Consider the following 56,018-nt stretch of genomic DNA (forward strand, 5'->3'; position numbering starts at 1 on the left):
TGCGCCCGCCGGAAATCTTCGCCCAGGCAGCGAACACGCCGATGGCCGCGCCGAGCAGAAAGCCCAGAACCGCCAAGGCCACGCTCACCAGTGCGCCCATCATCAGCACATAGCCCCAGCCGTCAGGACCGAAACTCAGAATATCGAGAAAGCCCATCTGCTTCATGATGCGTCAGGCCGTATAAGAACGGTGGCAGTCAACATCATTTTCCCCTTTTATGATTGGCTTCGCAGGAAGCGAATGTAAGATTGCAGGGCTTTCCCGAAACACTGCCTTTACAGCGAACTGCAGAGCACCGCTTCGGATGTCAGAAGGTCCTTTCTACACCCGAAAAGATGCACGGCGCTCGAAGCAAATTCCGGTGACGAAACCGGCGAGCGCCGTGCTGTTGCCGATGTTCACATATTGAATTGAAAGCCATCCACCGTGAACGCCTGTCCCGTAATGAAACATGGTTCAGATGTTGCAAGGAAGGTCACCAGGCGGGCGACATCGTCAGCGCAACCCAACCGTCCCAACGCTATGCCTTTGATAACCTCATCGGCCCGTTCTGTGACATTGGTATCAACCTCGGTACGGATGACGCCAGGGCAGATCGCGTTGATCGCAATATGGGGGCCAAGTTCCTTGGCAAGGGAACGGGTCATGCCAAGGATACCGGCTTTTGCCGCCGCATAAGCGAACTTGCTGACCGCTGCCGTCACGCCGCCCGAATAGGCGTTAAGCGACGACATTGAAACAATTCGGCCACCGCCCTGACGCAGCATATGTGGTGCAGTATGCTGAATATAATTGAAGCAGCTTTTCAGATTGATCGCGATCGCACGGTCGAACTCGTCTTCGGAAATCTCAAGAATGCCCACAGGTGCGGAACGCCCGGCATTGTTGAGCAAGAAGTCGATACGGCCGAAGGTTTCAACTGTCTGAGCGACAATTTCACCCGCCCGCTTATGGCTTGAGACATCAGCAACACAACGAAGTGCACGCACGCCGAGAGCTTCGATCTCCATGGCGGTCTCGGAGAGTTCCGTTTCCAGCAGATCGACCAGAGTGACGTGATGGCCAGCCCGGGCCAGATCAAGAGCACATGCCTTACCGATGCCTCGCGCGCCTCCCGTTACGATGGCAACTTTGTTTTCAGTCTTCATTCCAAATGTGCTCCTTTTTGTGTTGCCATGTGATCGTATGTCTGCCACATTATTCCACAACAGGAATTTGGTTCACATATATGAACGTTGAAAACAGCAGTGAAGTTAAATCCGCAGTCAGGGTTCTCGAAATCCTTGAGTTTCTTGCGCGTGCTCACAAACCGGTGACGTTAAAGGCGATCGTTGCAGAGTTGGGTTATCCCAAGAGCAGTACCTTCAATTTGCTCGCCACTTTGGTTGCCCGTGCCTATGTCGTTCGCGACGATACCGAGTCTTACCGGATTCATGATGCCTTCCGGAATGGTCCGGGCTGGTGCAGCGGAAGTGATGCCTATCTGATCGCAACGTCACAGCCGATCATGGACGCCATGCGCGACAGCGAGGGAGAGACGGTGTTTCTTGGCGTGCGGCGCAAGGATGGCCGCGTCAAGATTCTGGCAAAGAGTGCAAGTCATCAGGTGGTCCGTTTCGATTCGGACCTGACGGGATCCGATCCCGCTTACTGCACCGCCATGGGGCGCGTCCTTCTTGCGCATTGGCAACTGGAAAAGGCGGCGAGCTATCTCGCCAAGGAACGCATTATCCCGCTGACCGACAAGACGGTTATCGACCGAGTGCAAATCCGCCGGATCATCGACGCAGTTCGTGAAAACGGTTACGCAGTTTGCGATGAAGAAGCGGTCATCGGCGGTTCGGGCGTTGCGGCGCCAGTGTTCGACGCCAGCGGCGAAGTCGTCGCCGCGTTGAACATGGCGACGATTTCGCCCCGCTTCACCGCCTGCCGACAACGAATGATCGACGCAGTGATCAAGCATGCAGCGGAATTGAGCGCTCGCCTCGGTTATAAACCATCCACAACAGACAAGCAGTAAAATGGATATAAATTTCGAAGAAAAACGAGTCCTGGTGACCGGGGCCGCAAGGGGAATTGGCCGGGCAATATGCGAGGCGTTTGCCGCAGACGGTGCATCGGTTGTTGCCACAGACGTTCTTGAGGATGAACTGGCTAAACTCGTCAGCGAAGCGCGTCCCGCACGCGGGGGCTCGGTCCGTGCAGCCCATCTGGACGTGACCGATGAGGCGGCGATTTCCGCACTGGTTGCCGAGACCGACAAAGACGGTGGTTTTGATGTTTTCGTGCATGTTGCAGGTGGCGTTCTCGGCCAGAAAAAGCGCCCTCTCGAAGAGGTCCCCGCCGGTGATTGGGATCGAATCTATGACATCAATGTGCGTGGAGCATTTCTTGTCGGACGCGCCGTCGTTCCTGCCATGAAAAAGCGGCTTTCGGGCAAGATGGTCTTCATTTCAAGCGGTGCCGGACTCGGCGTCAGCCTCACCGGCATCCAAGCTTACGCTAGCGCAAAAGCAGCTCTTATCAGCCTCGCACGCCAGCTTGGTCACGAACTTGGACCGTTCGGGATCAATGTCAACGCCGTAGCGCCCGGCTTCCTGCGCACGAGCCCCGACTATGAACGCCAGTGGGCTTCCTATGGCGACGATGGGCAGGCTGCCATGATCAACGAAATTCCGCTGCGCCGTATCGGACTGCCGGAAGATATTTCAAATGCCGTGCTTTTCCTTGCTTCTCCATTTGCGAGCTGGATCACGGGCCAGACCTTGTCGGTAAGCGGAGGACCAACAACATGACGACCGATACGCCCATTCCGACATGGACCTGGCCTGAAGAGCGACTTCAATCCATCATGAACCGAGCACGTGCCGGACGAAGCTTCAAGCCTTCGACGTGGGCAAACGGTGCAAGATGTGCGGTTGGCCTGTCGTTTGACTCTGACCATGACACGTTCGAACTGCGGGATGGCGGCAAATCGATTTCCGCACTTTCCCAAGGGCAATTCGGCCCGAGGCAGGGCATTCCGCGCATTCGCGAACTGTTGAGGAGCAACGGCATTCCCGCGACATTTTTCGTGCCAGCCGTTTCGGCAATTCATTATCCTGACGAGCAGCGCGCGTTGGTCGATGAAGGCCATGAAATCGCGCTTCACGGCTGGATTCACGAGCGTAATACATTGCTTGACGGAGACACGGAACGCGACCTTCAGCATCGTTCTGCCGATGCGCTGGAGAAGATCACCGGCATTCGGCCGGTGGGGATCAGAACACCATCGTGGGATTTCAGTGACAACACGCTCCAGATTACGGTCGAGATGGGCCTGCTTTACGATTCATCATTGATGGCGGATGTGGACTGTTACGAGCTTTTGCTCAATGGCGACCCAACGGGCGTAACCGAGCTGCCTGTCGAATGGATTCGAGACGATGCCGCTTATCTCGTCATGGATCGTTGGGGCGGCTTGCGTCCGCAAATTGCACCACATGATATCCTGCAGATTTTCATTCGCGAGTTTGATGCCGCTTATGCCGAGGGCGGGATTTTCCAGCTAACCATGCACCCGGATATTATCGGCCATCGGTCTCGCATATGGATACTGAAGGAGCTAATCAGCCATATCCGCCAACATAAGGATATCTGGTTTGCGACCCATGCGGACATCGCACGCTATGCAAAGCTGAACGGCTGAAAAACTGAATTTCCTTTCGGATTTCGAGGCCCGGCCTGACGTTTCAGGTCGGGGTTTCCCGCTTGCCTGACAGGCAAGTTCCCCGCCTCAAAATTCGAGAACAAAATTCACATACATGAACCATATTCCGCTTTTCAACAATGGGAAGCAGGTACACACTTGATCGTGAAAGGCGGGAATTTCACTCGCAGCACTCTTTCACCCCGAAACAATCATAAGAACGAGGGAACTATGTTCAAGAAAATCGCAGCTATCGGTCTATGCACTCTCTCCGTCCTTTACAGCGGCAGCGTACTGGCAAAAGAATGGAAGACTGTTACTGTGGGCGTGGAAGGCGCTTTTCCACCGTTCAACCTGACTTCTCCGGGCGGGGAGCTCCAGGGACTTGATCTTGATGTCATCAAGGAAGTCTGCAAGCGAGCAGAACTTGAATGCAAGATTGTCGCGCAGGATTGGGACAGCCAGATTCCGTCGCTTCTGGCCGGCAAGTTCGACGTTGTCCTGACAATGGGCCCAAACCCGGAACGCCGCAAAACGATCGATTTTTCCGTTCCCTATGTGATTACGCCGAACACTTTTCTCGTTCCATCCGACGGCCCATTGGCCAGCCTGCCTCATACTGGTGAAAGTCTGTCCACCGACACTGACGAAGGCAAAAAGGCCATTGCTGATCTCAAGGAAGCGCTGAAGGGTAAAACGATAGGTGCCTCGCTTTCGACCAGCCAGCTGCAATTCGTAGAGGAGAACTTTGGCGACTCTGCTCAGGTCCGCACCTATAAGGGATCGGAGCAGGCCAAGCTCGACCTGCAATCTGGCCGCGTGGACGGCCAGTATGACAATGTGGTTTTTGCGCGCGACCGTGCCGAAAAGAGCAATGGTGTGCTGAAAATCGCCGGACCCTTGCTGGTCGGCGGCATTCAGGCGACAAATGTCTGTATCGGTCTGCGTAAGAACGAACCGGAGCTGAAAGCCAAGCTCGACAAGGCGATTGGCGAGATGCAGGCAGACGGAACGCTTTCGGCAATGTCCAGCAAGTGGTTTTCATTGGATTTGAGTCCCAAAGACTGACCGATTGCCGGTGGGCTCGATGTCGGCTTGGTTTATGGCAGCTGGAAAGAACAGCGTGTTACACGTTCTTTCCAGCTAACGAACCTGTAGATGCAGGAGCAAGTGGCCGACAGTTCAGCTTATCTTGGGCAGGTCAGCGAGCCCCTTCAGGGTTTCTCATTACCAACTTATTCCAAGGTGCCCGGCCATTGATCGGTTATCGATGGCTCAAGACCTCCGGACCATTGGCAGTGTCGACAAAACCGTGCCCAGTCCAGCTGATCGCGCGTCTTCTCCGAAACCAAACCGCCTTCCGCCAGTTGCGGGGCCTAACGGCATTGAATAGGGTCACAGCCAGTTTGTCCGGTCCGCTCACCACGATGGGCGGGCCGGACGCTATTCAGGGTTCAGCTGACCAGCCCCGCAATGGCCAGGAGAGTGGTGAGCGGCGAAGGCTCGGACGAGAACACGTCGTAGACACACGGCGCTGCAAAGGTTGCAATCGTCAGAAAGCCGACAATGAGGATACGCATTGGATGCTCCTGTGGTGAGTGCACCATTCAGGCGACCTTCAGTTCAACATCGATATTCTCGCGAGTCGCCTTGGAATAAGGGCAATTCTGGTGGGCGTCGGTGACGAGTTCGCGGGCGAGTTCCCTATCCAGACCCGGCAGGGTGATGGTCAGGCGGGCCTGCAGGAAATAGGCCCCGTCCGTGGTTCCGAGATCGACTTCCGCATCAACGGTCGTATCAGCAGGGAGCTTCAGTTTCCGCTTGCCCGCCGCCAGACTCATCGCACCGATGAAGCAAGCCGACCAACCAGCTGCAAAGAGTTGCTCCGGATTGGTGCCTGGCTGTGGCGTACCGGGAGGCGAGAGCTTCACGTCGAGCTGGGCGTCGTCGCTGCGTGCGAAACCGTCACGTCCACCTATGGTGCGGGTCTTGCCGGTGTAGAGAACCTTATCAATCTGTGCCATCGAACACTCCTTTGGTTTGTCGCTGCTGCGACGTTGTTGATGGAGAGATGTTTGAAGGATCGACGTCTCCGGAATGTTTCAGAATTTGCCCGAAATGTATCGTAGTGTAATCGCGCGCCCGGGCGACATGTTTTCATACACAGTTTTACGCACGGGAGGGCAGGACTACTTCCGCCACCAGTCCGCCCTCCGGTCGGTTGCGCAGCGCAATCGAGCCGCCGATCGTGGTGACAAGTTGCTGGGCGATGGCGAGCCCAAGACCCGTGCCCCCGGTTTCCCGGTTGCGAGATTGCTCCAGCCGGAAGAAGGGCTGCATGGCAGCTTCCAGCTTGTCCTCTGGTATTCCTGGACCGTGGTCGAGAACAGAAATGGCAATCTTGCCATCTCTCCGGTCGACGCTCAGTTCAGCATCGCCTCCATATTTCAGTGCGTTGTCGATCAGATTTGTCAGGATGCGGCGCAGTGCATGCGGTTTTGTCGATGCTGTTCCCCGAACGATACCCAGAACGGTAACCGCCTTTCCCGTGTCCTGGTAATCGTAAGCAATGCTGTCGATAAAAGAGGATAGGTCGATACGGGAAGTCTTCTCGCCATTGCTATGCGAGCTGCGGGCATAGGCAATGCCGTCCTGGACCAGCCTTTCGATCTCAGCAAGGTCATTGGCCAGCTTGTCCTTCTCCGGTGAATCGTCCGCCATATCGGCCCGCAGCCGCATCCGCGTGATAGGGGTTTGAAGGTCGTGAGAAATTGCCGCCAGGATTTGAACCCGCTCCTCCAGATAGTGGACAATACGCTCGCGCATAGCATTGAAGGCCCGCGCTGCATGGGCAACCTCGCGCGGGCCGGCTTCGCTAAGCGCAGGTCCCGCGTTGTTCGGATCGAGCGTATCGGCGGCAGCGGCGAGGTAGGCCAGTGGCCGGGTCGTTTGTCGGACCGCGTACCAGGCACACAGAAGGAGTAGGAGCATTTGCAAGGCGAAGACGTAGGGCAGCCATTTTGCTAAGGGCATGATCGGGCGGGGTGTCACGTCTATGGTGAGCGGGTCTCCGTCGCTGAGTGCCAGATGGATCTGAAGCCGCCTCACATCGCCAGGGATAGATTCAACCCGTAACGGAACCCGATGCCCCGCCGCTTCCTGGACACGTGCAGCGATTTCAGCTCCGGTTGGCGAATTATCGGGGACGCCTTTCAATCCTTCGCCCAACACAAATCTGTAATTGCCCCGGCTCAGCCAGTCGGTAAAATTTGCCCTTTCGTTTGCTGGAAGGCGATCGAGGACGGCGATGGAAGTGGCGACATCGCTCTCGAGCGTGCCGAGCATCACTGCCTTCGCAGACATATAGCGTTCCGCATAAAGGAGGCTGAACGAAAGACCGTAGGCGACCGCCAGCCCGAGGAGAAGAATGACGAAGATGCGGGCGCGCAGCGTGCTTGGCCACGGCACTATGCGGCCAATGCTGCCAAACGTCATGGCCGTGGCTCCGATATCTCTATCGGAACGGAAAACACGTAGCCTTCACTGCGTACGGTTTTGATATAGGTAGCGTCACGTGCATGGTCGCCGAGCCGCTGGCGCAGCCGACTGACCAGAAGATCAATTGATCGGTCGAACAGTTCCGCATCGCGCCCCTGCGTAAGGTTCAGCAGCTGATCGCGGTTGAGCACGCGCTGGGGATGATCGATGAAGACCCGTAACAGACGATATTCCGCGCCGCTGAGCGCGATTTCCGTGCCTTGCTCGTCGATCAGATGACGGCCGACGGTATCCAGCCGCCAGCTTCCGAACCTCAGCACTTGTCCCGCCTCGCTGATCTGTAGGTTTGGCGGCAGCATGCGGGTGCGCCGTAGCACAGCCTTGATGCGTGCGAGAAGTTCACGCGCCGCGAAAGGCTTCACGATATAATCATCTGCACCCATTTCGAGGCCGATGATCCGATCCATTTCGTCACTGCGTGCTGTCAGCAGGAGAACCGGGACGCTTCTGTGCTTGCCGGAGCGCAGTTCGCGGCACAACACCAGACCGTCATCTCCCGGCATCATTACGTCGAGAACAATCAGGTCGACTGCATTCGCCTCAAGGAATGTACGCATTTGGCGGCCATCGGCGGCAACCGACGTCCGCAGCCCGTTCTTCTTCAGATAAGACGACACCAGTTCTCGAATTTCACGATCATCGTCAACGATCAGAATGTGATCGACATGCTCCATGGACATCCTCGAATCCTCGCGTGTTACAGCGGCGCGGTTTGCTCTGTTTAAACTTGGAACCGGTTACCGAAAAGCGGTCATGCGTTTTCCGGCAACCAAAATGCTTCAGAATTTGGCAACGTCCAAAATCGCCTGGGCAAATGCTTGCGGCGCCTCCTGGGGCAGGTTGTGACCTATTCCGCCGCCAATGGTGCGATGTTCATATTTTCCAGTGAATTTCCTGGCATAGGCTGCCGGATCAGGATGCGGCGCGCCGTTGGCATCCCCCTCCATCGTGATCGTCGGCACGGAGATGAGAGGCGCGTTGACGAGCTTTTGTTCGTAAGTGTCAAATTTCTTCTCGCCCTCGGCAAGGCCCAACCGCCAGCGATAATTATGGATGGTTATCGCCACATGATCCGGGTTGTCCAAGGCGGCTGCTGATCGCTCGAATGTCGCATCATCAAATTTCCAGGTTGGAGAGGCGGTTTGCCAGATCAATCTGGCGAACTCGCGCGTATTCGCCTGATAACCAAGGCGGCCACGCTCGGTCGCGAAGTAAAACTGGTACCACCAGGAAAGTTCTGCCATCGGTGGCAGCGGTTTCGTGTTTGCTTCCTGGCTGCCGATCAGATAGCCGCTCACCGATACCATCGCCTGGCACCGTTCCGGCCAGAGCGCGGCCATGATGTTGACGGTGCGCGCCCCCCAGTCGTAGCCAGCCACAATCGCCTTGTCGATCTCAAGTGCATCCATCAGTGCTATCATGTCTACGGCGAGTGCCGACTGCTGACCATTGCGTGGGGTTTCGCTCGACAGGAAATGCGTGGTTCCGTAACCGCGAAGGTAAGGCACGATTACGCGATAACCGGCAGACGCCAATAAGGGCGCGACATCCACATAACTGTAAATGTCGTAAGGCCAGCCGTGGACCAGCAGAACAGCCGGACCGTCCTTAGGCCCCGCTTCCGCGTAGCCGATATTCAGGACGCCCGCCTTCACCTGCTTCAGCGTTTTGAAGGACGTATGCCGGCCGGCCCCAGCGACCGCTTGTGGCGAGGCCCCGGCCGGTCGCGCGCTGGCCAGCGAGGTGACGCCGAATTCGACAGCGGCGACTGTCATGGCGGCGATGCCGAAGAAACGGCGGCGCTGATGGTTGATTTCGTTGGACATGGCTTGGTTCCGATCTTGTTGATTGTGATCGAAAATTGCCGCCCGCTTGTATCCCCGTTGTGTCCTGGCGACGGGCTATTGAATGCAAATGTAGCATCCTGTGGCCTGGATACATTTTGATACAATTCGATTTTCCGTTCGCAGGCCCCCTGCATGCAGTCTCGTGCCGGGCGTTTTCTACACTTCGATACACTTTGCCATGATCCCGGAAATACAGGGGATACGTCGCCTTGATCAATTTGGTGCCGTTACTGGCCGTGCCTCATCGACGTCCAGATCCCCAAATTTCGGTTTTCGAGGTAACGATTATGACGCTTCTTGTTATTGCCTATCTCGGAGGAGCGCTGACTATCCTCAGCCCCTGTATCCTCCCCATCCTTCCCTTCGTCTTTGCCCGAGCCGGGCAGCCCTTCATTCGCAGCACCTTGCCGATGCTGGCAGGCATGGCCGTCACGTTTGCGCTTGTGGCGACACTTGCCGCAGTAGGGGGCGGCTGGGCGATCCACGCCAATGATTATGGTCGCGCCGCCGCACTGTTGCTGCTTGCCGTCTTTGGCATAAGCCTGCTTTCGCCGCGTGTTGCGAGCGCGATCACCCGGCCGGTCGTCGATTTTGGCAACCGGCTTCTGAATGCTTCCGGCAAGTCCGATTCCGCACCGACCCTAGCAAGCTCGCTGATACTCGGTATTGCGACCGGCCTGCTTTGGGCGCCTTGCGCCGGCCCGATACTCGGCCTTGTTCTGACGGGCGCTGCGTTACAGGGCGCCAACCTTCAGACTACTTTCCTGCTTGCTGCCTATGCAGCAGGAGCGGCGACCTCGCTTGCTGTTGCCATGCTCGTTGGCGGCAAGGTCTTTGCGGGGATGAAGCGTTCGCTCGGCTTCAGTGAAAAAATCCGCCAGATGCTCGGCCTTGCGGTGCTGCTGGGCGTTACCGTCATCGCGCTGGGGCTCGATACCGGCCTTCTGGCGCGGGTCTCCTATGCTAAAACCAGCGCCTTCGAACAGGTCGTGCTCGACCGCCTGATTTCGAAATCAAACGCCGGTAGGACATCGGGTTTCACCAGCAATGGTAAGGCGACAACTGCCGCAGATACCGCAGGACCGTTCCGCAGCGACCTGCCGGTCGAAGGTCGCGCTCCCTCTCTGGATGGGGCTGTCGAGTGGCTAAATTCACCCCCGCTCACGAATGAACAACTGCGCGGAAAGGTCGTACTGGTGGATTTCTGGACCTATTCCTGCATCAATTGCATCCGCACTCTGCCGTACGTTCGCGCCTGGGCGGAAAAATACAAGGATCAGGGACTGGTCGTAATCGGTGTGCACGCCCCGGAATTTGCGTTCGAAAAGAAGATCGACAATGTCAAAAAGGCTGTCGCTGACTTCCAGATCGGCTACCCGGTTGCAATCGACAACAATTACAGGATCTGGCGTGCCTTCGAAAACAGCTATTGGCCCGCTCACTATCTGATTGATGCCAAAGGCCAGATTCGGCATCATCATTTCGGAGAAGGCAATTATGGCGGAACCGAGCAGGCGATTCAGGACCTGTTGCGCGAAGCTGGCAGCGACAGGGCGGCGACAACTGCAGTAAAACCGAACGCCAAAGGCGCGGAAGCGAGCCCTGACCTGAAGAACATCCGCTCTGACGAAACCTATCTTGGTTACGAGCGCGCCACCAATTTTGCGTCGCGGGAAAACCTGCGTGCCGATACTGCAGTCGCCTATTCGATCTCCAGACCGGGCCTCAACGAATGGGGCCTGTCTGGGAGCTGGACCGTCGGTGCGGAGCAAGCGAAGCTGGACCAGAAGGGCGGCAGCATCGTCTACCGTTTCAGCGCCCGTGACCTGCATCTGGTCCTCGGTCCGGATGCTTCCGGAAAGCCAGTTCGTTTTCAGGTGACAATCGACGGCCAAGCGCCTGGAGCCGATCACGGCGCCGATACGGACGCAGGCGGCAACGGTGTTGTGACGTCGACCAGGCTTTATCAGCTCGTCCGGCAATCCGGTCAGGTGGAGTCCCGCGAGTTCGAAATCCGTTTCCTCGATGCGGGTGTTGAAGCCTATGCCTTTACCTTTGGCTGAAGCGAGCGGTGTGGTCAAAGGTCGGAAGAAGAATGTCATCGTAGACGCTGGAGGACACTGTGCAGGAAGAACCTGCACCGGGCAGGCGGCAAGGAGTGCGCGCCGCGAAGGCGCCATTGTACAATACTCTACAAAACTGCCCGTATGCGGACATATTCAGGATACCTTGGACGACAATAAACCCAGCATCGCTCCTGCCAAAACGGCAAATGCAGGAATTCACGGAGGAGAACCAGCTTGACAAACAATTCAACAGCAAACGCGCGAACAGCTCAACGCACCGTCTTTGTCAACGAACTGACAAATGGCTTGCTCGATCCCGCAGCGCCCATGCTCGGCCCGGTCGCAGACGGAGGCGTGATCATCGCCAACACATCGCCGGGTTGCTGGGGGCCAATGATCACGCCTGAAATCCGCGGTGGTCATGAAGTCACCAGACCTGTCGCCGTGGAGGGGGCTGAGGTTGGAGACGCGATAGCAATCAGAATCCGGTCCCTCGTCGTTACATCTGCCGCCACGGCATCCGGGAACGACAAGGTCATGGAAGGTCGTTTCAACGGCGACCCCTTCTGTGCTGCCGTGTGCCCTGGCTGTGGAACACAATGGCCAGCGACGCGTATCGAAGGCATTGGTCAAACCGCTGTCCGCTGCGAGACATGTGGAGCCGACGCTGCGCCATTCACTTTCACCCATGGCTACACGATTGCGTTCGACGATGAGCGCAGCGTGGGTCTCACCCTTGGCCGCGCTGAAGCAGAGAAAATGGCTGCTGACGCTGCCCGGCTCATGGCCCTGCCGGATGCCTCGATCCAGAATCCCATCCTGACCTTCGCGCCAGCCGATCTCGTTGCCGTCGCGACGCGACTGCGGCCTTTTCTTGGCCAACTCGGAACGACGCCCGGCAAGGCTATGCCCGACTCGCACAATGCAGGCGATTTCGGGTCGTTTCTGCTCAACGCTCCCCACGCCTATTCATTGACCGAGGAAGAGCTGATCGCAAACAAGACCGACGGCCATCTCGACGTCAACACCGTTCGCGAAGGCGCCGTCCTCATCTGCCCAGTCAAAGTTCCCGGCGGCGGCATCTATCTGGGAGATATGCACGCATTCCAGGGTGACGGGGAAATCGCCGGTCATACCGCAGACGTGGCAGGCACGGCCACTCTGGAAGTTCACGTTATCAAGGGACTGAAGCTTGACGGCCCGATTCTTTTCCCGGTCGCCGAGGATCTGCCCTATCTCGCACGTCCGCTCACTTCGAGTGAAAAACATGCGGTCAAGGCTCTGGCCGCCAGACACGGGGTCGCGACGGTGGAAGAGGATGCGCCGGTCACCTTTATCGGAACCGGAGCCAACCTCAATCTCGCGACCGAGAACGGTTTGCAGCGTGCTGCCGAGGTCCTCGAGATGAGCGTGCCGGAAGTCATGAACCGCGCGACAGTGGCTGGAGCAATCGAGATCGGCCGCAACCCGGGAGTCGTTCGTGTGACCTTGCGGGCTCCCCTTCATCTACTCGATGCAAAGGGTCTGGGCGCCTTCCCGCGCGGCCTTTACGGCCTCTAGCCTACTTCCATTTACTCGCCGCGCCTTTTGCGCTGACATCCAAATCCCCCGATGCACCCTGTGCATCGGGCGGGTTCCTGTGCGCCCCGGCCCGTCGCAAAGCTGGTACAAACAAGGAGAGTTATCCATGATAATGTTGAAACGACCCGCCTCTTGGAAGCTGGCTGCCTCGGCAGCACTGCTGATTGCAGCCGGGCTTCCGGTCGGCGCGCAGGCCGATATTGCGAAGCCTGTGAGGGTAGCTGAAACCCGGCTTCCGGCGGACACCTCCATCAGGCCATTTCATTTTCGCGCGTCCGATGAGGCTCTGGCCGATCTGCGTCGCCGCATCGCCGCCACCAAATGGCCCAGCCAGGAGCTTGTCGGCGACGACACGCAGGGCGTGCAGCTGGAAACGATGCGCAAGCTCGCGCAATATTGGTCGACCGATTACGACTGGCGGCGCGTCGAGGCGAGGCTCGAAAGCCTGCCCCAGTTCGTGACCAATATCGACGGCGTGGATATTCACTTCATCCATGTACGCTCCCGGAACAGGAATGCTCTGCCGATCATCGTCACGCATGGCTGGCCGGGTTCCATAGTCGAGCAGCTCAAGATCATCGATCCACTGACGAACCCCACCGCGCACGGCGGCACCGATGCAGACGCCTTCGACATCGTCATCCCGTCACTGCCGGGCTACGGCTTCTCCGGCAAGCCTACCGAACTGGGATGGGAACCGGCACGCATCGCCCGCGCCTGGACGGAACTGATGAAACGACTCGGCTACACCAGGTATGTCGCTCAGGGCGGCGATTGGGGGGACGCTGTAACCGAACAAATGGCCGTGCAGGCACCGAAGGGCCTGCTGGGGATTCACACCAATATGCCCGGTGCCGTTCCGGACAACATCCAGAAGTCGCTGGATGCGAACCGGCCGGCACCCGCCGGACTATCCGCGGAGGAAAAGCGCGCCTATGGGCAGCTGGATTTCTTCTACAAACACGGCCTTGCCTACGCGCAGGAAATGACGGCCCGTCCCCAGACGCTCTATGGCGTGGAGGATTCCCCAATTGGCCTCGCCTCGTGGATGCTCGATCACGACGCAAAAAGCTACCAGCTGATCGCACGCGTATTTGACGGACAGGAAGAAGGCCTGACGCGCGATGATGTGCTCGACAACATTACGCTCTACTGGCTGACCAACACCGCTGTGTCTTCGGCACGGCTCTATTGGGAAAACAAGTTCGCTTTCTTCGCACCCAAGGGGATCAAGATTCCGGTCGCCGTCAGCGCCTTCCCGGACGAGCTTTATCAGGCACCGGAAAGCTGGGCAAAACAGGCCTTTCCAAGTCTGATCTATTACAATCGCCCGGCAAAGGGTGGCCATTTCGCGGCCTGGGAACAGCCGCAACTCTTTTCCGAGGAGCTCCGGGCAGCGTTCAAAGGTCTCCGGTGAGCGAGCCGTTATAGAAATCGCACGCGTAGTATCCGTCAGGGGCACTCCTCCGGGGATGACCCCGATGGAGACGTTGAACGAAAAGAAAAGGCGCGGAGAATGTTCCGCGCCTTTTCTTGCCGATACGTAGAGCGTTCCCGGGAGCCGATCGATCCACTTGCGGTTTCACGCTGTTGACGACCCCCCAATCACGCTCTGGCAAATATATGAAGATCACCTTGCAGCGGCCGCTTCTTCGATCAGGTCCGCCACCTTGTCGGGATGGGAAACCATCACGACATGCGATCCGCCATTGATAACGACCGTCTTGCGGGATGCCGCTCTCTCGGCCATCCAGCCCATTGCTTGCGGGGGAATGTTCTTGTCCGCATCCCCATAGATGAACCAGGATGGCCTGGATTTCCAGGCGGCTTCCGTGGCCTGTTCCGTCAAGCCTGCCTCGCTGATCGGTCGTTGAGCAGCTGCCATGAGCCGGGCCTCTTCTTCCGGAACATCGGCAGCGAACTGCTGATGGAATTTATCCTGTTGGATGTAGAGATCCTTGCCGCCATTTTCGATCTCGACCGGCGGCGCCAGTGCTGCTCCAAGCGTGCTGCCGGGGAACTTAACCGAGAGACCTGTCAGATTTTCACCCTTATCAGGGGCGAAAGCGGCGACAAATATAAGAGACTTCACATTGTCGGATTGCGCAGCAGCCTGACTGATAACTGCGCCGCCATAGGAATGGCCAACCAGAACGACAGACGTCTTCAGACTAGCAAGGGTGCGCTTGACATAGTCCGCATCTGTCAAGAGGCTGCGCAGCGGATTGGCGATGGCGATAACCGGGTATCCGTCCTTTTCAAGGCGGGCGACAACTCCGTTCCAGCTTGACGAGTCCGCAAACGCACCATGCACCAGCACGACAGTAGGTTTGTCCTCCTGAGCGATAGCATTTCCCGAAACGAGTGTGGCGGCTGCAATTGAAGCTGCGATGATCAGCTTACGCATTGTTGTTTCCTTAATTGCCTATGTGTTGTTTGGAGCTGAAGCTTGTAAGAATGGCGTTCGCCACCGAATGCGGCTGAAAGTCATGTCCAGCCGCATTCGGTGAAAGGTTGCCTGGCGCGCTTATTCGTAGCTGGACGGAGAGGCATCGCCAAAACGATGCGCGGAGCCGTCATGATAAACGGCGGCATCCTTGCCGATGGAGGCAGGCGCACGGAAGTCCAGCTTTACCGAGACCGGGCTGTTGCCGGGAGCGCGTGCCGCCTTATCCTGAAAAGCAAGCGCCTCTGGCTGGCCCACATAAGGGTTCTCAGCAAATGATGCGTTGCTGCTCAGGGCGATGATGGTGGCGGCGGCTGCAAAAACGATCTTGTTCATGAGGATATCCTTCTTTGTTCTACCTAGCGAAATCTGCTGCCCTGCGTCATTGCGGGGCTCTGCGTCGCTTGATGACGAGAAGATGCATCGACCGATTATCCGGGATGTGTCCGCCAGCCCCTCATTTTGTATCGTTGTGTAAAAAGGCGCGCTCACCATCTCGTGCTGTGGTGGCTAGCACCTTTTGGTGGCTTCGAGGACCCGAGGCAGTTGGCGGGGTTCGCTCAGGCTTAACCCTGCGCGACCGATCAAGGAACTTAAATTACCTCACCGCGTTACTCACAGGACGGAGATGCCAGTTTCCTGCCTTGCGCGTCGTTGCGCGATATTTGGCGGGAATTTCACGGCGAGCCAAGCTTCAAATATCTATCCGACACTATGAGGAAACGAACTATGGCAAAGGAAAAGCCCCTCGAAGACCTGTTCCGCGATGCGCACAAGGACATCTCCTATGAGCGCAGGTCAGCGCAGGCAGTCGGGAACGACGAGATCGCTCGCTGCCGCACCTTGAAGCGATGGGCAAAAGAACGCGGCTTGAACCATGCACAGAATCTGCTTGATCAGACGCTTCAGGAACAATTCAGGACCGACTGCAATCTGATGAAGCTTGCGGGCGGTTCAGTCAACCAGCGTCCCACGGCAGCGTAATTATGGAAGGGTGCTGTTCGGCACCTTTTTCATGTGAACAGAGATCACGTAAAAGGAGGAGCCAGCCATGTCAGCCAGCGACAAAGCCGCATCTAAACGGAAGCCACGCCAGATTCATGACCAGACGCTTGAGGCTGGCCAAGGTGGTGAGCTTCATCAGGTTGCCGACGACAAGACACCGGTCATGACCACGGCCCAGGGCGGACCGATTTCAGATGACCTCAATACGCTCAAGATCGGTGCACGCGGTCCGACGCTTATCGAGGATTTCCATTTTCGGGAAAAGATATTTCACTTCGACCACGAGCGTATTCCCGAGCGCGTCGTTCATGCCCGAGGCTATGGCGCGCATGGCTATTTCGAGACGACAGCATCACTCAGCGAATATACGCGCGCAGATATTTTCCAACGGGTTGGCGAGAAGACGCCTGTCTTTGTCCGTTTTTCCACGGTTGCTGGATCGAAGGGTTCGTTCGACCTCGCCCGGGACGTCCGGGGCTTCGCCGTCAAGATTTACACCAAGGAAGGCAACTGGGATCTTGTCGGCAATAACATTCCAGTTTTCTTCATTCAGGACGCCATCCGATTCCCCGATATGGTCCACGCCGTCAAGGAGGAGCCGGATCGGGCATTCCCGCAGGCCCAGTCGGCACATGACAATTTTTGGGACTTCATCAGCCTGACACCAGAATCCATGCACATGATCATGTGGATCATGTCGGACCGCGCCATACCGCGCTCGTTCCGTTTCATGGAAGGATTTGGCGTCCATACTTTCCGCTTCGTGAATGACAGGGATCAGTCGACCTTTGTCAAATTCATCTGGAAGCCGAAACTTGGCCTCCAATCCGTCGTATGGAACGAAGCGGTCAAGATCAATGGCGCCGACCCCGATTTCCATCGGCGCGATCTCTGGAATGCCATCCAGGCAGGTGATTTTCCGGAATGGGAACTGTGCGTGCAACTCTTTGATCAGGATTTTGCCGACAGCTTCGACTTCGATGTGCTGGACCCGACCAAGCTTATCCCGGAAGAAATCATAAAGCCCATGCCGGTTGGGCGGCTGGTGCTCAACCGCATGCCGGACAATTTCTTCGCCGAGACTGAACAGGTCGCGTTCATGACGCAGAACGTTCCCCCCGGCATCGACTTCTCGAATGATCCGCTGCTTCAGGGGCGCAATTTCTCCTATCTCGACACGCAGTTGAAACGGCTGGGTAGTCCCAATTTCACCCACATCCCCATCAATGCACCCAAGTGTCCATTTCACCATTTTCAGCAGGACGGACATATGGCGATGCGCAACCCTGTGGGGCGGGCAAACTATCAGCCCAATTCTTGGGGGGAGGGACCGAGGCCCGATCAAAAGCTCGGATTCCGATCATTTCCGGCGCAGGAAGATGGGCAGAAGGTTCGCCTTCGGGCGGAAAGCTTTGCCGATCATTACAGCCAGGCGCGCCAGTTCTACCTGAGCCAGACCGAGACGGAGCAGAAGCATATAGCGATGGCGCTGACCTTCGAACTGTCGAAGGTGGAAACGCCCAGGGTCCGCGAGCGTATTGTTTCCCACCTGCTCAACATCGATGCGACCCTTGCGGAAACGGTCGCCGGCAAGCTTGGCATCCGCACGATGCCGCAGGCGGCAGATGTGATGGTGCCGGTGCGCGATGATCTTGCTCCCTCGCCAGCGCTGAGCATCATTGCGAACGGGCCCGGCAGCTTCAAGGGCCGGAAGATTGGTGTACTTGCCGCCAATGGCTCGAATGCCGAGGTGCTGGACGCAATCCGGCAGGCCGCTGAACAGGAGGGCGCAACGTTGGAACTGGTCGCGCCAACGGTCGGAGGTTTTGAGGCGTCCAGCGGCGACTGGATGGAGGCCGATCATATGATCGATGGCGGTCCATCCGTGTTGTTCGACGCTGTCGCACTTGTACTGTCGGAGGAGGCAGCGGATCGATTGACCAGAGAAGCCGCGGCGCGGGATTTCGTTGCCGACGCCTTTGCCCATTGCAAGTTTATCGGGTTTAGCGTCGGCGCGATGCCGCTACTGGCAAAGGTGGGCATTGAACCCGATATGGATGAGGGACTAATCTCGCTGGACAATGAAAAGGGAGCGTCGGAATTTGTTACATCCTGCCGCAAGCTCCGGTTGTGGGCGGGGGAAAATGCCGTCAAGCTTTGACATGCGGCACAAGACGGATGTGAAGAGACTTTTCGAAGACTGAACCCAAAGCGGTCCGGCCCCAAGCCGGACCGTTTATCATGTCAGAACGTGAACCGGTCCAGTCGGGACCTACGCGTTCTTCTTGCTGCTCCAACCTGTCGAGCGGGTGTCCTGGACGATGGCTCTTTCTGGATGGGGATTGACCCCCTCGACCGGCCGCTTTCAATCAGCCAGCTGCGACCTGAAAAGGGGCAGGGAAGCGACCCTGCCCCAAAGCGGATACTATGCCTTTGCCGCTTCCACGAAGCGTGGATTGAAGGTCTGCGCAAACGAGATATCTGCATTCGCCAACTCTGGGTCGAGAGCCTTGAGCATTTCAAACAGGCTCTTGAAGCCGTCTTCCGCAATCAGACCCTTTTCGGAATACATGGCGCGGGACTTTTCGAAGCCGGTCTTGTACAGCTCCCGGTCACCCAGCAGATATTCCTCCGGCACGGCATCCGCCACTTCATCGGCAGAAGCCTTATGGATCCAGTTCAGCGATTTGACGAATGCATTGACGACACGCTGCGTTGTAACCGGATTGGCATCGATGAAGCTCTGCTGCACATATACGGTCGCTGCGGGATTGGTGCCGCCGAAAAGCTGACGCGTGCCTTCTTCGGTGCGCGTGTCGAGAAGCAGTGTAATGTCGCCATCCACTTCCAGTCGCGTGATAACCGGATCGAGATGGACGAGAGCGGCAATTTCACCCTTCTTGATGGCTGCGACCGCACTTGCGCCACCGCCGACACCGATGATCGAAGCGGCATCTTCGGCGAGACCGTTCTTGATGAGCGCATATTGCAGCAACAGCGACGTCGATGAACCTGGCGCCGTGACGCCGACATTCTGGCCCTTGAGATCGGCAATCGTCTTGATCTGACCGGTAAGGTCCTTGCGCACGCCGATGCAGATTCCCGGAAAACGGCCAAGCTCGCAGACGGCCTTGATGTCCTGTCCTTTGTTCTGCATGCGAATGGTGTGTTCGTACGCCCCAGTGACCACATCGACCGAACCGCCGATCAGCGCTTGCAGGGACTTTGCGCCACCGCCGAAATCATTGATGGTGGCCTTGATGCCTTCTTCCTCGAAGAACCCCTTGCGCTCGGCAATGGTGAGGGGGAGGTAATAGAAGAGCGGCTTGCCGCCGACGCCGAACATCAGTTCCGGTTTTTCTGGTGCCGCGGATGCATCCTGCGCATAGGCAGGCAGGCGCGAGGCGATGCCCGCAAGCCCGAAGGCAGCGGCACCCAGCAAGATATCTCTACGTGTTGTTCTCATGGTTTCCTCCTTGAATCCTTTTAACCATTGTGTCCGGCAGCTTTCGGGCGCCAGACCAGCAGGCGCGCTTCGATGATAGAGACGCCCCAGTCGATGACGAGCACGAAGGCCGTCAGCACCAGCATGCCGGCAAAGACGCCAGTAACGTCGAACACGCCTTCGGCCTGATGGATCAGGTAGCCAAGCCCTGCCGACGAACCGAGATATTCCCCTACGACCGCGCCGACGACGGCAAAGCCGACAGCCGTATGCAGGCTGGAGAACATCCACGACAGCGCGGATGGCAGATAGACGTTGCGCAAAAGCTGGCGCTCGTTCATGCCGAGCATACGGGCATTGGCGAGCACAGTCTGGTTCACCTCCTTCACGCCCTGATAGACGTTGAAAAAGACGATGAAGAAGACCAGCGATACGCCAAGTGCGACTTTGGACCAGATGCCGAGGCCGAGCCACAGCGCGAAGATCGGCGCCAGCACGACACGCGGCAGCGAATTGGCGGCCTTCACGTAGGGGTCGAAGATCGCGGCGAGCAAAGGCTTGCGGGCAAACCAGAAACCGATCAGCACACCGCCGATTGCGCCGATGGCAAAGGCCAGCATGGCTTCAAGCAGTGTGATGCCGAGATGATACCAAATCGTGCCTTCCGCAAACCATTTGGAGATGCGAACGGCCACATCGCCCGGCGTGGCAAAGAAAAACTTCGCTTTGGCCGGATTACCCAGCAAGTGGGTTGCGGTGAAGAGGTGCCAGACCAGAATGACGGCCACCGCCACGCTGAGCTGCGCCAGAAACAGCATAGGCTTTTTCATTTCTTTTCCCCACTCGTCTGCTGATAGCCCTTGAGAACCTCTTCCTTGAGCGCACTCCATATTTCGCGATGAATTTCGTGGAACTTGTCGTCGAGGCGTATTTCGGAAATCTCGCGAGGGCGGGCGAGGGGAATTTTATACTCAGCCATGATGCGGGCACGCGGCCCGGCAGACATGATGACGACGCGATCCGCCAGCGCGATGGCCTCTTCCAGATCGTGGGTCACGAACATGACCGCCTTCTTGTCCTGTGACCACAGGTCGAGCAGAAGGTCGCCCATGATGACACGCGTCTGCGCATCGAGAGGGCCGAAGGGCTCGTCCATCAGCAGATATTTCGGATTGCGGATCAGCACCTGCGCAAGGCCGACGCGCTTTCGTTGTCCCCCCGACAGCATATGCGGATAGCGGTCACCAAAACTTGCAAGACCGACGCGGGCCAGCCACTCGCGAGCCTGTTCGCGGGCCTGTGCCTTTGGCGTGCCTGCGATTTCCAGCCCGATGGCAACATTGTCCAGCACGGTCTTCCAGGGCATGAGAGCGTCCTGCTGGAAGAGATAACCTGCCTTGCGATTGAGGCCTTGAAGCCGCTGGCCGCTGATTTCGACAGTACCACTGGCGGGTACGAGAAGCCCGGCAACGGCATTGAGCAATGTGGATTTTCCGCAACCGGTCGGGCCGACAATCGCCACGAATTCGTTTTCGGCAACTTCAAGATTGCTTTCGGCGACAGCATCGAAGCGGCCACCATCGGCCAGCTTGAACGAAATCTGCACATCTTTGAGCGCAATTGCTGTCTTGCGTGTCTCTTCCATTTGAATACGGCTTGGTTCGGCGCTCATCGCTGGTCACATCCCGTGAACTGACGATGTGTTCTGCCATAACGGCTCATATAATCCGCTCCTCTTCGGGTAGCGCCTCGTGAAAGGGGGAACGCACAAGATGCATAATCTTGTCCATCAAAAAGTGAGGCGCAAAAATTTGCGATAGAGTCTCTTCGTATAACGTCCCGGCAAGAACATGCAACGAAAAGCACATAGCGCGTTTCAAACTATCGACAAAAAGAAGCTCAGGCGAAATATTGTTGCGATCAGCCGCGCCAGGTCAGGAAACGTTTCTCGATCTGCCCGATGATGAAATTGACGATCAGGCCCATCACCGAGAGGATTGTGACCCCAGCAAACAGCTTTTCAAGGTCGTAGAGCGAGCCTGCTTCAAGGATATAGGAACCGACGCCGAACTGGGCGCCGAGCATTTCGGCTGCGACCAGCAGAATGATGCCGATGGAGATCGAGACCCGCAACCCGGACAGGATTGAAGGAAAGGCGCCCGGCAGGATGATCTTGCGCACGATGGACCACCACCCGAGGCCGAAACTCTGCCCCATGCGCACGAGCGAACGATCCACGTTGTCGACTGCGCCGTAAGTGGCGACCACCGTTGGCGTAAAGGTGCCAAAAGCGATGAGCATGTATTTCGACATTTCGTCGATGCCGAACCAAATGACGAAAAGCGGCAGGAGCGCGATCTTGGGAATCGGGAAAAGGGCTGCGACGAGCGGCACCAGACCTGCCCGAACATAACTGAACAGGCCGATCATCACGCCGAGACCGACGCCGATTGCGATACCGAGGCTGGCGCCGATGACAAGCCGCCTTAGTGATGGCAGCAGGTGTTGCCACAGGAGCCCGGTCTGCCAGAGCTGGACGAAGGTTTCCAGCACGGCGGATGGACGGGGCAACGTCAGGTTGGATATGAAGCCGCTACGGGTTCCGATTTCCGCGAGCGCCAGCAGTGCCGCAAACAGGATCAGGGCCATATGGCGCACCGGCTGGGGCGCAAAACCGCCCCCCCGGAAAGGGACCGGGCGAACATCCGGGTGGGGCTGCTTCATTTCTGCGATCTCAACCATTGATCAACTCCTGATCTGCAGCCTGCGCCTCCGCCCGCATCAACTCCCAGAGCTCTCTCTGCTTTTCTTCAAGAACGGGGTCGCCAAGATGACGCTCGGAAAGGGGAATGTCGATATCGACAATTTCCCTGATCCTTCCGGGCCTTCGCGACAACACCACGACCCGATGACCGAGCCGAACAGCCTCGTTGAGATTGTGCGTGACATAGACCGATGTGAACGGTTGACGCGTCCACAGCGCAATCAGATCGTCCATCAGCAGTTCCCGCGTCTGGCTGTCCAGCGCCGACAAGGGTTCGTCCATAAGCATGACGGCAGGGCGGACCGACAAGGCACGCGCAATCGCTACGCGCTGGCGCATGCCGCCCGAAAGCTGCTTCGGCAATGCCTGCCGGAAATCCAACAGCCGGGTGCGCTCCAGAACATTGGTGACAATCCTGTCCATTTCAGCATGACCAAGTCCGTGATCCTCAAGCACCAGCTTGATATTTCCTTCGACGGTGCGCCACGGCAGCAGAGCAAAATGCTGGAAGACATAAGTGAGGGGATTGAGCGAATCCTTTGGCGGCGACCCAATTTGCAGCACCTCACCCGAGGAGGGTTTTTCAAGCCCGCCGAGAAATCGCAGGAGCGTGGATTTTCCGCAGCCCGACGGTCCGATCAGGCAGACTATCTGCCCTTGCGGGATGGTGAGCGAAATATCGTTCAGAACTTCGACCGGACCATAAAAATGGCTGACGTTCTTAAGCTGCAGGTCCATTTCAACTCCAGTCGGAAAGTACGCTCGCCGACGACAACATCCCAGCTTTGGATGCCTGTTCCGGCTTGTGCCCGGCAAGCCAGCCGGGCACGGAAGATTTAAGTTTAGCCAGACTTAGATCGTCTTGACGTAGGATGTGTCGAAAAGTTTTTCCTGCGTGACGTCTTCCTTGACCATGCCCTCGGAGCGGAACCACTCCAGCTGCTCCATACAGCTGTTGAGCGAAAGGGCCAGCCCCTTGTTGATACGCATTGCCCCATCGATCAGGTTTTGTTTTGCCGTCTCGAACGGGCTGTCGCTTTCGACATATTTGTGCACGATTTTTGCGATGTCGTCGCGCGCCGCATCATCCGCCGTGTTGTCGACGAAAGCCGCATTATAATCGTCGATTGCCCGGGAGTAGGCTTTCACGAAAGCTTCAGTCATGGCGCGCTCGTCGCTCGCATTCTTAGTAGACGTGAATGCTGTAGTGACCTGATAATCCGGAGCGTAGTCGGAAACGAGGCCGATCTGTTTGGCAGCGCCTTCGCGAATGAGCTTTTTCGCGATATTGGGCTGGATCGCCCAGGAATCGATCTGCCCGGTTGACAGGGCGCCTACCAAGGCACCAAGTTTCTGCAGCGGACGGAGCTGGATTTCTGAAAGCGGAATATTATTGGCCTTGGCGATCTTGTGCGCCATGAAATGGAATGACGAACCCGCCGTGGTGATGCCGAAACTGTGTCCGGCCAGCTTGGATGGCTCCGTCAGCCCGCCTTCATAAGCCTTGTTGGAGGCCAGAATAACATTGCCGGTGATGCCTTTTTCTTCCGCAAGCGCACCGCCGATGACCTTGATCGCGCCTTTGTCGGCTAGGCTGATAAGCCCGCCGCTCATCGCGGTCACACCGAAATCGGCGTCGCCGGACGCGATGGCGACCGCCATGGGTTGGGCGGCCTCGAAGAATTTCAGCTCGATATCGAGACCGGCGTCTTTGAAATAACCGCGCTCATGGGCGATATAGCTCGGCGCATGGCTCGCCAGATGGAGCACCGCCAGATTGCGCGTCGCGGCCCGGGCAGGGGAGCCGAAAGCCGTGCTGATGCCCAGTGCACCAAATCCCATCAATGTCTGACGGCGTGTCAGGGTGAAATCCATTCTGGCTCTCCTCCGATGCGGGTGCCAGCCGGCGCAACAGATTTCCTGCCAAGCCCGGCAAACAAAATTTCCTTACGTCTCTGCCACGAAAAAATATGGAAGATTGCTTTCGCATAAAGCGCCGGCGCCGGATTTTCAATGTTTTTAACGGCTGAGCCTCACACCCACGAGCCTCAATCGCATCGGGAAATAGGCTTAACCGGTACTGGATGTGTTCAAAATGGTGGAACCATACTGCGAAGTTTAGCCGAGAAGCCTTCTGCGATAGCAAGCGCGGCCGGAGCAAGTTATAAGACCAAGTTATAGGGTGGGCGAAGCAGATTGGGTCCTAGCTAAAAAGTGACTCTCGTGGCTCTATTGTATTAAATTAGAGCATTCCGTTCAAACTTCAGGTGACGCCGATGAATGACGAAAATATGGATCAGCAGGGCGGGGTGGTGTTACCTTCGCATTCTTATTCCGGGTCATATGCGTGGCAAACGAGTTTCTATGATGCCGAACTCGATCCACGTGACTGGCTGGCGGCCATCATTGACGGTTCTGATGACGCGATAATCAGCAAGGACCTGAATGGTAACGTTAAAACCTGGAACAGGGGAGCCCAACGACTATTCGGATACGAACCTGATGAAATTGTGGGAAAGCCGATCACCATCCTTATCCCGGATGATCGCCTGCAAGAGGAGCCGGCGATTTTGGCCCAGATTCGCGCGGGAAACCGCGTGGATCATTTCGAAACCGTACGAAAGAAAAAAGACGGGACGCTTTTTGATATCTCTCTAACCATCTCTCCGATCCGGGATGCGGGAGGCAAGATTATTGGCGCATCCAAAATAGCCAGGGATATCACCGAACGGCGTCGGGCTCAGGAACAACAACGCCTCCTGATGGGCGAAATGAATCATCGGATCAAAAACCTTTTTGCACTGGCAAACGCGATTGTTTCCTTGAGCGGGCGGGAAGTGAAAACCGCCGAGGAATTGCGTCAGCATTTGCAGTCCAGACTTTCTTCACTTGCAAGAGCCCACGCACTAACAATGCCCGATTGGGAAGAAGTTGGAGCGGCGTCCATCTCTCTTCACGCGCTTCTGCAGACAATACTCGAACCTTATGATCACCAGAATATAACCGTTACTGGCGCCAATCCCGCGGTTTCCGGAAAGCAGCTGAGCAGTCTTTCGTTGTTGCTCCACGAGTTCGCGACCAATGCGGCCAAGCATGGGGCGCTTTCAGCGCCTGGGGGCAACCTTTCTGTAACTGCCCTTGAAACCGAAGATACGTTTGAATTGCTCTGGTCGGAAACCGTACAGGATCACCCCGAAGAACCCAATGTTGAAGGGTTTGGAACCCGGTTGGAGGCCGCGCTCTCGGGCGCTCTCAACGCCAGGGTTCAACGGAACGGGACCTCGACTGGTCTCGAAATCAGCTTGCTGGTCCCCAAAGCAACACTGGAGCCTAAATAGAAGAACGACTTCACCAAGCGATAACGGCGTAGAGGGTTTCGTTGTAATCTATTGGCGTTTACTACCGGGCGCGCCGCGCAGCTGGGTAGGCATTGCAAGCACGATACCAAGCGATTTTGGCCAAGTGCCGCTTGGATACCAAAGGTTTCTTGGGTGCCTTCAGGGACGAGTTGTCGCAGAGGATATCGAGGCTTGTTCCAGCGGACTGTCCGGTGCTGAACAAAGGAACACGGGGCAACGCTGCGTTTCCAATTGAGCAGCCTTTGAGGTTTCCACAAGTCATCGAAGTTACGCCGCTAATTCCCGTTATCCAACCACTTTGGGTCTTGCCGCGCTCCCGATCCTCCCCGAGCGGTCACTCAAACCGGAGGAGCCATACGGCGACAATCGGAAAGGCGAGCATCGCCGCGACCATGAAAAAGAGGATTCGCCAGCCGGGAGGAACTGCCCGATAGCCGAGCCCGGCAGACACGACTGCGAGCAAACCTGTCAAGGGCCAGCCGAAATAGCCAAAAATGATAAGGTAGGCTTCGTAAGGAGTGAAATTGATCACTGTCAGGCCTGCATAACGCGAGCGGGGGGGGGGGGGAGAGGGATGATGCGAATGCTCCAGCGCTTGTCTGGTGACGACCCATCAAATCCAGATGGCAAATCCTAAACATGCTGCAGCTGGAACTTCGTGCCTTTGGTTTCCTATGGGCGAAACAAGGTAAGTTCCTGGAGGAACGTTCCATCACCCTTGGGTTCTGACGACATCTCGCCCAGAAAGCCGGAGAATTTGCCAGTGGTTCCGATTACGGCAAGCGCCGATTTTCCGTTTTCAGCCTCTTGTCCTGCTACCACGATGCTTCCGGCTTCGAATTTCAGTGTCCATTGGCACTGTCCGTGAGCACCGCTTTTGGTCGTCACGCAGCAGCCGCTATTGGTGCCTATATCGCGCCGGTACTAATCCATCAAAGGTTGATCGAAGACGAACAGGTCACCCTGTGATGGTCCGTCTGAGCCGGTGTCCACGGATCTCTTTTCTCCACGCGTCCCGTCCGCGATCGTGATGATCTTTGTTTCGTCCCGTCGCGGCTGCTGCGATTGATCGGGTGGCGAAACCAACCTTGCTTTACCGGCCATGTTTTGCGACCAGCCAATACAAGAGGCCACTCCGACGACGAGTAGCGCGCCAACGGTGACGATATCTCGGTTCATTTCTTCCTCGATGGTAAGTGTTTGCTGTTACGGTTCGTTCGTCAATTGTCGCGCATCTCGCATTGAGACAACCTTGGTCTTTGCCTGGATCAGGGTGCACATCTCATCGATGCAGCCCTCGGCGCGGATACCTCAAAATCCGAAATTAGCACACAGAAAGAGTTCGCCATCGTTTTCGACGGAGGATTTCCGGTCGATGACCTTTGATGGATTGACACCTCCACGTTCTCCGGTATTCTTTTATAAAAGCTTATATAACATAATTGTGGAACAATTCAAAAATGGGGATTTTGTCTTGCGGATCAAACTAGCACTCCTTCTGGCTTCTGCGATGCTCTTGAGTCCCGGTGCTTCACTGGCGCAGGATAAGGGCGGCGTTATCAATGTCGCGACAATCGGCGAGCCGCCGACGCTCGATCCGATGGTTTCCACCGCTGATCTGGTGGGGATCGTCACGCAGCATATTTTCGAAACGCTCTACACCTTCGACAAGGAATGGAAGCCGACGCCATTATTGGCAGAAAGCCTGCCGGAAATCAGCGCGGACGGAAAAACCTATACGATCAAGCTCCGTTCCGGCATCAAGTTCCATGACGGTAGCGACATGACGTCGGAAGACGTGGTTGCGTCGCTGGAGCGCTGGACAAAGCTCGCTTCGCGGGGAAAACAGGCATCGGTCTTTATTGAAAATATCGCGGCGACCGATCCGGCTACGGTGACGATAACGCTCAAGCAGCCATATGCGCCACTGACCTCACTGCTTGCCTTCAACAATTCTGCGGCGATCATCATACCCTCAGAAAAGCAGGCTGAGCCGATGAACGAATTTATCGGCACCGGTCCCTATATGCTCAAGGAGCGAAAGGCAGATCAGTATATTCAGCTCGTGCGTTTCGACGGTTACAAGTCGCGCGACGGCGAGAGCGACGGTTATGGCGGCGCGCGTCATCAATATCTCGACGAAATCCGTTTCGTATCGGTCCCGGACGCCAACACTCGTGTCGAGGCCGCGGTTTCCGGACAGTATGATTATGTCGATTCCATTCCGGTCGAATCCTTTGACAAGATCAAGTCTTCGACAGCTTCCCAGCCATTGCTTCTGAAGCCCTTCGGCTATCCTGTGTTTGTCTTCAACACCAAGGAAGGGGTGGCGTCGAAATTGCCGGTACGAAAGGCTGTAACACACGCATTGAGTATGGAAGACATGCTTGCGGCTGCGTTCGGCAGTACGGAATTCTACGCATTAGACGGTGCCTTCTATCCTTCCAATTTCGTCTGGAATACGGACGCGGGTGTGGAAGGCAATTATAACGTGGCCCAGCCGGAAGCTGCAGCAGAAGATTTGAAGGCTGCCGGCTACAATGGAGAGCCGCTGCGCATTCTGACCAGCCGCCAATATGAGTTCCATTACAAGATGGCGCAGGTGGCCGCCGAATATCTGAAGCTTGCCGGTTTCAACGTGGATTTGCAGGTTGTCGATTGGGCGACGCTGACGCAGCGCCGTGCTGATCCCAAGCTCTGGGATATCTATATAACGCACAGCCCTTTCCTGCCCGAACCTGCTTTGATGGGGTCTCTGTCGACCAGTTCGCCGGGCTGGTGGGACACGCCAGCGCGTAAAACCGTAGTCGATGCTTTCACGTCGGAATCCAATCCGGACAAGCGCATTGCGCTGTGGGCAGACGTTCAGAAGACCATCTATGACGAACTGCCCCTGATCAAGATCGGCGACTTCAATGCTGTCGCGGCGATGTCCACCAAGCTGGAGGGCGTTGAGCCAGCGCCGTGGCCTTACTTCTGGAATGCTTCGTTGAAGAAGTAACTCCCGGCAATGCAAATGCCGTCCGTCCGGTCGGCATTTGCTGAAATCTTCAATCTGGAGAATCTGATCGCATGGTGCGCTACATCCTTCAGCGATTTGTCGGCATGGCTGTCGTCATGTTTCTGGTCGTGACGATCGTGTTCGTGATTGTCCGGGTGACGCCCGGCGATCCTGCCGCCGTCATGCTTGGACCAGATGCATCGGCGCAGGATATTGCCGATCTGCGCGCCCGGCTTGGTCTGGATCAGTCGCTGGTCATTCAGTACTTTTACTACATAGGTCAGCTGCTGAAGGGCGATCTCGGCCAGTCGATATTCCTCAACATGCCAGTCGGCGCAGCATTGCTCGATAGAGCCGAGCCGACGTTCTTTCTGACAGTTCTTTCGCTTCTGATTGCATGCATCATTGCTCTGCCGGTCGGAGTTTATGCGGCTTACAGACGTGGTTCCTTTGTGGATCAGGCTGCAACGACGGTTGCCATGCTCGCAGCGAGCATACCGAGCTTCTGGCTCGGCCTTATCCTCATGCAGTTTTTTGCGGTCCGGCTGAACCTGTTTCCGGTGTCCGGCTATGGCGGGCCGGGTTCGAGCTTCATGGATCGAATGTATCATCTGATCCTGCCAGCCATCGCGCTGGGGCTGGTTTCCTCTGCCCTGATCCTGCGCTTCACACGTGCCTCAATGCTTGATGTTCTAGGTGACGATTACATCCGCACGGCGCGCGCAAAGGGCCTGATAGAGCGGCGTGTGATCATGAAGCATGCCTTGAAGAACGCGCTGATCCCGATCCTGACCGTGATTGGTCTCACCGCGGCCGTCCTGATCTCCGGCGCCGTGGTGACGGAAACAGTGTTCGGCCTGCCGGGGGTTGGCAATCTTGTGGTGTCTGCAGTCCTGCGTCGGGATTATCCGGTAATCCAAGGCGCGCTGCTCGTCATCGCGGGGCTCTATGTCTTGATCAATTTCATCATCGACATGCTCTATCTGTTCGTAGATCCGAGGGTTCGCTACTGATGGCCGATCTGGTTACGACTACGCAAAAAGCACCCTCGGAACGCGCTTTGTTTGTCCGTCGGCTGTTCAAACGCAAGACAGTGGCGGCTGGCATTATCGTGCTTGCGGTCTTTGCCATCCTCGCGCTGCTGGCGCCCTGGATTGCACCTTATTCGCCGTCGAAGCTATCCATCGTCAACCGTCTCAAGCCGCCGAGCGAAATGTTCTGGTTTGGCACGGATGAGTTCGGACGTGACGTCTTTTCTCGTACGATCTATGCCGGACGGCTGTCACTTATGGTGGGCGCGGCTGTTGTCGTCCTGTCGGCGATCATAGGAGTGACACTCGGATTGCTCGCAGGTTTCTTTCAGCGTCTGGATACTCCCATCGCTCGCCTGATCGACGCGATGATGGCGTTCCCCGACATTCTGCTGGCCATCGCGCTGGTCGCTGCGCTCGGCCCATCGCTGGCGACGGTCATCGTTGCCCTGTCAGTCGTCTACTCACCGAGGCTGGCGCGCATCGTGCGCGCCTCGACGCTGGTGATCCGTGAATTGCCTTATGTCGAGGCGGCTCAATCGCTTGGAATCTCGACATTCCACATCATGACGCGGCACGTGCTGAGAAATCTGATCTCGCCCATCATCGTGCAGTGCACTTTCCTCTTTGCGAGCGCAATGCTTGCCGAAGCGGGGCTCTCCTTCCTTGGTCTCGGCGTAAGCCCCGAGATTCCAACTTGGGGAACCATGATCGCCGCGGGACGCCAATATATCGGCCAAGCCGACTGGATGACCTACTTCCCCGGCTTCGCCATCATTCTTTCCGTCCTCTCGCTTCAGATGGTTGGCGACGGACTACGCGACATGCTCGATCCAAGACTGCGAAGGGATTTGTAATATGATTTCCGGTGAACAGGCGAAGCCGCTTCTCATCACCAATGTCAGACCGGTAGCTTTCGGTGAACATTCCGATACGACGACCGATATTCTCGTCGGGAAGGACGGCAATATCAGCGCCATCGGCAAGTCGTTGAACGCACCGGCAGAGGTGGAGCGGATCGATGGCAAGGGAGCCTGGATTTCGCCGGGTTGGGTCGATCTGCATGTTCATATCTGGCATGGTGGTACGGATATCTCGATACGCCCTTCCGAATGCGGCGCTGAACGAGGGGTGACGACACTCGTCGATGCCGGTTCGGCGGGGGAGGCCAATTTTCACGGCTTCCGGGAATATATCATTGAACCTGCCAGGGAACGGATCAAAGCCTTCCTCAATCTTGGTTCAATCGGCCTTGTCGCCTGCAACCGGGTTCCGGAATTGCGCGATATCAAAGATATTGATCTCGACCGTATTCTCGAATGCTACGCAGCCAATAGCGAGCATATCGTGGGGATCAAGGTCCGGGCCAGCCACGTCATAACCGGGTCGTGGGGCGTTACGCCAGTCAAGCTTGGCAAGAAGATCGCGAAGATACTGAAAGTGCCCATGATGGTCCATGTGGGTGAGCCGCCCGCGCTCTATGATGAAGTTCTTGAAATTCTCGGGCCCGGCGATGTGGTTACGCATTGCTTCAACGGCAAGTCCGGCTCCAGCATCATGGAAGACGAAGACCTGTTCAACCTCGCGGAACGCTGCGCGGGCGAGGGCATCCGGCTGGATATTGGCCACGGCGGGGCGTCCTTCTCGTTCAAGGTCGCGGAGGCGGCAATTGAACGGGGACTCCTTCCATTCTCGATCTCGACAGACCTGCACGGACATTCGATGAACTTTCCTGTCTGGGATCTGGCGACAACAATGTCCAAATTGCTGTCGGTCAACATGCCGTTTGAAAATGTCATCGAAGCCGTCACGCATAACCCGGCATCGGTGATCAAGCTCTCGATGGAAAACCGGCTTTCTGTTGGGCAACGTGCCGATTTCACGATCTTCGATCTGGTTGATGCCGACTTGGAAGCGACGGATTCCAATGGTGATGTGTCTCGGCTGAACAGGCTTTTTGAGCCCCGCTACGCAGTCATTGGCGCTGAGGCGATTACGGCCAGCCGCTATGTGCCGCGTGCGCGCAAACTCGTTCGCCACAGCCACGGCTATTCGTGGCGCTGAAACTGGCAGCGCCGCATTGAATTTTGCGGGAACGTCCCGTGACGAAATGATGAGGAAAATTCGTGTCCCATTCTCTCCAAACGACCGAAGTACGATACTCCCCCTATGAGCGCCTGGCTTCACTTGGCATAACCTTGCCGCCGCCGCCGCCGCCCATCGCGAACTTTGTCACGCATGTTCGGGAAGGCAACATCCTCTATCTTTCCGGGCAAGGGCCAAGGGAAGAGAGCGGACATTTGCGGGCCGGTAAGGTCGGCGGCGACATCGGCGTGGATCAGGCCTATCAGGATGCCCGTCTCACCGGTATCAATCTGCTGGCCGTCATGCACGGAGCGCTTGGCGACCTTTCCCGTGTAAAGCGTGTCGTGAAGCTGTTGGGCATGGTCAACGCCGTGCCCGACTTCGAGCTACACCCCAATGTCATCAACGGCTGCTCCGATCTTTTCATCGAAGTGTTTGGTGCAGCCGGTCAACATGCGCGTTCAGCCGTCGGCTTCGGTTCCTTGCCGGGCAATATCACGGTTGAGATCGAAGCGATCGTCGCCCTGAAAGACTAGGACAGCGTCAATGATTGCGCCAGCCCATCAGCTTTTCGATCTTCGCCGCCGAAGCGCGCACCTGACCGGTGTAGCGGCTTTCGTCGGAAAGCACTTTCTGTTCAGGAAGCACGATGGAGATTGTCGCAACGCATTGTCCATCGCGGTCGCAGATCGGGGAAGCAATGCAGGCAACGGCATAGTCGGATTCCGCAATCTGGATCGAGAGCCGCTCATCGAAGGCTTTCGCCGCAGCCTCCGAGAGACTCGTGGCGTCGATTTCGGCCCGACCGGTCGGAGAAGTCCGGGCGCAGCGCTTGAAAAGCTCGATCCGTTCATTCTCAGCCAAATGCCCCACCAGAAGCCGACCGGATGCAGTCCAGTTCAAAGGTACTCTTGTGCCGACACGCGAGGCAACCTGAAACGGGCTTGGTCCGTCCGCCATGGCCAGAACAAGCATATGGTCTCCATCCCGGCCGCACAGTTGCACTGCTTCGTTCGCTTCGCGGCAGAGATCATGCATTTCGTGCGTGGCGACGCTCATGAAATCAAGCGACCGCGCGTAGGCAAGACCGTAATGATAGAGCCGCGCACCGAGCCAGATCGCACCGTCCGCGTTGCGGGCGAGCATGTTTTTCTCAACGAGATCATCGATGGTCACATAGACCGTGGACAGAGGCGCCTTGATCGCCTTGGCAATCGCATAGGGACCAGCTGGAGCGCCGGCCTCATAAAGATAGTCAATCACCTGCAACGCACGGTCGATGCCGCTGACACGCGAGCGGCGTGTCGACTTGGTTTCGGTATCGTCTGCAGGGGACGTTTCGGCGGGAATAGCGGTTGACAATACGCTCACTCAAGTGCTCCGTGTGAAATTCGAGAAGTTATTACATTATTATGGCATATATGTCGATGCCTGAGACAGCGAAAGAAATGGGAGAATTGACATGACCGATGATATCCGCCGCAAGATCGGGCTTCGACCGGTCATCAATGTTTCCGGCACGATGACATCGCTTGGCGCATCCATCGTGGTGCCCGAGGCAATAGAGGCGATGGCAGCGATCTTGCCCCAGTTCGTCGAGGTCAACGATCTCCAGCGCAAGGCAAGCGAAGTGATTGCACGGTTGACAGGCGGCGAAGCTGGCTTCGTCACGGCGTCCTGCTCGTCAGGCATTACACTTACTGTTGCCGGAACCATGACAGGCAACAACCTTCTCGCGATTGAAAGGCTGCCGGATACGACGCCTGAAAAGAACGAAGTTCTGGTGCAGACCGGTCACGTGGTCAGTTACGGCGCTCCGGTCGATCAGGCAATCCGGCTTGCGGGAGGCAAGGTCGTCCTGATCGGACAGGCGACATCTACCCATCGCTATCACATGGAGAATGCGATTACCGAAAAGACGGCTGCGGCGGTTTATGTCGTATCGCACCATGTTGTGGACTATGGCCTTCTGCATCTAAGCGAGTTTGTCGAGATCGCGCACGCCAGGGGCGTGCCGGTGATCGTGGATGCTGCATCCGAATATGACCTGAAGCTCTTTCTGGAAAAGGGCGCAGATATTGCAATCTATTCGGGACACAAGTTTCTTGGCGGCCCAAGCTCGGGGATTGTCGCAGGCAAGAAGGAACTCGTTCGCCATGCTTTCCTGCAAAATCTCGGCATTGGGCGCGGCATGAAAGTTGGCAAAGAGAGCATTTACGGCGTCATGGCTGCACTGGAAGCATGGGAAAAGCGTGACCATGCCGGAATTCGCGAACGGGAAACCGGATATCTGGAACTGTGGAAGAGAACGCTTGATGGCCGCCCCGGTGTCACGGCTCTGATCGAACCAGATCCGACGAACAATCCGCTCGACCGCCTGCGAGTGATTGTGTCTGCAGCCGATGCGCACATCACGGCTTGGGATCTCGTAACCGCTCTTGCGCGTGGGAATCCACCGATCATAACCCGTGACCATGAGGTAGAGCAGAACTATTTCTATCTCGACCCATGCAATCTGCATCCCGGACAGGAGACTGTCGTGGCTCGACGTTTGGGTGAGGAACTCGACAGAGCCCGGGCATCGAACGAGATTATCGCTACCCCCTTTGAGGACCGAAGCAGGCATCGCTTCGATGGCTTGCTGCGTTGGCCGGATTGATGGCTGGCAGAGGCTGAGTAACGCGGAGGAACATTATGACGTCTGGGAAATTTGCGACGGTTGGAAAACACGAACCTGTTTTATCCGTTCGAGGACTGACTACCTCCTTTCTGGTCGACGGCGCATGGAAACCGGTTGTCGATGATGTTTCCTTCGACGTTCATCCGGGAGAAACCGTCGCAATCGTCGGCGAATCCGGCTCGGGCAAGAGTGTTACTTCGCTGTCGATCATGCGTCTTCTGCAGAAGGATACGAGCCGCATCGAAGGCAGTATCAGCTTGGCCAGTCGGGAGCTTCTGACGCTCTCGGAAAATGAAATGCGCCGCATTCGCGGCAACGAAATTGCCATGATCTTTCAGGAGCCGATGACGAGCCTCAATCCGCTCTTCACAATCGGCGACCAGATTTCCGAAGCATTGCTCTGCCATTCGCAAATGTCGAAGGCAGACGCGCGCGCTGAGACGGTCCGCTTGCTTGAAAAGGTCCGCATTCCGTCCGCTGCATCCCGCTTTGATGAATATCCGCATCGTTTTTCGGGCGGTATGCGTCAGCGCGTCATGATTGCAATGGCTCTGGCATCGAGACCCAAATTGCTGATCGCCGACGAACCGACCACGGCACTGGATGTAACCATTCAAGGCCAAATCCTCGATCTTATCAAAACGTTGCAGGAAGAAGAGGGCACTTCGGTTCTTTTCATTACGCATGATATGGGCGTGGTGGCGGAAATATCGGATCGTACTGTTGTCATGTTTCGTGGAAAGCAGGTTGAGACAGGACAGACGGCCGATATTTTCAGGCAAAGCAAACATCCCTATACGCGAGCACTTTTGTCGGCGGTTCCTGTACTGGGTTCGATGCAGGGCTATCAACGTCCTCTACGGTTTCCGATAGTAGACGATGCGACTGGGCTCGCGGAAAAACCGGTCGAAGTGGCGGATACCGTCGACAACGTCGATGTTCCGGTGCTGGAAGTAAAAGGTCTTACAAAGCGCTTCGAGATTTATTCAGGCTTCATGTCTCGACTGAGCGGGCGTGTCCATGCGGTGGAGAACGTGTCTTTCACTCTGCGCAAGGGGGAAACCCTTTCGCTGGTCGGCGAAAGCGGGTGCGGGAAATCGACGACCGGGCGCGCCATCATGCGATTGACCGAACCGGACTCCGGTGAGGTTCTGGTGGAAGGCCAGAATATCCTCAGCCTCGGCAGGCAGTCCATGCGCGAGATGCGCCGAACTGTTCAGATGATCTTTCAGGATCCTTACGCGTCGTTGAACCCGCGTATGACGGTGGGAGCCGCCATTGCGGAACCTTACATTGAACACCGGTTGGGAAGCGCAAGGGATGCGAAGAATGTTGTCGCAGACATGCTGGAAAAGGTCGGCCTGACGCCGGATATGGCAAAGCGCTACCCGCATGAATTTTCCGGCGGGCAAAGACAGCGCATCTGTATCGCCCGCGCGCTTGCCCTGAAGCCCAAGGTTATCGTTGCCGATGAAAGTGTGTCGGCGCTGGATGTCTCGATCAAGGCTCAGGTCATCAACCTCATGCTGGATCTTCAGGAGAGCCTTGATCTAGCGTTCCTGTTCATCTCGCATGACATGGCCGTTGTGGAGCGTGTAAGCCATCGCGTGGCCGTAATGTATCTGGGCGAGATCGTAGAAATAGGGCCGAGGTCGTCGGTCTTTGAAAACCCCCAACACGACTATACACGCAAGCTGATGGCGGCGGTTCCGATCCCTGACCCTGACCGACGCAAGACCAGGCTTTCAAGCGAAGGGGGAGAACTCAAGAGCCCTATTCGGCCCGCGGATTTTGTCGTGCCTTTGCGTGAATATCGCGAGGTTTCGCCGGAGCACTTCGTGGCGTTGTGGGGCACGTGATCTTACGAGCGGACTTATGATTGATCCGGCGCTGCCCCAGCTTCGCCAACAGCAACGAACGCCTATGGGGTGGCGTCGGGCTGGGCGGTAGCTACAATTGGGATGGCGATAAATATTCGATCTATGGAAAGGGTTCAGTTAACACCAGCCTGGCCGAATTCGGTGATAGTTACTGCTACAAGGGAAATATCGGCTTTCGCGTAAAGTGGTGATTAGCGGATTTATCGCTTCAGAGCATAGGCTCGCACACACCGGGCCCGGAGGCGTCTGCATATCTTTGAGGTGGTCAAGAGAAACCTTCTATGAGCACCTCGACCGCGTTCCAGAGGGGATAAATACCCCCAAATTGTCTTCGTGGCTGGCACCACCAAAGTTTTGTCCTGGAACATATGCCGCAGCTCGCTGTTAGGGCGGTGAGCGAAAGAAAGGACAAGCCGAAATGGAAAGACAATATCCACAGCCGCCGTTCGAAACCCAGCACCAACCCATGCCCGGTTACACAGAAAAGATGAATCCGACGCCCGACCATGGGGAAACCTCCTACAAGGGGTCGGGCAAACTGGAGGGGTTGCGGGCGATTATCACGGGGGGAGACAGCGGTATCGGCCGAGCTGTGGCGATAGCATATGCACGCGAAGGCGCGGATATGCTGATCGCCTATCTGGAAGAAGATGAAGACGCGCTCGCCACCAAATCACTCATTGAGAAAGAGGGCAGAAAGGCTGTCCTGATGAAGTGCGATATCCAGCATGCACAGACTTGCCGCGATGTGGTTGATCGCGCTGTGAGCGAGCTGGGCGGCATCGATATTCTGGTGAACAATGCGGCTCATCAGGCAAGTTTCTCGGCGCTCGACGATATCAGCGACGAGGAGTGGGAACTGACGTTTCGCGTCAACATCCACGCGATGTTCTATCTGACGAAAGCAGCCATTCCTCACATGAAACCCGGATCTGCGATCATTAATACGGCTTCCATCAATTCTGATATGCCGAATCCGAGTCTGCTGGCCTATGCAACGACCAAGGGCGCGATCCAGAATTTTACTGCGGGACTGGCGCAGCTTCTGGCGGAAAAGGACATTCGCGCCAATGCTGTCGCTCCCGGGCCGGTATGGACCCCACTCATTCCCTCAACCCTTCCCGAAGATGCGGTACGAAATTTCGGCAAGCAGACACCTATGAAAAGGCCTGCCCAACCGGCAGAACTTGCTTCTGCTTATGTCATGCTGGCAGACCCGCTGTCGAGCTTCACTTCGGGCGCCACCGTAGCTGTCACCGGCGGCAAGCCGCTCCTGTAGCGGGATGTATCTGCCAGCTGCGGCAGGCGCATTCCACCGCTATTTTTTCGGATCGATCAATGCCAGGCCCAGTTCCGGTCGATAGGTCCGCATCATGGTGCTTGCGTTTTCCTTGATGATCACCTCCAGCGTTGGGCGGACTGTCGCTTCGATCAGATGACCGCCTTTCGCCTCACCACTGCGCATTCCAACAACGACATGCAAATGCAGGCCGGGCCTTCCTTGTTCATCCAGCGCGCAATCGCCGAGCAGGCTGAGCACTTCGCATTGTTCGTTGATCTCGATCCGGTGATAGTCCTGCCGTTCAAGGTCGAAAAATCCCAGCGTCGCTTGGCTGAAAGCGCCGATCCCGGACAACGAGGCCGCAGTGAGGGCCTGTTCGCGGACAAAACGTTCAAGCGTTGCGACCACGGCTTCTTCCCGGGGCAGCACAACGATGAAAGTGCGCTGGCCTTCGCCTTCTCCCAGTACTTTGAACTGCATTTCCTGTCTCCTGTTCCTGGGTTTCGGAAACGCAACCAACAGCGCGGCAAAAGGTTTCAGTTCGCTCCAACCTGAAGAGACAACCGAATTGTTGGAAATTTTTTGGAAGACCGATCCTAATCCTGCATCGGCCCAATGCCCTGCATCAGTCGCGCGGATTCCCTTTCCGGCCAGCCATAGGCGTCCCGGGCATAGCGTTCCAGTTCGTGGCGGTTACGAATAAAAACCACTCCTCGTTCTGACTTGATCAGGCCTAATCCCTCAAGAATGTGAAGGGAAGTCGTGACACTGGGACGACGAACGGCAAGCATGACTGAGAGGAATTCGTGGGTGAGAGAAATTTTATGGCCGGATATTCGGTCATCGCACATCAGCAGCCAACGGGCTAAGCGTTGCGTGACGCCGTGAATGGCGTTCGAAACGGCTGTATAAGCAAGCTGAATAGAAAAGGCCTCGATGGATCGGATCATGATCTTCGAAAAGTTGCGGTTTCCTTCCATCCACCGGCGAAACTTGTCATAAGGCATTTCGTAGCCTTGCGCGGCGACCTGCACGAGGACATCATATGAACTGGTTTCGACCCCGGCGATCGCGGAGGTCGGAATATATCCGTCACATCCGAAGATTCCCGCTTCTGCCCGGCGTCCTTCCGTGGTGGTAACGACAATTGAACCGATACCCGCCGTGAGGAAATAGACCTTTTCGATCGGCTTTCCCGTTTTCGCGAGTATCGTACCGCGTGGGAGTTCCGCATATGATGTCTCGCGGATGACGTTCTCGTAGTCGGACGGAGAAAGCAATGCCAGAAGCTTATTGGCCCTGGCATCTGTCGGCGGAAAAGACATCTGGTGCACCTCGGTCGTTCGTCATGAGGGTGAACCTGCGGAGCAAAAATTGGTTCCGGAAGCACTTTGCAGAGATCTCGTTTCCAGACTGTGAGCAAGGTTCGCCCACCCCGCTTCGGCTATTGCTCCGAAACGCTTATCCCACCCGGGTGTAAATTGCTTTCGAGCCGAGCTCTCGCCCTGTTAAGCCTGCTCTTGATCGTTCCGATCGTGCAGCCGGTTGCCATCGCGGCGTGTTCGTAGCTTAGCCCGTTGAATATCACCAGATCGAGCACCTTTTTATGCGCGGGGGACAATTTACCATATGCCTCGCCGACATCCTGCAATTCGAGCGCCAATTCCTGAGGCGCGCTTATCGTCGGCTCCTCCCACGTCTCGAGCGCATCTTCGCGGCGCGCTTTCTTGATCCTGGTGCAGAACGTGTTTTTCATAATGGTGAACAGCCACGACTTGAGCGAGCCGTAAGGGGTGAACCTGTCTCGATGGCGCAGAGCTTTCAGAAGCGTCTCCTGCACCAGATCATCGACGTCGGAACTTTGATGGCACATCGTCCGGGCGAACTGGTGCAACGCGGGCACCAGCGCCAACACCTCTTTTTCGAAATCCGATTTTGATGGCATGGTGTATTCCTCCTTCACCGGGGAAGTAAGATCGTGCCGGCCAGTTGGTTCCCTCCAAAGTGGGTAAATGTACGCTAGCGTACATTCTTACAGCTCGCCGCCGCGAGAACGATCGCGATCTTTATCGCTCGCACCTCAAACCACCTCTGCTCCAGGAAACATCGCGGGAACGAAAGCCATTCTGGTGAGTTCGGTAAGTCCAACAGGAGTTTGGCAGATGATGATGGCAACACAGGTCGTTTCGATAGAAGACGATGAAGCCTATTCCGTTCAGTTCTTTGACGATTCCGGCAACACCGTTTCCGTTTACTTTCAAAATCCTCAATGTATTCAACTTTCCCCGGCCGATGCGGTGAATGAGGCATTGGCGCGGATGTTGCTTATGATCGAGGGAGCGAGCGGCCAAAGCGCCGTGGAAAGGATCGAAGGATAAATGCCTCTGGAAACCGGGCTTTTACGGGGCAACCTGCGAGAAGGCTGCATGCATCTTTGCATTGATATGCAGAATCTCTTTGGCCCCGCATCGCCCTGGCATGTGCCGTGGGTCGAGGCAATCCTGCCCAATATCGTCGATATCTGTTCCCGACGCAGTGAGGATACGGTTTTCACCCGTTTCATACCCCCCAAGTCACCAGAGGCGGCGATGGGAGCATGGAAGAGTTATTACCGCAAGTGGGAAGCCCTTACCCTTGAACGTGTGGATCCGTGGCTTATTGAACTCGTCGCCCCGCTGCGGGAATTTTCGCCACCCGCCGCTCTGCTCGACAAGACTGTATATTCTCCCTGGACAGAAGGCTTTCTCCAGCGATATCTGCACAAAAGGCGTGTTCACACACTGATCGTCAGCGGCGCTGAGACCGACCTTTGTGTCCTGGCAACGCTATTGGGCGCCGTGGATCGAGGATACCGGGTGATTGTGGTCACCGACGCCGTGTGCAGTGTTTCCGATCAGACGCATGACGCGATCATTTCCCTCTGCCATCAGCGTTTTAGCGAGCAGCTCGAACTGGTTTGCACGGAAGAGTTGATCGATAATTGGCATTAAATTATTGCACGGGGCGGAATTTCTTATCGAGCGGTCACTCGGACTTACATATCCCATCATCGCGCCCTGTGTCGTGAGAGAAATCTGTCCAGTTCCCTTTGCTCTGGCGCCTGGCCTGTGAATGTCTCGACATAATAGGGGATGCGCGCGAGGCGCACATCGGTCTCTTCCCGCGTTCGCATGGAAAAGTATCCGATCTGCACCAGATAGAGCGTGCGGGCACGCACATCGGACACGGGGCCGCCAAAGCCAAAACGTTCAAACATCCGCGCCAGGCCTTCCAGGCGTATGGCGTCGGCGTTCCTCACCTCGTCTTCGACGTCGGTCGATTGAAGCGCCCAGCTGCGGATCGCAAATTCAAAAGCGGAATCGAACAGACTGTGGTCCAGCCAGCAGTCAAACACGTTCAGGACCGCTTCCTGTATTGTTTCAGCATAGGCATCAGCCTGACGCAGAAGAGCGCCCGTATTCTTGTCGCGCCAGCGTGCAATAAGCGCGTCGAGCAGCTCTTCGCGGTCCTTGAAAAACCAGTAAAAACTTGTGCGCGAAATATCGAGCGACTTGGCAAGCGGCATGATGCGAACGGCGTCAATGCCACTTTCGATCAGCGCATCATAAGCTGCCTGAAGCCATAAATCGGGCGAGCCGCGCCACCCTGCATCATTCGTGATGTTTTGTTCCATATCGGAATTTTATCAAGCCGAACAAGTTTGACAAGAGTTATGTACATATATGATTATTAAATTGACACTTATGTACATTTATATTTAGCTCAGGACAAACAATCAACGGGAACTCTCGCCATGTCGGTCGATCCGCTGCTGCAGCCGCTTCAGATCAAGCATCTGATGCTTCGCAACCGCATCATGCTTACCTCCCACGAACCTGCTTATGCCGAAGAGGGCATGCCGAAGGAACGCTATCGCGCCTACCATGTCGAGCGTGCAAAAGCCGGTATTGCCTTGACGATGACAGCGGGTTCGGCATCGGTTTCCAGAGACAGTCCGCCGGCTTTCAACAATGTGCTCGCCTACAAGGACGAGGTCGTGCCGTGGCTTCGGGATCTCGCCGACGAGTGTCATGAACATGGCGCGGCGGTGATGATCCAGCTTACTCATCTCGGTCGTCGAACACGTTGGGATAAGGGAGACTGGTTGCCTTCGCTATCCTCAACGGGCAAGCACGAGCCTGCTCATCGCGCCTATCCCAAAAAAGCGGAGGATTGGGACATTGAGCGCATTATTGCGGATTATGCAGATGCCGCAGAACGCATGCAGGCAGCCGGTCTCGACGGGCTGGAGCTTGAAGCCTACGGTCATCTGCTAGATCAGTTCTGGTCGCCGCTTACCAATGAACTCGACGGCGCTTTCGGCGGCGATCTCGATAATCGTATGCGTTTTTCGTTGCAGGTTCTGACTGCCATTCGGGAGCGCGTGGGGCCTGATTTTCTGATCGGGATACGTTATGTCGCCGATGAAGTTCTTGAGGGCGGGTTGACGAAAAGCGATGGACTTGAGATTTCGCGCAAGCTCAAGGAAAGCGGACTGGTCGATTTTCTCAACGTCATTCGCGGTCATATCGAGACCGATGCGGGGCTAGTCGATGTCATCCCCATACAGGGAATGCCGAGCGCACCGCATCTGGATTTTGCTGGCGAAATCCGTTCCAGCACGGGGATGGCCACATTTCATGCGTCGAAAATTCAGGATGTAGCGACGGCACGCCATGCGATTGCATCGGGTAAGCTCGATATGGTTGGCATGACGCGTGCACACATGACTGATCCGCATATCGTTCGCAAGATTCTTGAAAAGCGGGAGGAAGAAATACGGCCTTGCGTGGGCGCTAATTATTGTCTTGATCGCATCTATCAGGGTGGGGCTGCCTATTGCATCCATAATCCTTCGACCGGGCGAGAGTTGACCATGCCGCATACTCTGCGTCGGGCAGAGAAACGTCGCCGCATCATCGTGGTGGGGACAGGGCCTGCCGGTCTGGAAGCTGCGCGGGTGAGCGCTGAACGGGGGCATAAGGTCATGGTCTTTGAAGCTGCGAACCAGCCCGGAGGACAGGTTCGCTTGACGGCCCAAAGCCCGCGCCGCCGGGAAATGATGGGGATCATCGACTGGCGGATGGCGCAGTGTGAAAAGCTTGGCGTCGATTTTCGTTTCAATACATGGGCCGAGGCAGGTACCGTGCTTGCGGAAACGCCCGATGTGGCGATTATCGCTACCGGCGGCATTCCCGACATGCAAATCCTGCGCGAAGGCAATGACCTCGCAGTTTCCCCCTGGGACATAATCTCAGGCGATGTGCAGCCGGGTGCAAATGTGCTTGTTTTCGACGAAGCGGGCGACCATGCCGGGCTTCAGGCTGCGGAATTCATCGCGAATACTGGAGGAAAAGTCGAAATCATGACGGCAGATCGCACCTTTGCGCCCGAAGTGATGGGAATGAATCTGGTGCCTTATATGCGCAGCCTGCAAAGGAAGGATGTGGCCTTCAGCGTATCTTATCGACTGATAGCGATCCGGCGCGATAATAATCGTCTGATAGCGCAGATTGGCAGTGATTACGTGGGAATCAGTTTCGAGCGCGAATTTGACCAGATCGTCGTCAATGACGGGACGCGACCGATGGACGATCTCTACTTTGAGCTGAAGCCACTGTCACGAAATCTGGGTGTCGTGGACTACGATGCTCTCATGGACGGGCGTCCCCAGAATCTGGTCAGGAATGCGGAAAGTTCGTTCGAGCTTTACCGCATTGGCGATGCGGTTTCGGCGCGCAACACACACGCAGCAATCTATGATGGTTTGCGCCTGGGGCGGCTGCTGTAATCGCGTTGTTCCCTCCATTACTTCAGGTTATGAGGTCCCGGATATTTTTTGCGTTTGTAATCTGTTGGCCGGGAACTATCGTGATTAACCAAGGGAACATTGGCGGCATAAAATATCAACCAGCCGCCGAACACAGCGATCCAGCGTCTGTTGCAGAAAATCGAAATCTGCGAGCCGTGGGGATGATGGGATAATCGTGATGAACGAGGAAAATGGGGAGTTTGCCCGTTGAACGCAACGCGACCGACACTGGTGACCGACACGGCCCATACTCCCGCTTCCACGCCAAAGATCATTCGGCTTGAAGGACTCAGCAAGCATTTTGGTGCGCATCGCGTTCTTGAGAATATCGATCTTGACGTGGCGCAGGGCGAGGTTCTGGCGATCATTGGCCCCAGCGGCTCCGGTAAGAGCACACTGTTGCGTTGCATCAATTATCTCGAAAAACCCGATGGTGGGATGATTACGGTCGGCAAGCTCAGGCTTGATGCTACCCAGGAGCCGCGTAAGGCGCAGTTGAAGGAGCTGCGCAATACGGTTGGCATGGTGTTCCAGTCATTCAACCTGTTTCCGCATATGAGTGTTCTGCGCAATGTCAGTCTGCCGCAAGAGCGCGTTCTTGGCCGCAGCCGCGCTGAGGCGGAGGAACGGGCGCTTCAACTGCTGGAGCGTGTCGGACTTGCAGATAAAGCCACCCAATATCCGGGCAGGTGCTCCGGCGGTCAGCAACAGCGCATCGCCATTGCGCGCTCGCTGGCGCTCGACCCGCAGGTCATGCTTTTTGATGAACCGACCTCGGCGCTCGATCCGGAACTCGGTCTCGAAGTTCTGGCCGTTATGCGGGAACTGGCGGAAAGCGGCATGACGATGCTGGTTGTCACACACGAAATGGGATTTGCGGAGAATGTTTCCGACACCGTGATGATCATGGCCGATGGCAAGATCATTGAAAAAGGTGCATCGAAAGAGGTTATGCGCAATCCTCAAGAGGAGCGTACGAAGCGGTTTCTTCGTGCGGTGCACGACCGATGACGGCCGACAATGTTCTTCTCATTTTGAGCGGGCTGCCGTGGACCATCGCTCTTACTCTGGGGTCATTCGGTATCGGTTGCATTCTCGGCGTGCCCTTACTGGCAGCACGAAGCGCTCGCTTCGCCCTCATACGCTGGCTTGCGGCGCTGTTGATCCAGATCGTGCGCGCACTCCCTCCCATCCTTTGGCTGTTCATCATTTTCTTCGGCATCGGCATGGGCATAATGCCTATCAATCCATTTGTCGCGGCACTGATCGGTCTCGGTTTGATAGCCTCTGCCAATATGGCCGAAATCTATCGCGGGGCATTAGCGTCGCTGCATCATGGCCAATGGGAAGCGGCGACCGCCCTGAATTTTGGCACCAGATATACGTTGATCGATGTGGTTGCCCCGCAGGCTTTTCGCGTCGCTCTGCCATCGGCGGCGAGCTATCTGATCGGGCTCATGAAGGAAACCGCCGTGGCATCAACCATCGGGGTTGCCGATCTGGCCTTTCGCGGCAACCAAGTATCGCAACTCACCTTCAAGGGCATTGAGGTCTTCGCCCTGGTCGGCTTGTTCTACATTTTCCTGAGCTTGCCGGTCGCATGGCTGTCGCGTTCCGCGGACAGCTATCTGAGAGCAAAGGTGGCGCGCTGATGTTTCCGACCGCGGATGAATTTCTTGAATGGATGCCGGCGTTGCTCGGTGGGCTAAAAATCAGTTTGCAGGTAGCTGCTTTGAGCCTTGCCATCGGTATTCCGCTTGGGCTTCTTTTGGCGCTTGGCGTCGGTGCCAAGACGCGCATGGCGCGGATCGTGAGCCTGTTCCTTGTTGAAATAGGGCGGGGCGCCCCAGCGCTGGTTCTGTTGCAGTTCATGTATTTCGGCTTACCTGCGACAGGCCTGACCCTGACTTCGTTCGCAGCAGCGGTCATAGCGCTGGCTTGGAATACCGGTGCCTATACGAGTGAAATCATTCGGGCCAGCCTCCAGTCGATCCATCATGGTCAGCGCGAAGCGGCAGAAGCCCTGGGCTTCAGTGTTCTGGACGAGTTGCGTTTTGTGTTGCTGCCTCAGGCTTTGAGAGTTGCGCTGCCAGCCCTGCTGGGCTTCGCGATCCTTATCTTTCAAGGCACTTCGCTCTGCTTCACCATCGCGCTGCCGGAACTGGTCAGCAATGCCTATGAAATTGGGTCCAATACCTTTCGCTACATGCCTGCGCTGCTGCTGGCCGGTCTGCTCTATGCAACCATCTGCATCCCGGCGGCATGGATCATTTCTTACGTGGAGAAGCGGTCGTCCGCTTACGCCACCCGATAACGCACAATAACAAGGGGAGTCGCACATGAATAACGGGATCATTCACAAGGGCCTGATCGGCTTTGCCATTTTCGTCGGGCTGTCGGCGACAGCATTGGCGCAGGATTGCAAACCCAAGCACGAATTCAAAACCATTACGCCCGGTACGCTGATGGTTGCCGTCACTACTTATGCGCCGCATTCCTTCATGGATGAAAGCGGCAAGATGAGCGGCCTCGATGGTGACATTGCGGCCGAATTCGCGAAACGCGAATGCCTTACTGTGAAGCCAGTGGCGGTCGATCCCGCGGCTGCTATCCAATATGTCCTGTCGGGTCAGGCTGATATCACGACCGGTGACTGGTATCGCACGGCAGAGCGCGCCAAGGTGATGAATCTTTCCTATCCGCTTTATAAAGACCAGATGGGCCTTTATTCAAAGGATGGCATCAAGACGGTCGAGGAACTCGTCGGCAAGAATGTCGGAACGGTGCAGGGTTATCTCTGGGTGACCGATGCCAAGAAGCTTCTGGGTGCCAATCTTCGCCTTTATCCGAACTCGGTGAACATGCATCAGGATCTTGCATCAGGGCGTATCGATGTCGGCATCGACGGCTACTCGACAGGCGCTTATGCGGCCAAGAATGGCACATTGAAGGACATCAAGGTCGAGATCGCGCAGCCTGATGAGCGCATCCGCGCAACCCGCGAAGCAGCACAGGCCAGTCTGCCTTATGCCAAGAGCGCGACGGATTTTGGTGCTGCTCTCGACGCGAATATCGAGGAAATGCACAAGGACGGCACCATTGCCAAGATCCTGAAATCCTATGGCCTCGACGAGAGCGCCGGAAATACTGGCGCGCCAAAACTCATCGAGTGATCCGGAACGGCACCACTTGATGCAGCGGCTTGCTGCTGCATCCACTTCAACCACATTTCATATCGGAGACTGCAACGATGACTGTTTACGCGGTCAGCCGGAACAGCCAGTCATGGTATGGGGAACAGATCGGCATCCTCATTCTGGATGCCGCCTATCCCTGCGTGCCCGGCAATGTCGGTAATGCGACTACCTATACATATCCGGTTCGCTATCAGGAGGTGCGCGGCGCTTCCATTGACCGTCTTCTGAATCAGCGTGATCCGGCATTGAAAGAAGCTTTTGTGGAAGCGGCTCTGGAACTTCAGGGGCGGGGTGTGAAAGCCATTACTGGCGCCTGCGGGTTCATGGCATATTTCCAGGAAGAGGTTGCTGAGGCCGTCGATATACCAGTCTTCCTGTCGAGCCTGATGCAGATACCCTTCATGCACGCTGTGGCGCGCGGCACTGTAGGCGTAATTACTGCCAATGCAGAGCGCCTCAGTCCACGGCATTTCGCCGCCAGCGGCATTCCAGACACGATCCCGATCGTGCTTGCCGGAATGGAAGATCAGGCCGAGTTCCGTGAGGCGATTCTGGAAGAGAAAGGGACACTCGATTCCGCCGCCATCGAGCGCGAAGTTTGCGAAGTGGCGATGAAGCTCGTGCGGGACAATCCAGAGGTTCGCTCCATCCTGCTCGAATGCAGCGATCTTCCCCCTTATGCTCATGCCGTGCAGAAGGTGACCGGGCGTCCCGTGTTCGATTTCATTTCAATGATCAACTACGTCCAACAGACCGTCGCCTGTCGCGCTTATCACGGCTTTATGTGACCTGACAGTCAGGAGGTTTCCTATGTCGCTCGATCATTATTTCCTCCTTGGCCGCTCCGGTCTGCGTGTCAGCCGTCTGGCGCTCGGGACGATGACATTCGGAAATGCGGGGATCAGAGGGATTGGGGGGGCTTGGGGTACGGATGAAGAGAATGCGCGGGCCATCTTTGATCGCTATCTCGACGCGGGCGGCAATTTCATCGACACGGCGGATTCCTACGGTGCGGGCTTGAGCGAGACGCTGGTCGGCAGGTTTGTCGAGGAAGCCGGCGCCCGTGATCGGGTGGTGATCGCGACCAAATATTCCAACAATCTGCAGCCTGGCAATCCCAATGCCGGCGGCAATGGCCGCAAGAATATGTTCCGTGCGGTTGATCAGTCGCTGAAACGGCTGAAGACTGACTATATCGATCTTTATATGGTGCATACCTGGGATGGCATGACGCCTGTGGAAGAGGTGATTCGCGGCTTCGACGATCTGATCCGCGCGGGAAAAATCCGCTACTGCGGCCTCTCGGATGTACCATCCTGGTATGCTGCCCGTGCGCAGACCTGGGCAGAAGCCCACGCGCTTTCGCAGCCGATCAGTTTGCAACTGCCCTATTCGCTGGTCGAGCGCAGCATAGAGCAGGAATTTGTCCCGCTGGGACAGAACCTGGGACTGGGTATTACCGCTTGGAGCCCGCTCGCCATGGGGCTTCTGACAGGCAAATACCGGGCCGGTGGTGAAGGGCGTCTTAGTCGCGACGATGCGGGCGGGCTGGGGCTGTTCACCGAACGCAATATGAGGATTGTCGCCATACTTGCGGAAGTTTCTGGCGTGCTTGGCAAATCCATGGCGCAGGTGGCGTTGAATTGGGCGGTGTCGCAACCGGGTATCGGGGCAGCGATCATAGGCGCGAGCAAGCTGTCACAACTCGGAGACAATCTCGGCGCGCTGGCTTTCTCGATCCCTGACGAACTGCGTGCCAAGCTGGATGCAGCGAGTGTCATCCCTCCGACATATCCCTACTCATTATTCGCGGCGGATTATCAGGCTGGCATTCTCAATACCGGCGTGTCGGTGGGTGAAAAGCCCGCCGGATATGCACACCCCCGTTTTGTGCCGAAAGTGGAAGATTACGCTTTCGGTAAGCCCCTAAAACGTTGAAACTTCCCGAGAAAAGATCATGAATGACATGCCTTCTAGGATGCGGCCTGCGGCCAGCATCCACCCTACGCTTTTTGTCTTGACGCTCGATTGTGATGATAAGCCCGGTATTGTTGCAGCGATTACCACAGAACTCGCTGCAATTGGCGGCAATATCGTTGAGAGCAATCAGTTTCGTGACAGGGTGACCAATCGCTTTTTCATGCGCATTGCTTTCAGCGCGCCGCTCGGCATGCCGCGTGAGGCGGTCGAGCACTCACTGAAACCGGCAGGCGAGCGGTTCGGCATGAAATTCGCGGTGGCCGATGCCAGCCGCAAGCCCAAGATCGTGCTTATGGTGTCCAAATTCGATCACGCCATGCTGCATCTTCTCTATCAGATCCGCGTTGGCTGGCTGAATGCCGAGGTCGTTGCCATCGTCTCTAATCATGAAGATAGCCGCGAGACGGCGGAAAGTGCGGGCATTCCCTATCATTGCTGGGGCGTGAACAAGGATAACAAGGCCGAGCAGGAAGCTCGCCTGATCGATCTGGTGCGTGAGACGCAGGCCGATCTGGTGGTCCTCGCACGCTATATGCAGGTGCTATCGGATAATCTATCCAATCGCCTGTTCGGCAAGATCATCAACATTCACCATTCGTTCCTGCCATCCTTCAAGGGTGCAAAGCCCTATCATCAGGCGTTCGAGCGGGGCGTGAAGCTGATTGGCGCAACGGCGCATTATGTGACGCCGGACCTGGACGAGGGCCCAATCATCGAACAGGAAACCGAGCGGGTCACTCATTCCATGAGTGCGTAAGATTTCGTCGCCACGGGGCGAGATATCGAAAGCCGGGTTCTTGCGCGAGCGGTGAAGATGCATCTCGAGCACCGCGTCATGCTCAACGGTCACAAGACCGTGGTGTTCGCGTAATAAGCAAATGGGCCTACAGCTTCAGTTCCGCGTCGGCGCCCTGTTCGAGAAGCCACTCGCGGAACAGTTCCGCACCTCGCTTCGGCGGACGCTGTGCAGGCATCACCAGATGGATCGTGTCGCCGGAACGATGGCACATATGCGTGGCCGGAACCAGCCGACCCGCCACGACATGATCATGAACGAGGTGTTTCCAGCCAAGCGCCACGCCTTGCCCCTGCACAGCCGCCTCGATGGAACTGAGTGCGTCGGTGAAGACGAAATCCTGTTCGATACGCGGGTTCGGCACACCGGAACGCTCAAGCCATTCGCGCCAGCCAAGCCGCGAGCGATGGCGCTCCTCGAAATGTAGCAGAGTGTGGTTCAGAAGGTCGCTTGCTTCCCTGATCGCTCCGCGCTCTTTGAGATAGGCAGGACTGCATAGAGGCCAGACTTCTTCCGTCACGAACGGCCAGGCGAGGATACCCGGCCATTTGCCTCTTCCCAGACGCGCTGAAACGTCGATATCCTCTTCCAGCAGGTCCTGATCGTCACGGCTGCTTTCTTCGATGCGCAACGCTACGTCCGGATGTTTCTCCTTGAACCCTTTGAGACGCGGCAGAAGCCATAGCTGCACGAAAGATGCCGAGAACGACACGCGGATGATATCGCGCGAGTGCTTCTTGCGCATTGACGAGATGACCATGTGCAGATGGTCGAATGCTTCCTGCGTTTCGCGATAAAGCCTCTGTCCTTCAGCCGTCAGTTCAAGGCGGCTCCTTTCACGGCGGAAAAGCTTCAGTCCGGTAGCTTCCTCGAGAAGCTTGATCGTCTTGCTCACCGCTGGCTGGCTGACATTCAGCTCTTCCGCAGCCGCCGTAAAGCTCAGCCGTCGAGCTGCAGCCTCAAACACGAAGAGGTAATTGGCCGAGGGGATGAGCGAGCGGAGCCTGTGCATAATCTGAAGTTATATCTTCGCAGATTTTTTATCAAGCTCACATGGCGCAGAACCCTCTGTAATGTAACGCACAAAGGAGTCCGTACCGTGGCCCGTAGCGGCGCTCCGGCAATCTCCAAAATATACTGGAAGGGAACGTGGAATGCAGACTCATGCGCGCGCGGTTGTCATCGGGGGAGGTTGTGTCGGCGCCTCCATTCTTTACGGGCTGGCCAAGAGAGGTTGGTCGGACGTCGTGCTTTTGGAGCGCACGCAGCTTACCGCAGGTTCCACGTGGCATGCGGCGGGGCTGATCCCTTCCTACGCGCGCAATATCAATATCGGCCGTATGATCAACAAGTCCATTGAGATTTACGAAGGGCTCGAAGCCGAAACTGGTCAGCATGTCGGCTGGCACAAATGCGGCCAGCTGCGTATTGCCAACACGCGCGACCGCCTTGACGAATACAAGAGCTATATGAGTGTCGCCGCAGTGCAGGGCGTGCGCGCCGAACTGGTTTCCCCGGCACGCGCCCGTGAACTGTGGCCGCTGCTTGAAAACAACCATGATATGTTGGGCGCGCTCTATCACCCCGATGATGGCCATATTGCGCCTGCCGATGTCACCATGGCGCTCGCCAAAGGTGCGCGCGACAATGGCGCCAAGATCTATCTCAACACCGAGGTCAAAGGTTTCGAGCGCCTGCCAAGCGGTGAGTGGAAGGTGAAGACCAATCAGGGCGATATCATCTGCGAGCATATCATCTCGGCGACAGGAAATTATGCCCGCCAGACCGGAGCCATGCTGGGGCTCGACATTCCGGCAATTCCTATCATTCATCAATACTGGATCACTGATGCCGTGCCGGAAGTGATCGAGCGCAAGCGTCAGGGCCTGCCGGAAATGCCGATCCTGCGCGATGAGGGCTTTGAAGGCTATCTGCGTGAGGAGGGCGACGGCCTGATGTTCGGCCCCTACGAGAGGACCGAACATTTGAAGCTCTTTGCCGAAAACGGCGTCCCCGAATGGTTTGGAGCGGATCTTCTGGAAGAGGATTTCGATTCGGTTTCATGGAACTGGGAGCAGGCCATCGAGCTGGCTCCCGCTCTCGGCCGCGTTGGCATCAAGGCCAATGTGCGCGGACCGTTCCAGATGACGGCTGATGAACTGCCGCTGGTCGGCCCGGCCTGGGGGCTGGACAATGTCTGGATTGCAGAAGGGGTGCCCGGCGGCATCCTGTGGGGCGGCGCGATCGGCTATTATCTTTCCGAGCGTATCGTTGAAGGCGGCAACAGCATCGACACATCTGATCTCGATCCGCGTCGTTTTGGCGACTACGCCAACAAGAACTGGACCCGCGAAAAAGTGCGCGAAGCATGGGGCACCCATGCCGAGCAGCATTATCCGGGGCAGGATATGCCTGCCGCTCGCCCGCAGAAAACCGCGCCGTCATACGATCGCCTGACGGAACTGGGTGCTGTCTGGGGCTGCCTCAACGGTTGGGAAATGCCGAACTGGTTCGCGCCTGAGGGTGTAGAAGCCAGGGATCAGTATAGCTGGCGCTGGACCGAAAAGGGCAAATATGTAAGCGAGGAAGTCGAAGCCGTGCGCAACGCGGTAGGTCTCGTCGAAATGACGCCGATGACCAAATTCGAGGTTAGCGGTCCCGGTGCCGAAGCATGGCTTGATGGCATTCTCGCCAATCGCTTGCCGAAGGCGGGACGCGTCAACCTTTCTCATCATTTGACCCCGAAGGGCGGTGTGCAGGCGGAATATGTGGTGGCGCGTCTCGATGACGGCTCTTTCTACATGATTTCAACTCCGCGAGCCGAACGTTGGAACTTTGACGAAATGTCGAAACTCCTGCCGAAGGATGGAAGCGTTACTCTGCGTAACGTGACGAATGACAGGGGCTGCTTCACGATCGTGGGGCCGAAGGCGCGCGAGGTATTGCAGCCGCTTACCGAAATCGATCTCTCAAACGAGGCATTCCCGTGGTTCGGCATCAAGTCGGGAACGGTCGGCCTCGCCAGTGATGTGCGTCTGCTGCGCGTCAATTATGAAGGCGAATTGGGCTGGGAGCTTTATCATCCGCTTAGCTATCAGCGGCATCTGCTGGAAGCCTTGCTCGCATCCGGCAAGGAGCACGGCCTGCGCCTTATCGGCCTGCATGCGCTGGAATCGCTGCGTCTCGACAAATCCTATCGTGCCATGTACCGCGATATGAACAGCGAGCTAAGTGCCTGGGAAAGCGGCCTTGAACGCTTTATCCGCCTGGACAAGGGCGATTTCATCGGCAGGCAGGCGCTGGTCGAGGAAAAGGAACGAGGCATCAAGCGCCGCTCCGTCACGCTGGCGGTTGAAACCGATGGCGCCAGCACGCTGACCTGCGAGGGTGTATACCATCATGGCAAGCTGGTGGGTCGCGTCACCTCGGGCGGCTACTCCTATACGTTCGGGCACGATATCGCGCTGGCGCTGCTGCCGGTCGAGCTTGGCGTGCCGGGCACGGAGCTGGAAATCCCGGTTCTGGGTGAGATGCGCAAGGCCCGCGTGATTGAGGAATCGCCCTACGATCCGGAAGCCAAGCGCGCGCGCCTCTGATCGTCCGTCCATTAGTCTGTGCGAACTGGCCCCGATATATCGTTACGACGATCCGGTTCGCTGCAAGGAAAGGTTAGCCCCATGAAGGCAGTTGTCGCAGTGAAACGGGTTGTCGATTACAACGTGAAGATCCGTGTAAAGGGAGACGGTTCGGGGGTTGAGCTTTCGAACGTGAAGATGTCGATGAACCCTTTTGACGAGATCGCGGTTGAAGAGGCGATCCGTCTGAAGGAAGCGGGCAAGGTGACGGAGATCGTCGCGGTTTCGGTTGGCCCGGCACAGGCGCAGGAAACGCTGCGCACGGCACTTGCCATGGGTGCGGATCGCGCGATCCTGGTCAAGACCGACGAGACGGTCGAGCCGCTTGGCGTTGCCAAGGTTTTGAAGGGCGTGGTCGAAGCGGAAAAGCCGGACTTGGTCTTCCTCGGCAAACAGGCAATCGACGATGATTCCAACCAGACTGGCCAGATGCTCTCGGCGCTCTTGAGCTGGAGCCAGGCAACCTTTGCCTCGAAGGTGGAACTGGGCGATGGTTCGGCCAAGGTAACGCGTGAAGTGGACGGCGGTCTCCAGACCATCGATGTGAAGCTTCCGGCGATCGTCACGGTCGATCTTCGCTTGAACCAGCCGCGCTATGCATCGCTGCCCAACATCATGAAGGCCAAGAAGAAGCCGCTCGACGAAAAGTCGCCTGCCGATTTCGGCGCCGATATTGCGCCGCGTCTGAAGGTTCTGAAGACGGAAGAGCCGGGCGGCCGCAAGGCTGGCGTCAAGGTCGGCTCTGTCGCAGAGCTGGTTGAGAAGCTGAAAGCCGACGGCATCATCTAAGAAATCGGAAGGGACGAGACAAATGGCTATTCTTCTTATTGCCGAACACGACAATGCAACCCTTTCCGACCAGACGGCCAAGGCGCTGACGGCTGCCGCCCAGATTGGCGGCGACGTGGATGTGCTGGTTGCTGGCAAAGGTGCAAAACCTGCAGCTGATGCGGCAGCCAAGCTCAATGGCGTGCGCAAGGTTCTGCTTGCTGAAAGCGATGCGCTGGAAAACCGTCTGGCCGAGCCGACGGCAGCGCTCATCGTGGAACTAGCTGCCAATTACGACACGATCATTGCACCTGCGACGACTTCGGCCAAGAACATCCTGCCGCGCGTGGCAGCCCTTCTCGATGTGATGCAGCTTTCCGAAATCATGGAAGTCGTGTCGGCTGATACGTTCAAGCGTCCGATCTATGCAGGTAATGCGATCCAGACGGTGCAGTCGACCGACGCGAAGAAGGTCATCACGGTGCGCACGGCTTCCTTCTCGGCAACGGGCGAAGGCGGTTCGGCTGGGGTTGAAAGCGTCAATGCGGCTGCCGATCCGGCGCTGTCGAGCTTCGTCGGCAATGCACTTTCGGAATCGGATCGTCCGGAACTGACCTCGGCGAAGATCATCATCTCGGGCGGTCGTGCGCTTGGTTCTGCCGAAAAGTTCCAGGAAGTGATCCTGCCGGTTGCCGACAAGCTTGGCGCCGCAGTCGGCGCCAGCCGCGCAGCCGTTGATGCCGGCTATGCGCCGAACGACTGGCAGGTTGGCCAGACGGGCAAGGTGGTTGCACCGGACCTTTACATCGCTGTCGGTATCTCCGGCGCGATCCAGCATCTGGCGGGCATGAAGGACTCACGCGTCATCGTCGCCATCAACAAGGATGAGGAAGCGCCGATCTTCCAGGTCGCCGATTATGGCCTCGTCGGTGATCTCTTTACCGTCCTGCCAGAGCTGCAGAAGACCTTCTGATTACTTTAGAAACCAATTGCGGCGGGGCTGCACCAGCATGTGGAGGAAAGCCCGCCCTGCAACTTTCCAACGGGTATCTGTTAGCGCTTCCAGGCAATGTGGAGTGAACTGCAACTGAACACCGTTACGCCCATGAATGTCACATTGCGAGGAATTTGCGTAAAGAACAACCAGCTGAAAAACCTCGAAGTGGTAATTTCCATATAAGCAAATGGCGCATGAGCGACGCTTCGGTCATCCCATGTCGGCACTGACAGCAGATTCGATTTTGGAAATTAAAGCGCCTGCGCCTTAGCGTCCTCGCCAAACAACGCGCCTTGCCGAGCCCACGCTATTTTTTACTTCAGCGCCCTTCAGTTCTTGGTCACGACCGGCGCAATGTTCGCCAGAAAACATGATGTCATTTAAATGGAGGGGACCCGAAATATGGGGGTAACCCCATTCAATCAATGCTTATCGCATGACATGTCTTTTCCATGCTTGGTTCGTATTGTAGACTTCCATTTTTTAGGGAGATGTTCTGGCCTTCAGGTTACTGCGCTCTATTTCGAGAGGGAGAGGTTTTGCTGTCATAGTAAACAATACAAAATAACATCATTTCAGATGACATTCAGTCTAACTTACGTTTTCTCGAGGCTGGAGGGGAAATGAGTAGCTTAAATTTCAGTATGGTGGCTACACATAAGGTGGAGGATCTAGATGGAATTGAGGTGATTAAAACCAGCGCGGCGTTAGCCTCGCCTAACGCATATGTTTATACATCCAGAATTTGGCCCTTCAAGGCAAGATTTTCGGCAGTGCCATCTCTATTGGTGGGAATGGCTACGAGAGGATATGTGAGAGGTAGATTTTCGATTAGAAACACTCTTTCTCAACTTTCCTTGGCGCCGGGGTCAATTTTCGTAATACCGCCCAATACGACTTTTGACGCCGAGATTGAATCCAATGCCGAAATCATTCAAATATATGTTTCTGGTCTGCCCCCTGAAAAGTGATCCTTCATGAAGTATGGCTTATGAGCCGTAGAAGGACATTGAAATGGCAGCGAAAAGACATAAGGCAGAAGAGATTGTCACGAAGCTTCGTCAGGTTGACGTGC

At 56.5% G+C, this 56,018-nt stretch carries 53 protein-coding genes and 2 pseudogenes; 33 read left to right on the forward strand and 22 right to left on the reverse strand.

The genetic code is table 11. The features are described from left to right. Positions 1–399: 399 nt before the first annotated feature. A complete protein-coding gene (locus tag ABWW28_RS24875) occupies positions 400–1,149 on the reverse strand; it encodes an SDR family NAD(P)-dependent oxidoreductase (RefSeq protein WP_025089664.1) in 750 nt (249 codons plus the stop codon). Positions 1,150–1,229: 80 nt separating this feature from the next. Between ABWW28_RS24875 and ABWW28_RS24880 the strand changes: the two genes are divergently transcribed. The 4 genes from ABWW28_RS24880 to ABWW28_RS24895 all read left to right on the forward strand — a co-directional run bounded on the left by ABWW28_RS24880 (position 1,230) and on the right by ABWW28_RS24895 (position 4,757). After that, positions 1,230–2,021 (forward strand): IclR family transcriptional regulator, encoded by a 792-nt coding sequence (locus ABWW28_RS24880; RefSeq protein WP_176588244.1) that lies wholly within the window; start codon positions 1,230–1,232, stop codon positions 2,019–2,021. Position 2,022: 1 nt separating this feature from the next. Next, on the forward strand, positions 2,023–2,796 hold the full coding sequence (locus tag ABWW28_RS24885) for an SDR family NAD(P)-dependent oxidoreductase (protein WP_176588243.1): 774 nt from the start codon (positions 2,023–2,025) through the stop codon (positions 2,794–2,796). Next, entirely contained in the window at positions 2,793–3,689 is an 897-nt protein-coding gene (locus ABWW28_RS24890; RefSeq protein WP_025089661.1) for a polysaccharide deacetylase family protein, read from the forward strand. The genes ABWW28_RS24885 and ABWW28_RS24890 overlap by 4 nt, the downstream gene beginning before the upstream one ends. Before the next feature lie 231 nt (positions 3,690–3,920). Next, positions 3,921–4,757: a transporter substrate-binding domain-containing protein gene (locus ABWW28_RS24895; protein ID WP_025089660.1), complete on the forward strand. Its 837-nt coding sequence runs from the start codon at positions 3,921–3,923 to the stop codon at positions 4,755–4,757. A gap of 386 nt (positions 4,758–5,143) precedes the next feature. Here ABWW28_RS24895 and ABWW28_RS24900 read toward each other — a convergent pair whose 3' ends face one another. The 5 genes from ABWW28_RS24900 to ABWW28_RS24920 form a co-directional block, all read right to left on the reverse strand. Continuing rightward, positions 5,144–5,269, reverse strand: coding sequence for a hypothetical protein (locus tag ABWW28_RS24900; RefSeq protein WP_025089659.1), 126 nt, complete (start codon positions 5,267–5,269; stop codon positions 5,144–5,146). A 27-nt stretch (positions 5,270–5,296) separates the two neighbouring features. Then, positions 5,297–5,713, reverse strand: coding sequence for an organic hydroperoxide resistance protein (locus ABWW28_RS24905; RefSeq protein WP_025089658.1), 417 nt, complete (start codon positions 5,711–5,713; stop codon positions 5,297–5,299). Positions 5,714–5,858: 145 nt separating this feature from the next. Continuing rightward, complete coding sequence (locus ABWW28_RS24910; protein WP_353392632.1) at positions 5,859–7,184, reverse strand: ATP-binding protein; 1,326 nt, start codon at positions 7,182–7,184, stop codon at positions 5,859–5,861. Further along, on the reverse strand, positions 7,181–7,921 hold the full coding sequence (locus tag ABWW28_RS24915; RefSeq protein ID WP_006470727.1) for a response regulator: 741 nt from the start codon (positions 7,919–7,921) through the stop codon (positions 7,181–7,183). The genes ABWW28_RS24910 and ABWW28_RS24915 overlap by 4 nt, the downstream gene beginning before the upstream one ends. Positions 7,922–8,026: 105 nt before the next feature. After that, positions 8,027–9,073 carry an alpha/beta fold hydrolase gene (locus ABWW28_RS24920; protein WP_353392634.1) on the reverse strand — a complete coding sequence of 349 codons (1,047 nt, stop codon included), beginning with the start codon at positions 9,071–9,073 and terminating at the stop codon, positions 8,027–8,029. A 308-nt stretch (positions 9,074–9,381) separates the two neighbouring features. Between ABWW28_RS24920 and ABWW28_RS24925 the strand changes: the two genes are divergently transcribed. The 3 genes from ABWW28_RS24925 (at position 9,382) to ABWW28_RS24935 (ending at position 14,158) form a co-directional block, all read left to right on the forward strand. Beyond that, positions 9,382–11,157 (forward strand): cytochrome c biogenesis protein DipZ, encoded by a 1,776-nt coding sequence (locus tag ABWW28_RS24925; RefSeq protein WP_025089655.1) that lies wholly within the window; start codon positions 9,382–9,384, stop codon positions 11,155–11,157. 237 nt (positions 11,158–11,394) lie between these two features. Continuing rightward, entirely contained in the window at positions 11,395–12,720 is a 1,326-nt protein-coding gene (locus tag ABWW28_RS24930; protein ID WP_025089654.1) for an acetamidase/formamidase family protein, read from the forward strand. 127 nt (positions 12,721–12,847) lie between these two features. Next, positions 12,848–14,158, forward strand: coding sequence for an epoxide hydrolase family protein (locus ABWW28_RS24935; protein WP_025089653.1), 1,311 nt, complete (start codon positions 12,848–12,850; stop codon positions 14,156–14,158). A gap of 213 nt (positions 14,159–14,371) precedes the next feature. Here ABWW28_RS24935 and ABWW28_RS24940 read toward each other — a convergent pair whose 3' ends face one another. Continuing rightward, complete coding sequence (locus ABWW28_RS24940) at positions 14,372–15,148, reverse strand: alpha/beta fold hydrolase (RefSeq protein ID WP_025089652.1); 777 nt, start codon at positions 15,146–15,148, stop codon at positions 14,372–14,374. A 120-nt stretch (positions 15,149–15,268) separates the two neighbouring features. Beyond that, positions 15,269–15,523: a hypothetical protein gene (locus tag ABWW28_RS24945; RefSeq protein WP_025089651.1), complete on the reverse strand. Its 255-nt coding sequence runs from the start codon at positions 15,521–15,523 to the stop codon at positions 15,269–15,271. A 393-nt stretch (positions 15,524–15,916) separates the two neighbouring features. Here ABWW28_RS24945 and ABWW28_RS24950 point away from each other — a divergent pair, with 393 nt between their 5' ends. Further along, the gene (locus ABWW28_RS24950; protein ID WP_025089650.1) at positions 15,917–16,171 is read left to right on the forward strand and encodes a DUF892 family protein; all 255 of its coding nucleotides are present in this window, start codon (positions 15,917–15,919) and stop codon (positions 16,169–16,171) included. Between the two features lie 67 nt (positions 16,172–16,238). After that, positions 16,239–18,353, forward strand: a complete 2,115-nt coding sequence (gene katE, locus ABWW28_RS24955; RefSeq protein ID WP_353392638.1) for a catalase — start codon at positions 16,239–16,241, stop codon at positions 18,351–18,353. A 264-nt stretch (positions 18,354–18,617) separates the two neighbouring features. On the opposite strand, the gene ABWW28_RS24960 is transcribed toward katE, so the two are convergent. From ABWW28_RS24960 to ABWW28_RS24985, 6 genes are all read right to left on the reverse strand, one after another. Continuing rightward, positions 18,618–19,658 (reverse strand): ABC transporter substrate-binding protein, encoded by a 1,041-nt coding sequence (locus tag ABWW28_RS24960; protein WP_025089648.1) that lies wholly within the window; start codon positions 19,656–19,658, stop codon positions 18,618–18,620. A 20-nt stretch (positions 19,659–19,678) separates the two neighbouring features. Next, on the reverse strand, positions 19,679–20,467 hold the full coding sequence (locus ABWW28_RS24965) for an ABC transporter permease (RefSeq protein WP_006470720.1): 789 nt from the start codon (positions 20,465–20,467) through the stop codon (positions 19,679–19,681). Further along, entirely contained in the window at positions 20,464–21,309 is an 846-nt protein-coding gene (locus tag ABWW28_RS24970; RefSeq protein ID WP_113342657.1) for an ABC transporter ATP-binding protein, read from the reverse strand. Before ABWW28_RS24970 ends, ABWW28_RS24965 begins: the two co-directional genes overlap by 4 nt. Positions 21,310–21,557: 248 nt before the next feature. After that, entirely contained in the window at positions 21,558–22,379 is an 822-nt protein-coding gene (locus tag ABWW28_RS24975; protein ID WP_112672570.1) for an ABC transporter permease, read from the reverse strand. After that, a complete protein-coding gene (locus ABWW28_RS24980) occupies positions 22,372–23,139 on the reverse strand; it encodes an ABC transporter ATP-binding protein (RefSeq protein WP_112672568.1) in 768 nt (255 codons plus the stop codon). The genes ABWW28_RS24975 and ABWW28_RS24980 overlap by 8 nt, the downstream gene beginning before the upstream one ends. Before the next feature lie 114 nt (positions 23,140–23,253). After that, a complete protein-coding gene (locus tag ABWW28_RS24985) occupies positions 23,254–24,276 on the reverse strand; it encodes an ABC transporter substrate-binding protein (protein ID WP_112672566.1) in 1,023 nt (340 codons plus the stop codon). A 401-nt stretch (positions 24,277–24,677) separates the two neighbouring features. On the opposite strand from ABWW28_RS24985, the gene ABWW28_RS24990 reads away from it, so the two are divergent. Beyond that, positions 24,678–25,739: a PAS domain S-box protein gene (locus ABWW28_RS24990; protein WP_247886238.1), complete on the forward strand. Its 1,062-nt coding sequence runs from the start codon at positions 24,678–24,680 to the stop codon at positions 25,737–25,739. A gap of 693 nt (positions 25,740–26,432) precedes the next feature. Here ABWW28_RS24990 and ABWW28_RS24995 read toward each other — a convergent pair. After that, the gene (locus ABWW28_RS24995) at positions 26,433–26,648 is read right to left on the reverse strand and encodes a hypothetical protein (RefSeq protein WP_006469696.1); all 216 of its coding nucleotides are present in this window, start codon (positions 26,646–26,648) and stop codon (positions 26,433–26,435) included. A 36-nt stretch (positions 26,649–26,684) separates the two neighbouring features. Continuing rightward, positions 26,685–26,939: a hypothetical protein gene (locus ABWW28_RS25000; protein ID WP_006470717.1), complete on the reverse strand. Its 255-nt coding sequence runs from the start codon at positions 26,937–26,939 to the stop codon at positions 26,685–26,687. A 331-nt stretch (positions 26,940–27,270) separates the two neighbouring features. Here ABWW28_RS25000 and ABWW28_RS25005 point away from each other — a divergent pair, with 331 nt between their 5' ends. From ABWW28_RS25005 to ABWW28_RS25025, 5 genes are all read left to right on the forward strand, one after another. Beyond that, entirely contained in the window at positions 27,271–28,761 is a 1,491-nt protein-coding gene (locus tag ABWW28_RS25005; protein ID WP_266018360.1) for an ABC transporter substrate-binding protein, read from the forward strand. A gap of 71 nt (positions 28,762–28,832) precedes the next feature. After that, complete coding sequence (locus ABWW28_RS25010; RefSeq protein WP_006469698.1) at positions 28,833–29,774, forward strand: ABC transporter permease; 942 nt, start codon at positions 28,833–28,835, stop codon at positions 29,772–29,774. Continuing rightward, on the forward strand, positions 29,774–30,649 hold the full coding sequence (locus ABWW28_RS25015; protein ID WP_006469699.1) for an ABC transporter permease: 876 nt from the start codon (positions 29,774–29,776) through the stop codon (positions 30,647–30,649). Before ABWW28_RS25010 ends, ABWW28_RS25015 begins: the two co-directional genes overlap by 1 nt. Position 30,650: 1 nt before the next feature. Continuing rightward, a complete protein-coding gene (locus ABWW28_RS25020) occupies positions 30,651–31,856 on the forward strand; it encodes an amidohydrolase/deacetylase family metallohydrolase (RefSeq protein ID WP_006470715.1) in 1,206 nt (401 codons plus the stop codon). Positions 31,857–31,918: 62 nt separating this feature from the next. Next, a complete protein-coding gene (locus ABWW28_RS25025; RefSeq protein WP_006469701.1) occupies positions 31,919–32,413 on the forward strand; it encodes a RidA family protein in 495 nt (164 codons plus the stop codon). Positions 32,414–32,420: 7 nt separating this feature from the next. On the opposite strand, the gene ABWW28_RS25030 is transcribed toward ABWW28_RS25025, so the two are convergent. Further along, positions 32,421–33,248, reverse strand: coding sequence for an IclR family transcriptional regulator (locus ABWW28_RS25030; RefSeq protein WP_006469702.1), 828 nt, complete (start codon positions 33,246–33,248; stop codon positions 32,421–32,423). A gap of 91 nt (positions 33,249–33,339) precedes the next feature. On the opposite strand from ABWW28_RS25030, the gene ABWW28_RS25035 reads away from it, so the two are divergent. The 4 genes and pseudogenes from ABWW28_RS25035 (at position 33,340) to ABWW28_RS25045 (ending at position 37,716) form a co-directional block, all read left to right on the forward strand. Next, positions 33,340–34,536 (forward strand): aminotransferase class V-fold PLP-dependent enzyme, encoded by a 1,197-nt coding sequence (locus tag ABWW28_RS25035; RefSeq protein ID WP_113342656.1) that lies wholly within the window; start codon positions 33,340–33,342, stop codon positions 34,534–34,536. A gap of 35 nt (positions 34,537–34,571) precedes the next feature. Further along, positions 34,572–36,416 carry an ABC transporter ATP-binding protein gene (locus ABWW28_RS25040; RefSeq protein ID WP_006469704.1) on the forward strand — a complete coding sequence of 615 codons (1,845 nt, stop codon included), beginning with the start codon at positions 34,572–34,574 and terminating at the stop codon, positions 36,414–36,416. Positions 36,417–36,454: 38 nt separating this feature from the next. Continuing rightward, a pseudogene (locus ABWW28_RS27655) lies at positions 36,455–36,628 on the forward strand (autotransporter outer membrane beta-barrel domain-containing protein); the annotation flags it as partial. Positions 36,629–36,855: 227 nt separating this feature from the next. Then, entirely contained in the window at positions 36,856–37,716 is an 861-nt protein-coding gene (locus tag ABWW28_RS25045; RefSeq protein WP_006469707.1) for an SDR family oxidoreductase, read from the forward strand. A 39-nt stretch (positions 37,717–37,755) separates the two neighbouring features. Here ABWW28_RS25045 and ABWW28_RS25050 read toward each other — a convergent pair whose 3' ends face one another. From ABWW28_RS25050 to ABWW28_RS25060, 3 genes are all read right to left on the reverse strand, one after another. Continuing rightward, positions 37,756–38,199, reverse strand: a complete 444-nt coding sequence (locus ABWW28_RS25050) for a PPC domain-containing DNA-binding protein (protein WP_006470712.1) — start codon at positions 38,197–38,199, stop codon at positions 37,756–37,758. Positions 38,200–38,315: 116 nt separating this feature from the next. After that, positions 38,316–39,044 (reverse strand): Crp/Fnr family transcriptional regulator, encoded by a 729-nt coding sequence (locus ABWW28_RS25055; RefSeq protein WP_006469709.1) that lies wholly within the window; start codon positions 39,042–39,044, stop codon positions 38,316–38,318. A 119-nt stretch (positions 39,045–39,163) separates the two neighbouring features. Beyond that, a complete protein-coding gene (locus tag ABWW28_RS25060; RefSeq protein WP_006470711.1) occupies positions 39,164–39,664 on the reverse strand; it encodes an RNA polymerase sigma factor in 501 nt (166 codons plus the stop codon). A gap of 217 nt (positions 39,665–39,881) precedes the next feature. Here ABWW28_RS25060 and ABWW28_RS25065 point away from each other — a divergent pair, with 217 nt between their 5' ends. After that, positions 39,882–40,097 carry a hypothetical protein gene (locus ABWW28_RS25065; RefSeq protein ID WP_006470710.1) on the forward strand — a complete coding sequence of 72 codons (216 nt, stop codon included), beginning with the start codon at positions 39,882–39,884 and terminating at the stop codon, positions 40,095–40,097. Then, positions 40,098–40,709 carry a cysteine hydrolase family protein gene (locus ABWW28_RS25070; protein WP_006469712.1) on the forward strand — a complete coding sequence of 204 codons (612 nt, stop codon included), beginning with the start codon at positions 40,098–40,100 and terminating at the stop codon, positions 40,707–40,709. Between the two features lie 56 nt (positions 40,710–40,765). Here the strand turns inward: ABWW28_RS25070 and ABWW28_RS25075 are convergent, their stop codons facing one another. Beyond that, positions 40,766–41,392 carry a TetR/AcrR family transcriptional regulator gene (locus tag ABWW28_RS25075; RefSeq protein ID WP_006469713.1) on the reverse strand — a complete coding sequence of 209 codons (627 nt, stop codon included), beginning with the start codon at positions 41,390–41,392 and terminating at the stop codon, positions 40,766–40,768. Between the two features lie 120 nt (positions 41,393–41,512). On the opposite strand from ABWW28_RS25075, the gene ABWW28_RS25080 reads away from it, so the two are divergent. The 8 genes and pseudogenes from ABWW28_RS25080 (at position 41,513) to purU (ending at position 49,618) form a co-directional block, all read left to right on the forward strand. After that, positions 41,513–43,549, forward strand: a complete 2,037-nt coding sequence (locus ABWW28_RS25080) for an NADH:flavin oxidoreductase (protein ID WP_006469714.1) — start codon at positions 41,513–41,515, stop codon at positions 43,547–43,549. A gap of 228 nt (positions 43,550–43,777) precedes the next feature. Next, the gene (locus tag ABWW28_RS25085; protein ID WP_006469715.1) at positions 43,778–44,581 is read left to right on the forward strand and encodes an amino acid ABC transporter ATP-binding protein; all 804 of its coding nucleotides are present in this window, start codon (positions 43,778–43,780) and stop codon (positions 44,579–44,581) included. Next, positions 44,578–45,222: an amino acid ABC transporter permease gene (locus ABWW28_RS25090; RefSeq protein WP_006469716.1), complete on the forward strand. Its 645-nt coding sequence runs from the start codon at positions 44,578–44,580 to the stop codon at positions 45,220–45,222. The genes ABWW28_RS25085 and ABWW28_RS25090 overlap by 4 nt, the downstream gene beginning before the upstream one ends. After that, complete coding sequence (locus ABWW28_RS25095) at positions 45,171–45,884, forward strand: amino acid ABC transporter permease (RefSeq protein WP_247886237.1); 714 nt, start codon at positions 45,171–45,173, stop codon at positions 45,882–45,884. Before ABWW28_RS25090 ends, ABWW28_RS25095 begins: the two co-directional genes overlap by 52 nt. Before the next feature lie 25 nt (positions 45,885–45,909). Beyond that, complete coding sequence (locus ABWW28_RS25100; RefSeq protein WP_006469718.1) at positions 45,910–46,743, forward strand: ABC transporter substrate-binding protein; 834 nt, start codon at positions 45,910–45,912, stop codon at positions 46,741–46,743. A 77-nt stretch (positions 46,744–46,820) separates the two neighbouring features. Continuing rightward, a complete protein-coding gene (locus ABWW28_RS25105) occupies positions 46,821–47,555 on the forward strand; it encodes an aspartate/glutamate racemase family protein (protein ID WP_113342654.1) in 735 nt (244 codons plus the stop codon). Between the two features lie 22 nt (positions 47,556–47,577). Further along, positions 47,578–48,705, forward strand: a complete 1,128-nt coding sequence (locus ABWW28_RS25110) for an aldo/keto reductase (RefSeq protein ID WP_113342653.1) — start codon at positions 47,578–47,580, stop codon at positions 48,703–48,705. Positions 48,706–48,745: 40 nt separating this feature from the next. Continuing rightward, positions 48,746–49,618: pseudogene (gene purU / locus ABWW28_RS25115) on the forward strand (formyltetrahydrofolate deformylase). A 13-nt stretch (positions 49,619–49,631) separates the two neighbouring features. On the opposite strand, the gene ABWW28_RS25120 reads toward purU, so the two are convergent. After that, a complete protein-coding gene (locus ABWW28_RS25120; RefSeq protein ID WP_006469722.1) occupies positions 49,632–50,555 on the reverse strand; it encodes a LysR substrate-binding domain-containing protein in 924 nt (307 codons plus the stop codon). Positions 50,556–50,697: 142 nt separating this feature from the next. On the opposite strand from ABWW28_RS25120, the gene ABWW28_RS25125 reads away from it, so the two are divergent. From ABWW28_RS25125 to ABWW28_RS25140, 4 genes are all read left to right on the forward strand, one after another. Then, positions 50,698–53,139 carry a GcvT family protein gene (locus ABWW28_RS25125; RefSeq protein WP_006469723.1) on the forward strand — a complete coding sequence of 814 codons (2,442 nt, stop codon included), beginning with the start codon at positions 50,698–50,700 and terminating at the stop codon, positions 53,137–53,139. Positions 53,140–53,220: 81 nt separating this feature from the next. Continuing rightward, on the forward strand, positions 53,221–53,967 hold the full coding sequence (locus tag ABWW28_RS25130; protein WP_039853418.1) for an electron transfer flavoprotein subunit beta/FixA family protein: 747 nt from the start codon (positions 53,221–53,223) through the stop codon (positions 53,965–53,967). A 22-nt stretch (positions 53,968–53,989) separates the two neighbouring features. Beyond that, entirely contained in the window at positions 53,990–54,919 is a 930-nt protein-coding gene (locus ABWW28_RS25135) for an electron transfer flavoprotein subunit alpha/FixB family protein (protein WP_006469725.1), read from the forward strand. A gap of 647 nt (positions 54,920–55,566) precedes the next feature. Beyond that, positions 55,567–55,914: a hypothetical protein gene (locus ABWW28_RS25140; protein WP_247886236.1), complete on the forward strand. Its 348-nt coding sequence runs from the start codon at positions 55,567–55,569 to the stop codon at positions 55,912–55,914. The last annotated feature ends 104 nt before the right edge of the window (positions 55,915–56,018 follow it).

Origin of the sequence: Brucella sp. NBRC 14130 (genome assembly GCF_040371715.1) — a bacterium.
Classification (GTDB): domain Bacteria; phylum Pseudomonadota; class Alphaproteobacteria; order Rhizobiales; family Rhizobiaceae; genus Brucella; species Brucella intermedia.

What these genes read in the sequence shown, in the direction of transcription:
- ABWW28_RS25060 (WP_006470711.1), bottom strand. Translation starts at nt 39,664, where the DNA reads ATGCCATCAAAATCGGATTTCGAAAAAGAGGTGTTGGCGCTGGTGCCC.
- ABWW28_RS24980 (WP_112672568.1), bottom strand. Translation starts at nt 23,139, where the DNA reads ATGGACCTGCAGCTTAAGAACGTCAGCCATTTTTATGGTCCGGTCGAA.
- ABWW28_RS25120 (WP_006469722.1), bottom strand. Translation starts at nt 50,555, where the DNA reads ATGCACAGGCTCCGCTCGCTCATCCCCTCGGCCAATTACCTCTTCGTG.
- ABWW28_RS24900 (WP_025089659.1), bottom strand. Translation starts at nt 5,269, where the DNA reads ATGCGTATCCTCATTGTCGGCTTTCTGACGATTGCAACCTTTGCAGCG.
- ABWW28_RS25075 (WP_006469713.1), bottom strand. Translation starts at nt 41,392, where the DNA reads ATGGAACAAAACATCACGAATGATGCAGGGTGGCGCGGCTCGCCCGAT.
- ABWW28_RS25055 (WP_006469709.1), bottom strand. Translation starts at nt 39,044, where the DNA reads ATGTCTTTTCCGCCGACAGATGCCAGGGCCAATAAGCTTCTGGCATTG.
- ABWW28_RS24975 (WP_112672570.1), bottom strand. Translation starts at nt 22,379, where the DNA reads ATGGTTGAGATCGCAGAAATGAAGCAGCCCCACCCGGATGTTCGCCCG.
- ABWW28_RS25020 (WP_006470715.1), top strand. Translation starts at nt 30,651, where the DNA reads ATGATTTCCGGTGAACAGGCGAAGCCGCTTCTCATCACCAATGTCAGA.
- ABWW28_RS24935 (WP_025089653.1), top strand. Translation starts at nt 12,848, where the DNA reads ATGATAATGTTGAAACGACCCGCCTCTTGGAAGCTGGCTGCCTCGGCA.
- ABWW28_RS25045 (WP_006469707.1), top strand. Translation starts at nt 36,856, where the DNA reads ATGGAAAGACAATATCCACAGCCGCCGTTCGAAACCCAGCACCAACCC.
- ABWW28_RS24895 (WP_025089660.1), top strand. Translation starts at nt 3,921, where the DNA reads ATGTTCAAGAAAATCGCAGCTATCGGTCTATGCACTCTCTCCGTCCTT.
- ABWW28_RS24960 (WP_025089648.1), bottom strand. Translation starts at nt 19,658, where the DNA reads ATGAGAACAACACGTAGAGATATCTTGCTGGGTGCCGCTGCCTTCGGG.
- ABWW28_RS24925 (WP_025089655.1), top strand. Translation starts at nt 9,382, where the DNA reads ATGACGCTTCTTGTTATTGCCTATCTCGGAGGAGCGCTGACTATCCTC.
- ABWW28_RS25095 (WP_247886237.1), top strand. Translation starts at nt 45,171, where the DNA reads ATGGCTGTCGCGTTCCGCGGACAGCTATCTGAGAGCAAAGGTGGCGCG.
- ABWW28_RS24885 (WP_176588243.1), top strand. Translation starts at nt 2,023, where the DNA reads ATGGATATAAATTTCGAAGAAAAACGAGTCCTGGTGACCGGGGCCGCA.
- ABWW28_RS25050 (WP_006470712.1), bottom strand. Translation starts at nt 38,199, where the DNA reads ATGCAGTTCAAAGTACTGGGAGAAGGCGAAGGCCAGCGCACTTTCATC.
- ABWW28_RS24985 (WP_112672566.1), bottom strand. Translation starts at nt 24,276, where the DNA reads ATGGATTTCACCCTGACACGCCGTCAGACATTGATGGGATTTGGTGCA.
- ABWW28_RS25080 (WP_006469714.1), top strand. Translation starts at nt 41,513, where the DNA reads ATGTCGGTCGATCCGCTGCTGCAGCCGCTTCAGATCAAGCATCTGATG.
- ABWW28_RS25135 (WP_006469725.1), top strand. Translation starts at nt 53,990, where the DNA reads ATGGCTATTCTTCTTATTGCCGAACACGACAATGCAACCCTTTCCGAC.
- ABWW28_RS25035 (WP_113342656.1), top strand. Translation starts at nt 33,340, where the DNA reads ATGACCGATGATATCCGCCGCAAGATCGGGCTTCGACCGGTCATCAAT.
- ABWW28_RS25000 (WP_006470717.1), bottom strand. Translation starts at nt 26,939, where the DNA reads ATGAACCGAGATATCGTCACCGTTGGCGCGCTACTCGTCGTCGGAGTG.
- ABWW28_RS25005 (WP_266018360.1), top strand. Translation starts at nt 27,271, where the DNA reads ATGCTCTTGAGTCCCGGTGCTTCACTGGCGCAGGATAAGGGCGGCGTT.
- ABWW28_RS24940 (WP_025089652.1), bottom strand. Translation starts at nt 15,148, where the DNA reads ATGCGTAAGCTGATCATCGCAGCTTCAATTGCAGCCGCCACACTCGTT.
- ABWW28_RS25065 (WP_006470710.1), top strand. Translation starts at nt 39,882, where the DNA reads ATGATGATGGCAACACAGGTCGTTTCGATAGAAGACGATGAAGCCTAT.
- ABWW28_RS25130 (WP_039853418.1), top strand. Translation starts at nt 53,221, where the DNA reads ATGAAGGCAGTTGTCGCAGTGAAACGGGTTGTCGATTACAACGTGAAG.
- ABWW28_RS25100 (WP_006469718.1), top strand. Translation starts at nt 45,910, where the DNA reads ATGAATAACGGGATCATTCACAAGGGCCTGATCGGCTTTGCCATTTTC.
- ABWW28_RS25125 (WP_006469723.1), top strand. Translation starts at nt 50,698, where the DNA reads ATGCAGACTCATGCGCGCGCGGTTGTCATCGGGGGAGGTTGTGTCGGC.
- ABWW28_RS25040 (WP_006469704.1), top strand. Translation starts at nt 34,572, where the DNA reads ATGACGTCTGGGAAATTTGCGACGGTTGGAAAACACGAACCTGTTTTA.
- ABWW28_RS24905 (WP_025089658.1), bottom strand. Translation starts at nt 5,713, where the DNA reads ATGGCACAGATTGATAAGGTTCTCTACACCGGCAAGACCCGCACCATA.
- ABWW28_RS25090 (WP_006469716.1), top strand. Translation starts at nt 44,578, where the DNA reads ATGACGGCCGACAATGTTCTTCTCATTTTGAGCGGGCTGCCGTGGACC.
- ABWW28_RS25110 (WP_113342653.1), top strand. Translation starts at nt 47,578, where the DNA reads ATGTCGCTCGATCATTATTTCCTCCTTGGCCGCTCCGGTCTGCGTGTC.
- ABWW28_RS25140 (WP_247886236.1), top strand. Translation starts at nt 55,567, where the DNA reads ATGAGTAGCTTAAATTTCAGTATGGTGGCTACACATAAGGTGGAGGAT.
- ABWW28_RS24880 (WP_176588244.1), top strand. Translation starts at nt 1,230, where the DNA reads ATGAACGTTGAAAACAGCAGTGAAGTTAAATCCGCAGTCAGGGTTCTC.
- katE (WP_353392638.1), top strand. Translation starts at nt 16,239, where the DNA reads ATGTCAGCCAGCGACAAAGCCGCATCTAAACGGAAGCCACGCCAGATT.
- ABWW28_RS24915 (WP_006470727.1), bottom strand. Translation starts at nt 7,921, where the DNA reads ATGGAGCATGTCGATCACATTCTGATCGTTGACGATGATCGTGAAATT.
- ABWW28_RS25015 (WP_006469699.1), top strand. Translation starts at nt 29,774, where the DNA reads ATGGCCGATCTGGTTACGACTACGCAAAAAGCACCCTCGGAACGCGCT.
- ABWW28_RS24910 (WP_353392632.1), bottom strand. Translation starts at nt 7,184, where the DNA reads ATGACGTTTGGCAGCATTGGCCGCATAGTGCCGTGGCCAAGCACGCTG.
- ABWW28_RS25070 (WP_006469712.1), top strand. Translation starts at nt 40,098, where the DNA reads ATGCCTCTGGAAACCGGGCTTTTACGGGGCAACCTGCGAGAAGGCTGC.
- ABWW28_RS24920 (WP_353392634.1), bottom strand. Translation starts at nt 9,073, where the DNA reads ATGTCCAACGAAATCAACCATCAGCGCCGCCGTTTCTTCGGCATCGCC.
- ABWW28_RS24970 (WP_113342657.1), bottom strand. Translation starts at nt 21,309, where the DNA reads ATGAGCGCCGAACCAAGCCGTATTCAAATGGAAGAGACACGCAAGACA.
- ABWW28_RS25105 (WP_113342654.1), top strand. Translation starts at nt 46,821, where the DNA reads ATGACTGTTTACGCGGTCAGCCGGAACAGCCAGTCATGGTATGGGGAA.
- ABWW28_RS24965 (WP_006470720.1), bottom strand. Translation starts at nt 20,467, where the DNA reads ATGAAAAAGCCTATGCTGTTTCTGGCGCAGCTCAGCGTGGCGGTGGCC.
- ABWW28_RS25010 (WP_006469698.1), top strand. Translation starts at nt 28,833, where the DNA reads ATGGTGCGCTACATCCTTCAGCGATTTGTCGGCATGGCTGTCGTCATG.
- ABWW28_RS24890 (WP_025089661.1), top strand. Translation starts at nt 2,793, where the DNA reads ATGACGACCGATACGCCCATTCCGACATGGACCTGGCCTGAAGAGCGA.
- ABWW28_RS24950 (WP_025089650.1), top strand. Translation starts at nt 15,917, where the DNA reads ATGGCAAAGGAAAAGCCCCTCGAAGACCTGTTCCGCGATGCGCACAAG.
- ABWW28_RS24945 (WP_025089651.1), bottom strand. Translation starts at nt 15,523, where the DNA reads ATGAACAAGATCGTTTTTGCAGCCGCCGCCACCATCATCGCCCTGAGC.
- ABWW28_RS24990 (WP_247886238.1), top strand. Translation starts at nt 24,678, where the DNA reads ATGAATGACGAAAATATGGATCAGCAGGGCGGGGTGGTGTTACCTTCG.
- ABWW28_RS24875 (WP_025089664.1), bottom strand. Translation starts at nt 1,149, where the DNA reads ATGAAGACTGAAAACAAAGTTGCCATCGTAACGGGAGGCGCGCGAGGC.